The 57,031-nt window shown below is 67.2% G+C and carries 51 protein-coding genes, 1 pseudogene and 1 riboswitch (1 of these 53 cut by a window edge); of the genes and pseudogenes, 20 read left to right on the top strand and 32 right to left on the bottom strand.

Annotation, left to right across the window (positions count from 1 at the left end; translation table 11 throughout):
• Window positions 1-220: 220 nt before the first annotated feature.
• A complete protein-coding gene (locus tag BMX93_RS05120; protein WP_091968696.1) occupies window positions 221-1,282 on the top strand; it encodes a substrate-binding domain-containing protein in 1,062 nt (353 codons plus the stop codon).
• Between the two features lie 113 nt (window positions 1,283-1,395).
• Here the strand turns inward: BMX93_RS05120 and BMX93_RS05125 are convergent, their stop codons facing one another.
• Genes BMX93_RS05125 through urtA form a run of 5 tightly spaced genes read right to left on the bottom strand, consistent with a single transcriptional unit; the run spans window position 1,396 to window position 6,209 of the window.
• A complete protein-coding gene (locus BMX93_RS05125) occupies window positions 1,396-2,085 on the bottom strand; it encodes an ATP-binding cassette domain-containing protein (protein WP_091968698.1) in 690 nt (229 codons plus the stop codon).
• A 2-nt stretch (window positions 2,086-2,087) separates the two neighbouring features.
• Window positions 2,088-2,855 (bottom strand): urea ABC transporter ATP-binding protein UrtD, encoded by a 768-nt coding sequence (gene urtD, locus BMX93_RS05130; protein WP_091968700.1) that lies wholly within the window; start codon window positions 2,853-2,855, stop codon window positions 2,088-2,090.
• Window positions 2,852-4,027, bottom strand: coding sequence for an urea ABC transporter permease subunit UrtC (gene urtC, locus BMX93_RS05135; protein WP_245725741.1), 1,176 nt, complete (start codon window positions 4,025-4,027; stop codon window positions 2,852-2,854). Before urtC ends, urtD begins: the two co-directional genes overlap by 4 nt.
• Complete coding sequence (urtB, locus tag BMX93_RS05140; protein ID WP_091968703.1) at window positions 4,024-4,908, bottom strand: urea ABC transporter permease subunit UrtB; 885 nt, start codon at window positions 4,906-4,908, stop codon at window positions 4,024-4,026. Before urtB ends, urtC begins: the two co-directional genes overlap by 4 nt.
• A 29-nt stretch (window positions 4,909-4,937) precedes the next feature.
• Window positions 4,938-6,209, bottom strand: coding sequence for an urea ABC transporter substrate-binding protein (gene urtA / locus BMX93_RS05145; protein ID WP_091968705.1), 1,272 nt, complete (start codon window positions 6,207-6,209; stop codon window positions 4,938-4,940).
• Window positions 6,210-6,498: 289 nt separating this feature from the next.
• Between urtA and BMX93_RS05150 the strand changes: the two genes are divergently transcribed.
• Both BMX93_RS05150 and BMX93_RS05155 read left to right on the top strand, forming a co-directional pair.
• A complete protein-coding gene (locus BMX93_RS05150; RefSeq protein WP_091968869.1) occupies window positions 6,499-7,476 on the top strand; it encodes a ribose-phosphate diphosphokinase in 978 nt (325 codons plus the stop codon).
• A 69-nt stretch (window positions 7,477-7,545) separates the two neighbouring features.
• A complete protein-coding gene (locus BMX93_RS05155) occupies window positions 7,546-8,712 on the top strand; it encodes a nucleotide sugar dehydrogenase (RefSeq protein ID WP_091968707.1) in 1,167 nt (388 codons plus the stop codon).
• Window positions 8,713-8,734: 22 nt separating this feature from the next.
• Here BMX93_RS05155 and BMX93_RS05160 read toward each other — a convergent pair whose 3' ends face one another.
• Together BMX93_RS05160 and BMX93_RS05165 are read right to left on the bottom strand one after the other, a co-directional pair.
• Complete coding sequence (locus BMX93_RS05160) at window positions 8,735-9,523, bottom strand: PIG-L family deacetylase (RefSeq protein WP_218139223.1); 789 nt, start codon at window positions 9,521-9,523, stop codon at window positions 8,735-8,737.
• On the bottom strand, window positions 9,520-10,785 hold the full coding sequence (locus BMX93_RS05165; protein WP_342735251.1) for a glycosyltransferase: 1,266 nt from the start codon (window positions 10,783-10,785) through the stop codon (window positions 9,520-9,522). The genes BMX93_RS05160 and BMX93_RS05165 overlap by 4 nt, the downstream gene beginning before the upstream one ends.
• Window positions 10,786-11,001: 216 nt before the next feature.
• Here BMX93_RS05165 and BMX93_RS05170 point away from each other — a divergent pair, with 216 nt between their 5' ends.
• The gene (locus BMX93_RS05170; RefSeq protein WP_091968711.1) at window positions 11,002-11,835 is read left to right on the top strand and encodes a hypothetical protein; all 834 of its coding nucleotides are present in this window, start codon (window positions 11,002-11,004) and stop codon (window positions 11,833-11,835) included.
• A gap of 37 nt (window positions 11,836-11,872) precedes the next feature.
• Here BMX93_RS05170 and BMX93_RS05175 read toward each other — a convergent pair whose 3' ends face one another.
• The 6 genes from BMX93_RS05175 to nirB form a co-directional block, all read right to left on the bottom strand.
• Window positions 11,873-12,943 carry a hypothetical protein gene (locus BMX93_RS05175; protein ID WP_091968713.1) on the bottom strand — a complete coding sequence of 357 codons (1,071 nt, stop codon included), beginning with the start codon at window positions 12,941-12,943 and terminating at the stop codon, window positions 11,873-11,875.
• On the bottom strand, window positions 12,940-13,770 hold the full coding sequence (locus BMX93_RS05180; RefSeq protein WP_177170075.1) for an aminoglycoside adenylyltransferase domain-containing protein: 831 nt from the start codon (window positions 13,768-13,770) through the stop codon (window positions 12,940-12,942). Before BMX93_RS05180 ends, BMX93_RS05175 begins: the two co-directional genes overlap by 4 nt.
• 142 nt (window positions 13,771-13,912) lie before the next feature.
• A complete protein-coding gene (locus tag BMX93_RS05185) occupies window positions 13,913-15,103 on the bottom strand; it encodes a MalY/PatB family protein (RefSeq protein WP_091968717.1) in 1,191 nt (396 codons plus the stop codon).
• A 135-nt stretch (window positions 15,104-15,238) separates the two neighbouring features.
• Entirely contained in the window at window positions 15,239-16,411 is a 1,173-nt protein-coding gene (locus BMX93_RS05190; protein ID WP_177170076.1) for a uroporphyrinogen-III synthase, read from the bottom strand.
• Window positions 16,345-16,719, bottom strand: a complete 375-nt coding sequence (gene nirD, locus BMX93_RS05195) for a nitrite reductase small subunit NirD (protein WP_091968721.1) — start codon at window positions 16,717-16,719, stop codon at window positions 16,345-16,347. Before nirD ends, BMX93_RS05190 begins: the two co-directional genes overlap by 67 nt.
• Complete coding sequence (gene nirB, locus BMX93_RS05200; RefSeq protein WP_218139224.1) at window positions 16,716-19,340, bottom strand: nitrite reductase large subunit NirB; 2,625 nt, start codon at window positions 19,338-19,340, stop codon at window positions 16,716-16,718. Before nirB ends, nirD begins: the two co-directional genes overlap by 4 nt.
• 412 nt (window positions 19,341-19,752) lie before the next feature.
• On the opposite strand from nirB, the gene BMX93_RS05205 reads away from it, so the two are divergent.
• From BMX93_RS05205 to BMX93_RS05225, 5 genes are read left to right on the top strand one after another with little or no spacing between them, the layout of a single operon-like run.
• The gene (locus BMX93_RS05205; RefSeq protein ID WP_091968725.1) at window positions 19,753-21,459 is read left to right on the top strand and encodes an ABC transporter substrate-binding protein; all 1,707 of its coding nucleotides are present in this window, start codon (window positions 19,753-19,755) and stop codon (window positions 21,457-21,459) included.
• Window positions 21,456-22,415, top strand: a complete 960-nt coding sequence (locus tag BMX93_RS05210) for an ABC transporter permease (protein ID WP_245725743.1) — start codon at window positions 21,456-21,458, stop codon at window positions 22,413-22,415. The genes BMX93_RS05205 and BMX93_RS05210 overlap by 4 nt, the downstream gene beginning before the upstream one ends.
• Window positions 22,415-23,401, top strand: coding sequence for an ABC transporter permease (locus BMX93_RS05215; protein WP_091968727.1), 987 nt, complete (start codon window positions 22,415-22,417; stop codon window positions 23,399-23,401). Before BMX93_RS05210 ends, BMX93_RS05215 begins: the two co-directional genes overlap by 1 nt.
• Window positions 23,394-24,398, top strand: coding sequence for an ABC transporter ATP-binding protein (locus tag BMX93_RS05220; RefSeq protein ID WP_218139225.1), 1,005 nt, complete (start codon window positions 23,394-23,396; stop codon window positions 24,396-24,398). The genes BMX93_RS05215 and BMX93_RS05220 overlap by 8 nt, the downstream gene beginning before the upstream one ends.
• A complete protein-coding gene (locus BMX93_RS05225; RefSeq protein WP_091968728.1) occupies window positions 24,395-25,240 on the top strand; it encodes an ATP-binding cassette domain-containing protein in 846 nt (281 codons plus the stop codon). The genes BMX93_RS05220 and BMX93_RS05225 overlap by 4 nt, the downstream gene beginning before the upstream one ends.
• A gap of 71 nt (window positions 25,241-25,311) precedes the next feature.
• Here BMX93_RS05225 and BMX93_RS05230 read toward each other — a convergent pair whose 3' ends face one another.
• Together BMX93_RS05230 and BMX93_RS05235 are read right to left on the bottom strand one after the other, a co-directional pair.
• Window positions 25,312-25,950 (bottom strand): cation efflux transmembrane domain-containing protein, encoded by a 639-nt coding sequence (locus BMX93_RS05230; protein WP_091968730.1) that lies wholly within the window; start codon window positions 25,948-25,950, stop codon window positions 25,312-25,314.
• On the bottom strand, window positions 25,947-26,318 hold the full coding sequence (locus BMX93_RS05235; RefSeq protein ID WP_143052817.1) for an ArsR/SmtB family transcription factor: 372 nt from the start codon (window positions 26,316-26,318) through the stop codon (window positions 25,947-25,949). The genes BMX93_RS05230 and BMX93_RS05235 overlap by 4 nt, the downstream gene beginning before the upstream one ends.
• Before the next feature lie 409 nt (window positions 26,319-26,727).
• On the opposite strand from BMX93_RS05235, the gene BMX93_RS05240 reads away from it, so the two are divergent.
• The gene (locus BMX93_RS05240) at window positions 26,728-28,470 is read left to right on the top strand and encodes an ABC transporter permease (RefSeq protein WP_091968732.1); all 1,743 of its coding nucleotides are present in this window, start codon (window positions 26,728-26,730) and stop codon (window positions 28,468-28,470) included.
• Window positions 28,471-28,483: 13 nt separating this feature from the next.
• Window positions 28,484-29,755, top strand: coding sequence for an ABC transporter ATP-binding protein (locus tag BMX93_RS05245; protein WP_091968734.1), 1,272 nt, complete (start codon window positions 28,484-28,486; stop codon window positions 29,753-29,755).
• Between the two features lie 99 nt (window positions 29,756-29,854).
• Here BMX93_RS05245 and gap read toward each other — a convergent pair whose 3' ends face one another.
• The 9 genes and pseudogenes from gap to BMX93_RS13475 all read right to left on the bottom strand — a co-directional run.
• Window positions 29,855-30,859, bottom strand: coding sequence for a type I glyceraldehyde-3-phosphate dehydrogenase (gene gap, locus BMX93_RS05250; RefSeq protein WP_091968736.1), 1,005 nt, complete (start codon window positions 30,857-30,859; stop codon window positions 29,855-29,857).
• The gene (locus BMX93_RS05255; protein WP_091968738.1) at window positions 30,856-31,512 is read right to left on the bottom strand and encodes a TetR/AcrR family transcriptional regulator; all 657 of its coding nucleotides are present in this window, start codon (window positions 31,510-31,512) and stop codon (window positions 30,856-30,858) included. The genes gap and BMX93_RS05255 overlap by 4 nt, the downstream gene beginning before the upstream one ends.
• A 488-nt stretch (window positions 31,513-32,000) precedes the next feature.
• Entirely contained in the window at window positions 32,001-32,372 is a 372-nt protein-coding gene (locus BMX93_RS05260) for a fluoride efflux transporter FluC (protein WP_091968740.1), read from the bottom strand.
• The gene (locus BMX93_RS05265; protein WP_245725744.1) at window positions 32,369-32,809 is read right to left on the bottom strand and encodes a fluoride efflux transporter FluC; all 441 of its coding nucleotides are present in this window, start codon (window positions 32,807-32,809) and stop codon (window positions 32,369-32,371) included. The genes BMX93_RS05260 and BMX93_RS05265 overlap by 4 nt, the downstream gene beginning before the upstream one ends.
• Window positions 32,806-33,333 (bottom strand): universal stress protein, encoded by a 528-nt coding sequence (locus BMX93_RS05270; protein WP_091968742.1) that lies wholly within the window; start codon window positions 33,331-33,333, stop codon window positions 32,806-32,808. The genes BMX93_RS05265 and BMX93_RS05270 overlap by 4 nt, the downstream gene beginning before the upstream one ends.
• Before the next feature lie 35 nt (window positions 33,334-33,368).
• A riboswitch (Fluoride riboswitch) is annotated at window positions 33,369-33,439 on the bottom strand.
• Window positions 33,440-33,694: 255 nt separating this feature from the next.
• Window positions 33,695-33,829 carry a hypothetical protein gene (locus BMX93_RS13410; RefSeq protein ID WP_281245640.1) on the bottom strand — a complete coding sequence of 45 codons (135 nt, stop codon included), beginning with the start codon at window positions 33,827-33,829 and terminating at the stop codon, window positions 33,695-33,697.
• Window positions 33,826-34,320, bottom strand: coding sequence for an MFS transporter (locus BMX93_RS12885; RefSeq protein ID WP_342735317.1), 495 nt, complete (start codon window positions 34,318-34,320; stop codon window positions 33,826-33,828). The genes BMX93_RS13410 and BMX93_RS12885 overlap by 4 nt, the downstream gene beginning before the upstream one ends.
• Window positions 34,289-34,597, bottom strand: a complete 309-nt coding sequence (locus tag BMX93_RS13470; RefSeq protein WP_342735320.1) for a glycerophosphodiester phosphodiesterase family protein — start codon at window positions 34,595-34,597, stop codon at window positions 34,289-34,291. Before BMX93_RS13470 ends, BMX93_RS12885 begins: the two co-directional genes overlap by 32 nt.
• A 14-nt stretch (window positions 34,598-34,611) precedes the next feature.
• Window positions 34,612-34,848 (bottom strand): annotated as a pseudogene (locus tag BMX93_RS13475) (glycerophosphodiester phosphodiesterase family protein); the annotation flags it as partial.
• A 190-nt stretch (window positions 34,849-35,038) separates the two neighbouring features.
• Here BMX93_RS13475 and maeA point away from each other — a divergent pair.
• The 4 genes from maeA (at window position 35,039) to BMX93_RS05300 (ending at window position 39,492) form a co-directional block, all read left to right on the top strand.
• Window positions 35,039-36,088, top strand: coding sequence for an oxaloacetate-decarboxylating malate dehydrogenase (gene maeA / locus BMX93_RS13415; RefSeq protein WP_218139227.1), 1,050 nt, complete (start codon window positions 35,039-35,041; stop codon window positions 36,086-36,088).
• Window positions 35,970-36,680, top strand: coding sequence for a malic enzyme-like NAD(P)-binding protein (locus BMX93_RS13420; RefSeq protein WP_281245644.1), 711 nt, complete (start codon window positions 35,970-35,972; stop codon window positions 36,678-36,680). Before maeA ends, BMX93_RS13420 begins: the two co-directional genes overlap by 119 nt.
• Window positions 36,681-36,825: 145 nt before the next feature.
• Entirely contained in the window at window positions 36,826-38,844 is a 2,019-nt protein-coding gene (locus BMX93_RS05295) for an NAD(+) synthase (RefSeq protein WP_091968748.1), read from the top strand.
• 51 nt (window positions 38,845-38,895) lie between these two features.
• The gene (locus BMX93_RS05300) at window positions 38,896-39,492 is read left to right on the top strand and encodes a TetR/AcrR family transcriptional regulator (RefSeq protein WP_091968750.1); all 597 of its coding nucleotides are present in this window, start codon (window positions 38,896-38,898) and stop codon (window positions 39,490-39,492) included.
• Window positions 39,493-39,514: 22 nt separating this feature from the next.
• Here the strand turns inward: BMX93_RS05300 and BMX93_RS05305 are convergent, their stop codons facing one another.
• From BMX93_RS05305 to BMX93_RS05325, 5 genes are all read right to left on the bottom strand, one after another.
• The gene (locus BMX93_RS05305; RefSeq protein ID WP_091968752.1) at window positions 39,515-40,348 is read right to left on the bottom strand and encodes an amino acid ABC transporter ATP-binding protein; all 834 of its coding nucleotides are present in this window, start codon (window positions 40,346-40,348) and stop codon (window positions 39,515-39,517) included.
• Window position 40,349: 1 nt separating this feature from the next.
• Window positions 40,350-41,306, bottom strand: coding sequence for an amino acid ABC transporter permease (locus tag BMX93_RS05310; RefSeq protein ID WP_091968754.1), 957 nt, complete (start codon window positions 41,304-41,306; stop codon window positions 40,350-40,352).
• Between the two features lie 141 nt (window positions 41,307-41,447).
• Window positions 41,448-42,374, bottom strand: a complete 927-nt coding sequence (locus BMX93_RS05315) for an ABC transporter substrate-binding protein (protein ID WP_091968756.1) — start codon at window positions 42,372-42,374, stop codon at window positions 41,448-41,450.
• 244 nt (window positions 42,375-42,618) lie between these two features.
• Window positions 42,619-43,188 carry an isochorismatase family protein gene (locus tag BMX93_RS05320; RefSeq protein WP_091968759.1) on the bottom strand — a complete coding sequence of 190 codons (570 nt, stop codon included), beginning with the start codon at window positions 43,186-43,188 and terminating at the stop codon, window positions 42,619-42,621.
• 184 nt (window positions 43,189-43,372) lie between these two features.
• Window positions 43,373-44,854 (bottom strand): helix-turn-helix transcriptional regulator, encoded by a 1,482-nt coding sequence (locus tag BMX93_RS05325; protein ID WP_091968762.1) that lies wholly within the window; start codon window positions 44,852-44,854, stop codon window positions 43,373-43,375.
• 225 nt (window positions 44,855-45,079) lie between these two features.
• Between BMX93_RS05325 and BMX93_RS05330 the strand changes: the two genes are divergently transcribed.
• Window positions 45,080-47,308, top strand: a complete 2,229-nt coding sequence (locus BMX93_RS05330) for a 6-phosphofructokinase (protein ID WP_281245642.1) — start codon at window positions 45,080-45,082, stop codon at window positions 47,306-47,308.
• Window positions 47,309-47,368: 60 nt separating this feature from the next.
• Window positions 47,369-48,010 (top strand): DUF1707 SHOCT-like domain-containing protein, encoded by a 642-nt coding sequence (locus BMX93_RS05335; protein ID WP_091968764.1) that lies wholly within the window; start codon window positions 47,369-47,371, stop codon window positions 48,008-48,010.
• A gap of 209 nt (window positions 48,011-48,219) precedes the next feature.
• Here BMX93_RS05335 and BMX93_RS13425 read toward each other — a convergent pair whose 3' ends face one another.
• From BMX93_RS13425 to BMX93_RS05345, 3 genes are all read right to left on the bottom strand, one after another.
• Window positions 48,220-48,348, bottom strand: coding sequence for a hypothetical protein (locus tag BMX93_RS13425; RefSeq protein WP_281245643.1), 129 nt, complete (start codon window positions 48,346-48,348; stop codon window positions 48,220-48,222).
• 135 nt (window positions 48,349-48,483) lie between these two features.
• A complete protein-coding gene (locus BMX93_RS05340; RefSeq protein ID WP_245725745.1) occupies window positions 48,484-50,364 on the bottom strand; it encodes an AMP-dependent synthetase/ligase in 1,881 nt (626 codons plus the stop codon).
• Between the two features lies 1 nt (window position 50,365).
• Window positions 50,366-51,160: a deoxyribonuclease IV gene (locus BMX93_RS05345; RefSeq protein ID WP_091968766.1), complete on the bottom strand. Its 795-nt coding sequence runs from the start codon at window positions 51,158-51,160 to the stop codon at window positions 50,366-50,368.
• Between the two features lie 182 nt (window positions 51,161-51,342).
• On the opposite strand from BMX93_RS05345, the gene BMX93_RS05350 reads away from it, so the two are divergent.
• From BMX93_RS05350 to BMX93_RS05360, 3 genes are all read left to right on the top strand, one after another.
• On the top strand, window positions 51,343-54,603 hold the full coding sequence (locus BMX93_RS05350) for a DEAD/DEAH box helicase (protein ID WP_091968768.1): 3,261 nt from the start codon (window positions 51,343-51,345) through the stop codon (window positions 54,601-54,603).
• 38 nt (window positions 54,604-54,641) lie between these two features.
• Window positions 54,642-56,213, top strand: coding sequence for a phosphate acetyltransferase (gene pta, locus BMX93_RS05355; protein ID WP_091968770.1), 1,572 nt, complete (start codon window positions 54,642-54,644; stop codon window positions 56,211-56,213).
• Between the two features lie 110 nt (window positions 56,214-56,323).
• Window positions 56,324-57,031, top strand: partial view of an acetate/propionate family kinase gene (locus BMX93_RS05360; protein ID WP_091968772.1) — the 5' portion only. It continues 483 nt past the right edge of the window; the window shows 708 of its 1,191 coding nt (coding positions 1-708); it begins with the start codon at window positions 56,324-56,326; the stop codon falls past the right edge of the window.

Below are 57,031 nucleotides of genomic sequence, written 5' to 3' on the forward strand. Positions count from 1 at the left end.
CCCTGGGCTTCCGCAACCTCACCAACTACATCGCCAGAAGCCTGCTCGAGACAGGCGGATTCAGACCCCAACTACACCCTCGATTGGGATGAGCCGTTAATTGCACGTTACAGCACCTTGGACAACGGCTCAATGGCGGGGCCGAACTCTAGGCTGTATCCGTGTTTGACCGTCGGCAGCGTCTGACGGGCCACAATGCCGGATCGGAAGGCGACAGAAAATGTCATACACAGTTGCAATGGTGATTCCCTTCCAGGGGCCTGGCGGCTTGTATGGGCCTTCCGCCATGGCCAGCGCAGAACTGGCCGCCGAAGAGATCAACGACGATGGTGGACTGCTCGGTCAGGATATCGAGTTGCGATGGGTCGATGGCGGCCAGGAACCACGGCGGGTGGCTTCGGTGGTTGCTGGGCTCATCCGCGACCACTGCATCGATGCCATCGCCGGATGGCATATCTCATCGGTCCGAAATGCACTCGTCCCAGTGGTGTCCGGGCGGGTTCCCTATGTCTATCCGGCGCTCTATGAGGGCGGCGAGAGCCGCTCTGGCGTCTACTGCACCGGAGAGTCTCCGCAGGACTACTTACTGCCTGCGCTGGAATGGTTCTGCGGCAACTTGGGAACTCGCCGGTGGTTCCTCATCGGGGATGACTATGTGTGGCCACGGCGGACCTACCAATGGCTGCGGGAGCGTGCCTCGTCGTTGGGGATTGCGGTTGTCGGAAGCCAGTTCGTCAGTTATGGCCAACCTGACCCCGAGGGGATCAGCCGCGGGCTCGCCGCCATGCGCGACGAGCATTGCGATGGAGTTGTTTCTCTGATGATCGGTCAGAACGCGGTCGAATTCAACCGGGCCTTCGGTCGATCCGGGCTGCAGGATCACATGATCCGGCTATGTCCGCTCTCCGATGAGAATGTACTGCTGGCGAACAGCCCGAGAGAGAACTGCGAGCTGTACACGGTGAGCGGCTATTTCAGCACCCTTGTCACCGAGTCCGCGCTCGACTTCGTCGGGCGCTATCAACACTTCCACGGAGATGGCGCACCATCGCTCAGCGGACCCGCCGAGTCATGCTTGGAGAGTCTCGCTGCGCTCGCTGCCCTGGTACGCCAAGCGCACTCTACGGAGGTCCGCGATATCGATCGCGTGGTGGACGGAGCGACGTTCACAGGGCCTCGCGGGCGATTGCGCTTCAAGGGCAATCAAACCGTGCAGCCGGTGTACCTGGGCCGTTCTGAGGGACTGGAATTCGATGTCTTGGCGGATATCAAGGCATCGTGATCGGGTGACATCGTCTGTGACGCGACCGGCCCTTGATCGCTGCCTATTGCCCTCAGACCGCACTCAGCCTGTGCCAATATCGGCCACGGGCGAGCATGCGCATTCCCGACAGGCTAGATGGTCAGCACCTGGCGAACCTGCCCGACCGAGTTCGCCCCGCCCTCGCCGCGATCCACGATCCGCCCCGATGCGACAACGACGTACTGAGTGCAGTGGGAGACGGCAAAGTCGATCTGCTGTTCGACGAGCAGTACTTGGATGCCCGTCGCCGCAAGGTCGAGCATTGTCCGGCGGATGTCTGCGACAACCGATGGCTGGATGCCCTCGCCGGGTTCATCCAGGATGAGCAGCCGAGGGCGGGTGAGCAGGGCCCGGGCGATGGCAAGCTGTTGTCGTTGCCCACCGCTCAGCAACTCGGCTCGACGCGAGCTGTACCGGCGAAGGTCAGGATAGCGGTCCATCATCTCGTCGATGAGTTCAGCCCGGCTCCGGTCGGATCCAGCAACGAGTTCCATGTTCTCCAGGGCCGTGAGCTGTCCAAAAGATTGCTGCCCCTGGGGCACGTACGCGATTCCCCGCTTCACGCGCTCGTTGGGGGCGAGACGACTGATCTCCTCATCATTCCAGCGGATGGATCCCTGCTGTGCCCTCAACAGCCCCATGATCGTCTTCATCAGCGTGGTCTTGCCGGCACCGTTGTGGCCGAGTACCGCAACAATGCCCGCATCGGGGACGCTCATCGAGATCCCGTGCAGCACCCTGGTCCTGCCATAGCCCGCGACGAGCCCTTCGACTGTCAACATCGTCACACCGCCTCCGCTACACCGAGATACGTGTCCTGCACCTGCTGGTTCGCCTGGATCTGCTCCACCGAACCCTCCACGAGGACCTGGCCTCGGGACATCACCGTGACCGCGTCGGCAAACCGGCGCATGAAGTCCATGTCATGCTCCACAACCATCACGACCCTGTCGGGACAGATGCGCCTGAGCAGTTCGCCCGTGGCCTCACGTTCATCGAGAGTCATGCCGGCCACCGGCTCGTCGAGCAGAATGACCCGGGCATTCGCAGCAAGCACCATGCCGATCTCCAGCCATTGCTTCTGCCCATGCGAGAGCACCCCCGCAAGCTCGTCAGCATGACCCGCGAGTCCGATAATCTCGAGGATCTCCTCGATCCGCTCCGGGACCTCCCGCCGCAGTGTGAGCAATGAGGCCCAGTGGCGGCCACCCCGCAGCGCGATATCCAGGTTCTGGACAACGGTCTGGCGCTCGAAGACCGTAGCGGTCTGGAAGGTCCGACCCACGCCGAAGCGCGCAATGTCCTGCACCGTCATCCTGGCCAATGCGCGTCCGCCCACGGAAATAGTCCCGGTATAGGGCACGAGCCCGGTGATGGCATCGATGAGGGTGGTCTTGCCTGCGCCGTTGGGGCCGATCAGGAAATGGAGATGATTGCCGCCCACCTCAAGGTCGACGTCGTCGATGGCATGGAAGGCGCCGAAGGCCACCGTAAGGCCCTTGACCCGCACAGCGAGGTCCTGCCCCTCCTCCATGGCTGCGATCTTCGTCATCTGGACACCAGCTCCCCGGCACTGGCTTCGGGGACCGCATCGGTCTGGGACGCCCGACTCCCACCGCGTGCACCGGGGGCACCGGAAACACGCCGTCGCCACCGCCGAATCGAGGGCACAAGTGTGGCCACACCGCCCGGGAGCAGGGCGATCACCACGATGAACAGCGCTCCTTCGAGATATGACCAGAAGCTCGGGAATGCACTTGACAAGGAGTTCTGCGCGATCGACACAATGAGGGAACCGAGCACTGGACCCAAGAAGGTGCTGCGCCCGCCCAGAGCAACGCCCAGCAAGAAGATGATCGACGGAGTGACCCCGATGTCCGACGGCGAGATGATTCCAGCGACCGGGACGAACAGGGCCCCGCCGATGCTGGCCAGCAGGGCCGCATAGACGAAGGCAGCCGTCTTGATACTGGCCGGATCATAGCCAAGAAAGCGGACCCTCTCCTCGGTGTCCCGCACTGCCAGGAGCACCTCACCGAATCTGCTGTACATGAGCAGGCCTGTGGCAAGCAGCATGACGAGCACCACGATCAGCACTAAATAGTAGAGGGAACGCTGATTGACTGGGTCGTTGAGGACATATCCAAAGAACCCGGTGAAATCACTCAATCCGTTCGAGCCGCCAGTGCTGGTCTGGGCGCCGATGAGCAGCAGCGCAAAGGCGGCGACGAGCGCCTGACTGAGAATAGAGAAATACGCACCCTTCACCCTCCGCTTGAACACGGCTGCGCCCAGCGCCCACGCGACAAGCATCGGAACCACGGGTATTGCGATAAGCGTGACGACGCCGCTCCGGAATGGCAGCCACCACCCCGGCACGTGCCCATTGCCGTACAGCGACATGAATTCCGGGACTCCACTTCCTCCATTCGCAGAGGCATCCGCCAACTGCATGTGCATGGCCATGATGTAACCGCCCAACCCGAAGAAAACACCTTGCCCGAGACTCAGGACACCACCTCGCCCCCACAACAGCCCCAGGCCGATCGCCACCATGGAATAGCAGAGGAATTTGGCCAGCAGACCGATATTGAACTGATTGAGCACCATAGGGGCCAGGGCCAGCACCATAGCCAGCGCCGCAAAGAGTATCCAGCTGCTCCGCCCCGGCCCTGCGACCCGGCGGTCCCGCCTTGCGATCACGGCAGACATCGTCTTCTTCATGCCAGGCTCCTTGTCTTGAGACTGAAGATTCCCTGCGGCCGCCATTGAAGGAACAAGACAACCAGAAGGAAACTGACCCAAGTCGCGATACTCTGCGTGGTGCCGAATGCGATTGCCGATTGCACGATGCCCAGCGCGACCGCCGCAATTACCGCGCCCCAGATGCTTGACAAACCGCCAGCGACCACAACCAAGAACGCATAGACGATATAATTCGATCCGAGCGTCGGGGTCGTCGAGCCAATGAGCGTGATGGCTACTCCGGCAATACCTGCGAGCCCTGAGCCAAGGGCGAAAGTCAGCCGGTCGGTTCGACGAGTCGGGATGCCGCTGACTTCCGCAAGCTCCCGATTCACGGTGACGGCCCTCATCCGACGGCCCACCTGAGTGGCCTTGAGCAACCAGCTCACGAGCAGCACGAGAACCATTGCCAACACAATGATCAGAATCCGCGAAACAGGGATGGCAGCACCCAAGAGGCTCACATGACCAGACAGGAACTCAGGGATATTGATCGCCACTGCAGGAGCACCGAATATATCGCGTGCCGCCTGCTGGAGGATCAGCGAAACCCCGAAGGTCACCAGAAGTGTATCGAGAGGTCTGCGGTACATGAATTGCAGGACACCCTGCTCAAGCAGTACTCCGACTGCTGCCGCGAGCAGGAAGGCACACGGGATCGCAATCACATAGGACAGCGCCGCAACACTTACGAACTGCTGCACCATGTACACGGTGTAGGCGCCGATCATGATGAACTCGCCGTGTGCCATGTTGATGATGCCCATTTGTCCGAACGTGAGACTCATGCCCACTGCGGCCAGCAGGAGCACTGACCCAACGCTCAGCCCCGCGAGGAGCTGACCTACGACGACATCCATCGCGACCTACCTTTCGTCACGCCGGCAGATCAACTGAGACCCTTTGCCCAGTCATAGTCCTTGAGATAGGGATCAGGCTTGAGCGGACTGGGGGTCTGCCAGATAGTATCGATGAGTCCTGCGCTGTTGACCTGACCGATGCGCGGTGTCTTGTACACATGGTGATTTTCGCCGTCGACCGTGACCTTGCCCTCTGGGGCATCAAAGCTAATGCCATCAGAATTGGCCTTCACTTTGTCCACATCAAAGGAATTGGCCTTCTCCACGGCCGCCTTCCACAGGTAGAGCGAGACATAGGCAGCCTCCATCGGGTCACTGGTCACCCTATCCTGGCCATAACGGGCCTTGAAATCGCTCACGAATTTCTTGTTCTGCTCGGTGTCAAGCGTCTGGTAATAGTCCCAGGCGGTGTACTGGCCCTTCAGGTTGTCCAGCCCGACACCGGGTATCTCCTGTTCGGCGATTGAAACCGAGATGGTAGGCATAGTGGTGGAGTTGAACCCCATGGAAGCGAACTGACGGAAGAAGGCGACATTCGAGTCACCGTTGAGCGTGTTGAAGACCGCGTCCGCCCCCGAATCCTTCAGCTTGTTGACGATGGTGGTGAAGTCGGTACCGCCGAGCGGCACATACTGCTCGTCGACCACCGTCATGCCATTAGCCTTCGCGTACGCCTGGATGATCTTGTTGGCGGTACGCGGGAAGACGTAATCGCTACCGACCAAGAACAGCTTCTTAAAGCCCTTGCTTTTCATCCAGTCAAGCGCCGGAACGATTTGCTGATTCGGCGCGGCGCCAGTGTAGTAAATATTCGGCGACGACTCCATGCCCTCATACTGGACCGGGTAATAGAGCAATGAGTTGTCCTTCTCGAACACTGGCTTCATCGCCTTGCGGCTGGCCGAGGTCCAGCCTCCGAACACCGCCGCAACGCAGTTCTGGCGAATCAACTGATCCGCCTTCTGGGCAAAGGTATTCGGATCGCTGGCTCCGTCGGCGGCCTGCACATCCAGTTGCTTTCCGAGTACCCCACCGCTCTTGTTGATCTCATCGGCGGCCATATCGAGCGAATCGCGCACAGTCTTCTCGCTGATCGCCATCGTCCCCGACAACGAGTTGATGAAGCCAATCTTGATCTTGCTGCCGCTCGTGTCGACGCAGGACTTCACCGATGCCGAAGCGGAGCCGCCGCTCGCCGTGGACACCTGGCTGCCACAGCCGGAAACCACGAGCCCCAGGGCCGCCACTGCTGTCATGAAGGGCAAGAGCGTCCGTCGACGCGAAGAAGTGTGGTCATGCATGACTGTCCTCCATGGTTTTGCTCAGGGAATTAATTCCAAATGGAACGAACACCGGAGAGGCTAACACCTCCCGACTCGCAGCACCGCAGGGTTAACACGACCGTAACGAGGCCGTCACAGTGGCGAGGCCTCCCCGCGCGAGGCACCTCCGAACACCCCGCCGCTATCGGCGGGGCCGAGTCACCTGGCTGGCGCCACTCCTCCCGTGATGTCGCCTGGGCGATGTGAGGAGATGACCCTCTGCCCTGGCAATTAGGGTGAGGGGGTCGCAACCTTCGGAAGGATGACCTTGAAGGACATCGTCGTGTTCTCCGGCTCGGCACACGAGAGTTTCACCCACAAGATCTGCACCCATCTGGGTCTGAGGATGTCACCGGTACGAATCAGCAGATTCAGCAATGACTGCCTTCAGGCTCAGCTGCTGGTCAATGTGCGCCAGCGCGATGTCTACATCGTGCAGCCGCTCGTCGCACCGACCCAGGACCATCTCATGGAACTGCTCCTCATGATCCAGGCAGCCCGTTCCGCCTCTGCGGCGCAGATCACCGCAGTCATCCCGCACTACGCCTACGCACGATCCGACAAGAAGGATGCCTCCCGAATCAGCGTCGGCGGCCGTCTGGTCGCCGACCTGCTGAGCACCGCCGGTGTCGACCGGGTGCTCACCATGCAGTTGCATGCGCCACAGGTGCAGGGCTTCTTCTCGGTGCCGGTTGACCAGCTCACCGCGATGGGCACACTGGCCCAGTACCTGCGCGCGTACAACGACAACGCCGTCGTTGTCAGCCCCGACTTCGGCAATGCCAAGAGCGCTTCCACCTTCGCGCGGCTGCTGGGCGTGCCCGTCGCCGCAGGCAGCAAGCGGCGACTGGGAGACAACGAGGTGGTGATCGACACGATCGTGGGCGATGTGCTCGGCAAGCACTGCATCGTCATGGATGACGAGATCGCCACCGGCGGTTCGATCCTCGAGCTCATCCGCCAGCTGAAGGCCCACGGCGCACTCGATACCGTCGTCGCCTGCACGCACGGCCTGTTCGCCGGCGATGCCGTCGAGCGACTACGCGGTGAGCCCTTCATTCGCGAGGTGGTGACCACCGACACCGTGCCAGCGCCCAGCGGCTGGCCGGAGCTCACTGTGCTGAGCGTTGCACCGCTGTTCGCCGAAGCCATCGATCGGATTCATGGCGGAAAGTCGATATCCAAGATGTTCGAGGGAATCGACCCGGTCTATGCGCCTCCGAAGGGCCAGGACGAGCTGTTCTGAGCACGGGTTACATTCCATCGGATCACCTTCGATATGCTCCGTGCGGATCCCAACACGAGGAGCAATTCCATGCAGATCACCGTCGTCGGCGCGGGCTATGTCGGACTCTCGAATGCCGCGTTGCTGGCCACCCACAATGACGTGCTCCTCATGGACATCGATGCCTCGAAGATCGACAAGGTGGCACGCGGCGTCTCCCCGATCGTGGACGCCGAGTTGGAGCAGGCGCTGTCGGGGGCGGACCTTCGCCTGGAAGCCACCACCGAGCCCGACCGGGCCTATGACAGTCCCCAGGTCGTCATCATCGCCACCCCCACGAATTACGACACGGTGACCAATCTGTTCGACACCCATTCGGTGGAGAGCGTCATCGACCAGGTCGTTTCCCGCAGCCCGCAGGCCATCGTCATCATCAAGTCCACCATTCCCGTCGGCTTCACGGAGCAGATGCGCCAGGCCCATCCGGGCACCACGATCCTGTTCGCCCCGGAGTTCCTGCGGGAGGGCCATGCCCTGCGCGACAACCAGTACCCCTCGCGCATCATCGTGGGCGACGAGGGCGAGGCGGGCGCCCTGTTCGCCTCCCTGATGGTCGAGGGTGCCCTTGCCGACGACGTGCCGGTGCTGCTCATGCCCTCGACCGAGGCCGAGGCGGTGAAGCTGTTCGCCAACACCTATCTGGCGCTGCGCGTGGCCTATTTCAACGAGCTCGATACCTACGCCGCCGTCCGCGGGCTCAACTCCGCCCGCATCATCGAGGGCGTCGGTCTGGACCCGCGTATTGGCCAGTACTACAACAATCCCTCGTTCGGCTACGGGGGATACTGCCTGCCGAAGGACACCAAGCAGTTGCTGGCCAACTATGCCCAGGTGCCCCAGGACCTCATCTCGGCCGTCGTGGCCGCGAACACCACCCGCAAGGATTTCATCGCCACCGATATCCTGGCTCGTCACCCCGGCGTGGTCGGAATCTACCGGCTCGTCATGAAATCCGGTTCGGACAACTTCCGGTCCTCGGCCATCCAGGGCATCATGAAGCGGATCAAGGCCAAGGGCATCGAGGTCATCGTCTACGAGCCGGCCCTTGACGCCGAGGACTTCTTCCACTCGGAAGTCGTGCGCGATCTCGATGCGTTCAAGGCCCGGGCCGATGTCATCGTGAGCAACCGTCAGGCTCCCGAGCTCTCGGACGTGGCGGACAAGGTGTACACCCGCGACATCTACGGCCGCGACTGACGAACATCGGCGCCGCCCGGTCTCACTCGATCAATCCCACCCGTCGAGGGATCTCCTGGCGCTGTCCTCCGACATGGCGGATATGACTGTCCGCACCCTCGCCGACCACGGTGAGCTGGCTGCGATAGCAGCGCAGCGCCGCCAGGACCGCCTGGGCCACCGCCGGGTCGTCCGACTCGAACCAGCGGGCACGCGCAGTGTCCGTGCCCGGCACGTCATCGTTGGACAGCACCGCCACGAAACCCACCGCCTGGTGGCGCGCCGCCTGCTCGACGACCTGGTGCACCCGAAGATGGTCGGGATGCCCGTAACCTCCGCCCTCGTCGTAGCTGAGCACGATCTCGGGCGCCAGCTGCCGCAGACCTGCCAGCACGTCGGCCACTTCCTCGTCCAGGGACGCTCGGGTCAGCGAGAGCTCACTGGCGTCGCGCGCCGGGCCGGCGACGGTGGGCGTGACCCAGCGCATCCCGGAGTCCTCGTAGTGCCGCTCGGCGCGCCCGCGAGCACGCCACGGCGCCGCCCCGAGGAACCAGTGCTGCCGGACTCCCAGGGCCGTGCAGGCGGCGTCGAGCTCGCGTTCGCGCGCCTCCACCAGATCGACCGGGCTCGCCCCATCGGGCAGCACCCCCGGCACCACCTCGCCCCGCTCGCCACGGCAGCAGGTGAGCAGGCTCACGTCGGCCCCCTGCCGGGCCAGCCAGGCGATGAGCGGACCGGTCGACAAGGTGTCGTCGTCGGGGTGGGCGTGGACGAACAGCACCCGCAGGCCCCGAGCGTGCGTGAGCAGGTCCGCGATCGTCGGCGAGCTCACTGCCCGGTCCGCTCGTCGCAACTGGCCTGGGTCTGCGATGGCTGGGCCTGTGAGGGCTGGGCGCGCAGCCGCTCGGAGGGTGCTGTCTGGCGGCCGAGCACCCGGTGATAGCTGTGCTCCAGCCCTGCCGCGGACACCTCCCAGGAGTGCTGCTGGGCGAATTCACGGGCGGCCCGCGACATCTGCGCATGAAGCCGCCGGTCACCCAGCAGGCGCTGCGCGGCGCCCGCCCAGCTCGACGGCTCCCGATCGGGAACCAGGAAGCCGGTTCGGCCGTCGGCGACCGCCTCGGGCAAACCGCCGACCCTGGAGGCGATGACCGGGCACCCGCTGGCCTCGGCCTCTAGGCAGATCAGTCCGAAGGTCTCGGAAAAACTGGGATTGAGCAGGGCAAACGCGCCTCGCAAGATGGTCGCCAGGGATTCACGACTCTGCGATCCCAGGAAGGTGACGTCCTCGGCGAGCCCGAGCTCCGCGACGAGACGGTGCAGGCTGGCACCATAGGACGAGAAGTCCTCGGAGGGTTCCCCGGCAAGCACCAGGTGCGGGCGATGTGCCGCAGGGAATCGTGCGAGCATACGCAGCGCCAGATCAGAGCCCTTGAGCGGCTGGGGACGCGCTGCGCACAACAGATAGGGGCGCTCGCCGCCCCAGCTCCACGGCCTTTCACCGGCCGCGAGGGGCCGGAAGAGTTCCAGATCGACTCCGGGCCGCACGACGTCGATCGTCGACATCGGGCGACCATAACGCTCGTGGACGGTCCGGCGCTCCGCCTCGCTCACGGCAATGACGAGCTGGGAGTGGGCTGCCACGAAGGCCTCGCCGGCGACCCGGCCGGCCGATTCGGGCGGCTCCCCCTCGAACAGCGATTCCGCACCGGCGGGGGCCGCCACCGAGTGGAAGCTCTGGATGTGCGGCACCCCCCACGCCTGCGCCAGCGGCAGCGCCGCGACGCCGCTGAACCAGTGGTGGGAGTGAATGATGTCGTAGTCGGGGCTCAGCTGCGCCATCGCGCCCCGGAACGGCTCGATGAGCGACTCCGAGCGGCTCTTCGCCACCGGGCGGGCCGGACCAGCGGCAAGATTGATCAGTCGTACCCCCTCGGCGACCTGAACGACGGGCTGTGACTGCGGCTCGTCGCGGCGCGCAATGAGATCCACCCGGTGCCCTGCCCTGGCCAAGGCCAAGGCCGAGTTCAGTTCGACGACGTTCATGCCTCCGGCATCGGCACCACCCGGTGTGGCGATGGGGGACGTGTGCAACGAGACGAATGCGATCCTCAGGTGCCCGCGAGGCGGCGCCGAGACGGGACATCGCCCTTCGCCGGACCCGTTTCTCGCCCCGCCCGCCAGCGCCACATCCATTGCCTGCTCCTTCTCCGGCCTTCGCCAAGCATTCCACAGCGCTGGGAACCGCCCAGCGCGCCGAGCGCGGGGAGCGCCGCCCCCCGAGGCGCCCAAGCCACCTAGTCTGGGCACATGACCCGCCGAATCGGACGTGCACCGGCCCTCCTCGCGCTGCTCCTTGCGGTGTGCACCGGATGCGCCGCTGCCCCGGGAGAACCGGCCCCCGCCCCGGCCCCGAGCACTGCCTCGGCCGATCTCAGCGGCCCCAAGGGCATCGAGCACTTCGACTTCGCCGATGCCGCCTGGTTCGACGCGCAGTCGGGCCAGACACTGCAGCCCGGCTCGAATTCCAGCCCCGCGTCGGGTGCGGCATGGTGGAAGGTGGACGCCGCAAGCCAGGGCAATCCCACCCAGTACGCCGACCTCAACGGCGACGGGTACGAGGACGCAGTCGCCTGGCTGACCACCGGGAAGGGCACCGAATACTGGCATTACGCCTACATCTGGCTGTGGGATCCCGCGACGCGCAGCGCCCACCAGCTGGACCAGCCCATCACCGATGACAAGAACTGCGGGAACACCACGAAGAGCCTGTCCGTCTCGGGCGCCACGATCACCGTCACCCGGCTGATCCGGCAGAATCAGGCATGCGACCAGCAACCCGACCATGAGGTGACCAACACGATCGCCCTGGAAAAGGGCGTTCCGGTCCGGACCGCTCCGATCAGGGCGTCCACGATGCCATGCCTCGCCCCCAGCTCCGATCCCGCCAAACCGAGCACCTTGAAGAACCCGCTGCGCCTGGCACCGACCTCAGATGCCCCGGTGGTGGGTCTGGACCAGATGCCCTATCTCGTGCTCGGTGGCCCTCGCGGAACGCTGACCGATGGCTTCCACCAGGTGCTCTACCACTCCAGCCAGGACCCGGTCACCTGGTATTGCGCCTACACCGACGAGCTGAAGTAGCCGGCTGAAGTGGCGAGTCGGAAGAGCTTGCCGGCCCTCAGCCACGGTCGAGGGCCAGCAGCTGACCCGCCAAGGTATACCAGCCGACTCGCGCCGAGCTGCCCGCTCCCGAGCGGGCAGCGATGACCTGCTGCCCGAAACGCTCGGACCACGAGATGTGCACCGTCGTGATGTCAGTCTGGTAGGCCGGAAGCCCGGAGTCCGAGCTGAGCCCCTCCAACACAGCGGCATCGATGCGGCTCAGCAGGAGCGGATGTGCGAGCTGGGCCCGGGCGTCGCCGGGAGCCGCGACGACGCCGACCGGCAGATAGCCGCTGGGCTGTTCGGTGTAGCACAGCCTCGACTGGGTGATCCAGTGCGCGGCCCCGGCCATCTGCTGGCGCCAACTCGTCGCGATGCGGCAGCCCACTGCGTCCACCCCCGGCATCGTCAACTCCAGCGAGCCGACCGCAGGTGGACTGATCCTCGACAGATCGGTCATCATGACGGCCAGCGAGTAGCGCGTCGACAGTGTGCCCTGCAGCTCGACGGGCCGGGTCCCGATCCACTCGCGAGGTGGTGTCGCGCCGCTGTGGCAACTGGCCGTGAAGTGCATGGCGCCGCCCCAGGTGGCTGCGCCCACGACGGACAGATCGGCGTCCGGACAGTCGGAGGCAGTGGCCTTGTAATCGCTCCAGACCATCGCCAGATCGCCCGCCTGCTCGGCGGTGGCGGCGACGACCCCCTCGGTGGGGGTGAGTGGTCCGCTGCCCACCAGCTCCGGCAGGTCCTGGGGGAACACCCGCCAATGCTGTTCGACACTGCCCGTGCGCATCGTGAGGTTGAGCTCTCCCGCGTCCAGCTGCAGCCCGGCGAGCTGCTGCGTGCCGGCAGAGCGGCCGAGCTGGCCGAATGCCCACTCCAGGAAAGCCTTGCTCGAGGCAGAGCTGTCGAGCGGCACGGCGATGTGGGCCCGCTGCACCAGGCCGGGGGCCGCCACGGCGAGGAACACTGCCAGCGCCGCGACGAGCACCGCAGCGCTGCCCCACACATCGGGACGCGCCAGCACGCGACGATGGGTGGGTGCCGCGCTCTGAGGGCGGGCACCGGCCGGCGGAGGGTTCTTCACTGCGCCCGGCCGCGGTCCTCGTCGGCGGCACTCTTCGGGGCCTGCGGCCGACAGACGCCGGCAAGCACACGGGCCGACAGCTCGTCCACGAAGGCCTGGACCTCGGGGAGCCTGTCGGGACCCTCGCTGCGGTCCTCGCCGTACCACCACTGCTCGGCCCAGCTGATCAGGGGCTCCCAGTCCGGCAGCTCCGCGGCGCAGTAGAGCGCCGCCTCGCGTTTGGTCACCTGGCTGCCGAGCCTGGCGGAATACCAGGCGCGGCACATCGTGAGCGTGGCATAGGCCTGCTGGCGCACCGAGGTGTGCTCGCGCACCCAGCCGGGCCAGCGTGCCGCATGTCCGCGCACCGCACGCTGGAACTCCTCGCGGCCGAAGGCCGGCAGCACCTGCGCTGCCGGCTCGCCGACCAGCGGAATCGACTGTTCGCGGGCAGCCTCCCAGCCGAGCACGTTGAGCTCTGTCAGGGGCTCGCGGTGCAGAGGTTCACCGGCCTCGCTACGCAGGCCGTGGTGTGTTCCGTCCCGGAATTCGCGCAGCCCAGTCAGCCCGACGTACTCGATGTCGATCCGATCACCCCAGTCGGGGAACTGTTCGTCGACGGCCTGGTGGGCCTCGCGCATGATCTCGAGGAGCTGCGCGTCGGGGTCCTCGTTGGTGACGACGAGGATGTTCACGGTGGCGCTGTCGGGGCTGAAGTCGGGGTCAGCGAGCCCGCCGCCCAGATAGATGCCGACCACCCGATGGGCGATGGCACCCATCACGGCACCAGTCAGCGCCATGAGCAGGTCTTCCTCGATGAGCATGTCGACCCCCTTCTCTTCTCTCATCCTGCCTGCCCGCGACGTCCGGCACCAGCAAAGCGCCGGGTTTGCGAGCTGTCTGCTCGGTGAGGAACTCAGCGGACATCCAACGGCGCCGGCGCGGTGCCGGGCATGGGCGCGGTCGCCTCCGGGCCTGTGGGCCGTGTGCTCAGTGCAGCCCGGCGAGCCCGGCAGTGAGCAGGTCGAGGCCGTGGTCAACATTGGCCGGGGTGGTGGCCACGTTGAAGCGGACGAAGCCGCGGCACTGCTGACCAAACCATTCCCCGTAGTCAACGGCGAGTCGGCAGGTCTTCGTCATGAACTCCTGGACATGGGCCGGATCGAGATGCCCGCGCAGGTCAACCCACAGCAGATAGCTGCCCTCCAGCTCGGGTATGACGATGTGCGGTGTGAACTCCCCGAGACGGGCACGGAACTCGGCGTCGTTGCGACGCACCACCGACAACAGGCCATCCAGCCACTCGTCGCCGTACAGCCAGCCCGCCTTGGCGGCCGTCGCGCCGAGGATATTGAGCTCGGTCTGCACGACGCCCTTGGCCCAGCGGTCGTAGCGCGCGCGCAGCCCGGCGTCGGGAATGATGATGTGGGAGTGGATGAGGCCGGCCAGGTTGAACGTCTTCGAGACGGCATTGAGCGTCACGAGGTTGCCCGCGTACTTGCCACCGGCCACTTCCTGGGCAGCGACGAAGGTCCGGTCCCCCACGATGATGTCCTGGTGGATCTCGTCGGAGACGACCAGCACGCCGTGACGCTCGCACAGCTGCAAGACCTGCTCCAGCTCCTGCTCGGTCCACACCCGCCCGACCGGGTTGTGCGGCGAGCAGGCGATGAACAGCTTGACGTCGTTCTCGGCGATGACCTTCTCCATGTCGTCCAGGTCATAGCGGTAGACGCCGGACTCATCGCAGACCAGCTGCGTGGTCACCAGCTTGCGCCCGCTGTTGCGCACCGCGGCATGCATCGGGTAGTAGACCGGCGTGGCGAGCAGCACCGCGTCACCCGGCTCGGTGAAGGCGTTGACCATCCAGTGGAAGCCGTTCACCACACCGGTGGCGAAGCGCACCCAGTCACGCTCGACGCGGGCCTCGTGGTGGCGCACTGCCCACGCATCGAAGGCCTCGAAATAGGAATCATCGGGAATGCCATATCCGAAGGCGCCATGGTCGACCCTCTCGCGCAGGGCCTGGAGGATCTGTGGCGGGGAGCTGAACTCCATATCGGCCACCCACATGGGGAACAGGTCCGGGTCGCCGAAGCGCTCCTGGAGCGCATCCCACTTGAGGCAGTTCGTTCCGCGGCGCTCGACCGCGAACCTCTCGACGAAGCTCTCCAGGTCCATCCGACATCTCCTCGCGCTCTGGCTGACCATGGCATTGTGCCACTGGGCCGCTGCCCGGCCGCGCAACGAGGCTGGGCCGTTGCCCGGCCCTGCGCCGCGGCTGGGCGATCTCCCGGCTCCCGCCAAACCATCCGCTCAGCTGGTTGGGCCGGCTTCCAGCCGGTAGCCGTGCCGGGCGACCGTGGCGATGATCTCCGGGTCCGGCAGGGACGAGCGCAGGCGCCACACCGCGGCCTCCGCAGAGTGCGGATCGCTGGACTCGCCGGGCAGAACGCCGAGGATCGTCTCGCGGTCCACCACGACACCGGGGCGCGAGGCGAGCAGGCGCAGCACCGCAAGACTGCCTGCAGACAGTCCCAGTGCGGTGTCCGCCACCGCGGCATCCTGCGCGAAGATCCTCAACAGGCCGGCGGGCGTGTCCACCGTGATGGCCCTGCGCGAGAGCTCGGCGACGATCAGCCGGACGAGGGAGCCCAGCCGGCTGCGCTCGGGCCATACCGCGGGCATGGCGGCTGCGAGCAGAGGCTCGGCGGTCTGGGGGCCGACCGCGGCGAGCAGCAGCGATCCGTCGTCCACCCTGGCCCTCACCCGGTCCACGCAGCCCGAATCGTGCAGCGAATTCAGCCAGCCGTCCGCGCCGGGGGCCGAGGTGAAGGCCACGGCATCGAAGCGCCCGTCCCCGAGCTCGCGGGCTGCCCGGCCAGTCGCCCGCGGATCGGCGGGCTCGGCGCAGCGATAGACCGGGAGTTCCACGACTGTGGCGCCAGCCCGGCGAAGGCCCTCGACGAGGGCGGGGTCACCGACGCCGTCGAGCTGCACGGCAATCCGCCGGCCGGTGACGCCCTCGTCGAGCAGCACCGCGAGGATCTCCTGGGAGCTTTCGCTGGGGGCCACCCACTGGGCCCGCACCCCCACCTGCTGCAGTGCCCCGGCCGCCTTGGGGCCGCGGGCGAGAACGCGGGTACCGGCCAGCAACGCGGCGATGGCCTCGCCCAGCCCGCTCGCGTCCGCCGTCTCGATCCAACCCCGCAAACCGAAACCCGTGGTCACGACGATGACATCGGGGGCGGACGAGAGGAGCCGGCGGGTCTGCTCGATGAGCCTCGCCTCGTCGGCGTGCCGCTGGACCGCCAAGGTGGGGACAATGGCCACCCCAGCTCCGCGCCGCGCCAGCGCAGAGGCCAGGTCGTCGGCGCGACGTTGGGCGCTCACCCAGACCTCGGCCCCGGTCAGGGCCTGGCTCAGGCCGCCGACGACTGCCGGGACCTCGCCGGGAGCTGGTCTGCCCTTCGCGGCCCCCGCAGCCATATCCCCTGCTCGTCGTGGCGAACTTCCCATGTCTTGAGCCTGCCACAACCCTCATTGAGGCATCGCCCCGTGCTCAGCTCGTAGACCTCCTTGTGCAGCGGCGACGCGACGGTGGGGACGCCCTCGTGGGAGCCCACCAGGCCGTGCGCCATGACATTGGCCCCGGTGACCGGATCCTTGTGGGAGACGGCGAACAGCCGCCCGTCACTCAGCCGGAAGACCGCGACCTGATCGGTGCCCACGAGCACCGCCGCCCCCCGGTCCGCGACGAGCTCGCTGGCTTCGCAGACCTTCGTCCACTCGTTCATCGCTGCATCCCTCCTTGCGCGTGGGCCATCGGCGCCGGGGGGCCGGCAGCCACGAGACCCTCGCCACCGGACTCGCCGCCCGCCGTGGCGTCCGCCGCTGCGATGGCGGACGGCGGGAAGGGCCCGTCGGGACGGCGCTGACCCCTCTCCACGAGATAGCGCAGATCGGGGTCGGGAGTCCCGGGGGCATTGAGGAAGGAGGTGAACATGGCCCGCTTGCGGGGGTCATGCAGGGCATCGGCCCATTCGTCGCGGTAACCGGCCACGTGGGCGGCCATCGCTGCCTCCAGATCGGCGGCAAGACCCAGCGAGTCGTCCACGATGACCTCCTTGAGATGCTCGAGGCCCCCCGGCAGTGCCTGCAGCCACGGGGCGGTGCGCTGGAGCCGGTCGGCCGTGCGGATGTAGAAGATGATGAAGCGATCGATGAGCGTGACCAGTCGCTCGTCGTCGAGATCCTCGGCGAGCAGCTGGGCGTGCACCGGTGTGAAACCGCCGTTGCCGCAGACGTAGAGGTTCCAGCCCTTCTCGGTGGCGATGACACCGATGTCCTTGGCCTGCGCCTCGGCGCACTCCCTGGCGCAGCCCGACACGCCGAGCTTGAGTTTGTGGGGGGAGCGCACTCCCCGGTAGCGGTTCTCCAGCCGGATCGCCATCGAGGTGGAGTCCTGCACGCCATAGCGGCACCAGCTGGCACCGACGCACGATTTCACGGTGCGCATCGCCTTCCCGTAGGCGTGTCCGCATTCGAATCCGGCATCGAGGAGCCGCTGCCAGATGAGCGGGAGCTGCTCCAGTCGGGCGCCGAGCAGGTCGATGCGCTGGCCGCCGGTGATCTTGGTGTACAGATCGAAATCGGAGGCGATCTGCCCGATCGCGATGAGCCCGGCCGGGGTGATCTCCCCGCCGGGGACCCGCGGCACCACCGAGTAGCTGCCGTCCTTTTGCATATTGGCCAGGAAGTGGTCGTTGGTGTCCTGCAGGGCGGCGTTCTCGCCGTCCAGGAGCTGGCCCCGGCCCAGCGAGCTGAAGATCGATGCCACGGTGGGCCGGCAGATGTCACAGCCCAGCCCGGTGCCGTATCGGGAGATGAGCTCGCTGAAGGTGGTGATCCCGCTGGCGCGCACGATCTCGAACAGCTCTGCACGGCTGTGGTCGAAGTGCTCGCACAGCGCATTGCTGACCTCGACCCCCATGCTCAGCAGCTGCGCATCGAGGATCTTCTTGACCAGTGGGATGCACGAGCCGCAGGTGGTGCCGGCCCGGGTGCACTTCTTGACGGCGGCGAGATCGGTTGCCCCGTCGACGACGGCAGTGCGTATGGTTCCCGCACTGACGTTGTTGCACGAGCAGACCTTGGCGTCGTCGGGCAGGTCGACGGCACCGGGACGCTCGGCTCCCCCCGGCACCAGCCAGGCCGCCGGATCGCAGCCCAACGGCCTGCCGACGCCCAGGCGCAGCGCCGCATAGTCGCTGGCATCACCGACCAGGATGCCCCCGAGCAGTACCGAGGCGTCGTCGCTGAGCACGAGCTTCTTGTAGACCTTCGCCAAGGGATCGGAGTAGACCACTTCCAGGGCATGCTCGGTCTTGGCGAAGGCGTCACCGAAACTCGCCACATCGACACCGAGCAGCTTGAGCTTCGTCGACAGATCGGCCCCGGTGAAGGTGGCGTCACCGCCCAGCAGACGCGAGGCCGCCACCTCGGCCATCTCGTTGCCGGGGGCGACAAGTCCCCAGACACGCCCGGCAATGCAGGCCACCTCGCCGATCGCCACGATGTCGGGATCGCTCGTCGCGCAATCCTCCCCGGCCAGCACGCCGCCGCGCGGGTGAACGTCCAGCCCGGCCTGCCTGGCCAGCTCGTCGCGGGGACGCACACCGGTGGCGAAGACGACGACGTCCACATCGAGCCCCGAGCCGTCGGCGAACTCCATCCTCGTCACGCCGGTGTCATCGCCCAGCAGCTGCTTCGAGGCGGTCGAGGTACGCACCTGCACGCCGAGCTGCTCGATCATCCGCACAAGGGCCTGCCCGCCGGCCTGATCCACCTGGAGCGGCATGAGCCGGTCGGCGAACTCGACGACGGTGGTCTCGACCCCCATGCCGTGCAGCGCACCTGCCGCCTCGAGCCCCAGCAGGCCACCTCCGACGACCGCTCCCCGCACCGTCCGATCGAGCCTCCGTTCGTGCTCGCGTACCCAGTCGCGCAGCGCACAGACATCGTCGATGGTGCGGTAGACGAAACAGCCCGCCATGTCGTTGCCGGGCACGGGGGGCTTCGCGGCATAGGAGCCGGTGGCCAGGACGAGTTTGTCGTAGTGGTGCTCGCCACCGTCCGAGGTGCGGACGAGGTGCGCCGTGGGGTCGACCTGGACGATGCGCGAGCCGAGGTGCAGGTCCACTCCCTCGGTGTGCCACAGGCTCCGCTCGCCGAGGACCAGCTCGTCGGGGCTGCTCGCATGGAAGAAGGAGGTCAGCGCGACCCTGTCGTAGGGTTCGCGCGACTCCTCACCGAAGACCTCGACTCGCCAGTGTTCCAGACCGCCCTGGGCCACCAGGGTCTCCACAAAGTGCTGGGCGACCATTCCGGCACCCGCGACAACGACTGTGCTCCTCATAGCCCTGATCATTCCCGCGAAATCCGGCGAGCGGGTTACGCCCGCTGAACAGCTTGCTCACGCGCAGTCATGACCCGGTGTGAGGTTTTACGGGGTCAGCCCCGCCAAATCGTGGCGGGCACGCGAAGGGGCCCGCACGACCCGGAGCGACGCCCAGCCCGGGTGTTCGCCCGCCGCTTACTCGCCGGATGTCCACAAGATCGGCCGTCAAGGACGCGGAGGCGCACGCCGTGCTCAAATGGATAAAAGACCGACGATATGTGTTGTGGATGGGCAGTTCAACTGTGCCGACATTCTCGCCACATGATGGAAACATTCGTGCGCCGATCGGGCCGGGCGCTCCATACTCTGGACGAGCGTCACCACGGCACCCGATCCCCGGCGCCGCCGATACAGCCCCGCAGGAGAGGCAATGATCCAGACTCGCAGAACCGTTCTTGGACTCGGTGCACTGTCAGTGCTCAGCATGGCGGGGCTGTCGGCCTGTAACGCGAACCCGAAGGGCCCGGGGGCCGCTTCGGCATCCGCCGGCGTGGGAGTCGGCGCAACGGCGGCCCCGAGCACCGGCGGCACGATCCACATCCTGTCAGGTGCCACCTCCAAGGAAATCCACCTCGACCCGGCCAAGTCGCAGAATCTCGGCACGAGCACCCTGCACCTCGTGGTACGCGGCCTGACCTCCTGGAAGACCGATCCCGCTGCCGACACCACGGTGGTCCCCGACCTGGCAACCGACACCGGCACGCCCAGTGACGGCGGCAAGACGTGGACCTACACCCTCAAGTCGGGCCTCAAGTACGCCGACGGCAGCGAGATCAGCGCCGCGGACGTGAAGTTCGGCGTCGAACGGTCCTTCGACGCCCAGCTGCAGGGCGGCCTGAGCTACCACAAGTCCCTCCTCGTGGGCGGCGCCGACTACAAGGGCCCAGCCGGCGGTGCCCATCTCGACTCCGTCGAGGTGTCCGGCAATACGATCGTCTTCCATCTCGTGAGGGCCTTCGCGGACTGGCCGTGGATCGTCTCGATGCCCGCCTTCGCCCCGATCCCGGTCGACAAGGGCATGGGCATCCCCGCCTACGATCACAATCCGCCGAGCTCGGGTCCCTACCAGGTCACTGACTACCAGCTGGGGTCCAGGGTCGAGATGTCCCGCAACCCGCACTGGGACAAGTCGACCGACGAGGCCAGGCTGGCCGCCCCCGACCACTATGTCTTCGAAATGGGCCTCAACGCCGACACCGCGTCCCAGCGCCTCATCAACGATCAGGGCGACGACAAAAACGCCGCATTCGCTTCGATCTCCACATCGGTGATCCCCAAGATCAACGCCGACGAGGCCGTGAAGGCGCGCGCTGCCGTCTCCTCGTCCGGCGCCGTGAACTATCTCGCCTTCAACACCACCCGCCCGGGGCTCAAGGACATCGCCGTGCGCAAGGCGATCTCCTATGTCATCAACAAGCAGCAGATCCAGACGATCAACGGCGGCCCCACCTTCGGCGGTGCCATCGCCTCGACCCTGCTGCCGCCCGGATTGCAGGGCCACCAGCAGTTCAACCTGTACGACGGCGGCGACACCGGAAGTCTCGACAAGGCCAAGCAGGCGCTCGGCTCGGCGCAGGTCGGTCCTCTCACCCTTCTCATCGATTCCGGGGTGGACGAACAGAGCCAGATGGCCTCCTCGATCACCCAGGACCTCAAGACCCTCGGCATCGAGGTCAAGGTCGTGTCCCAGGACTCCGACACCTTCCAGGCCACCCAGACCGAATCGGGTGACTTCGATCTCAGCTTCGGGGGCTGGCAGGCCGACTATCCCGGCGCCTACGCCGCGCTGTCCCCGCTGTTCTCCTCCGATCAGATCGGCAACGGCAACTACAACATTTCGCGACTGGCCGATCCGGCCATCGACGCCGCGATCGCCGCCGCCCAGACCGAGACGGATTCCGCCAAGGCGGCCAGCCTGTGGGGTGCGCTCGACAAGCAGATCATGGAACATGCCCCGGTCGTTCCGCTCTACTACGGCCATCAGGCCTATATCAACGGATCCAATACGACCAATACCTACATCCCCACGTTCCCGACCTATCCCAATGTGCTCATCGTGGGGCTGAAGGCGCAGTGAGTCAGGCTCCCGTCTCCCTCGCGCAGTCGCCCGGGGACTCCGGGCGGCGTCTGCGAGGACCCTTCGCCGAGGCGCTCGGACAGCTGCGTCACGACCGGATGGGCATGATCGGGCTCGGCTGTGTCCTGCTGGTGGTCGGCGCCGGGCTCTTCGCCCCGGTGCTGGCCGCCATCGCGGGACAGGATCCGTACACCTTCCACAGCGATCTCATCGACGCCGCGAACGGTGGCCAGCCGATCGGACCGTTGGGCGGCGTGTCCTCGACCCACTGGTTCGGGGTCGAACCCCAGACCGGCCGCGACCTGTTCGCACTGGTCGTCTACGGCATCCGCACCTCGGTGCTCATCGCACTGGGGGCAACCTTCCTGTCGGTCACCTTCGGCGTGCTGCTCGGCCTGGCAATGGGCTACTTCGGCGGTGTCTTCGAGTACGTCATGGGACGATTCGTCGACTTCATGTTCGGATTCCCCTCGCTGCTCTTCCTCATCGCGATCCAGCTCATCGTGCCTCCCGAGTTCCCGCGCACCGTGCTGCTGGCGCTCTCGCTGGCCGTGTTCGGCTGGGTCAGCACCGCACGTCTCATCCACGGACAGGCGAAGAGCCTGGTGAATCGCGATTTCATCGAAGCTGCACGATCCACCGGCACCCCGCCCGGACGAATCCTGCGCGCCGAGATGCTGCCGAACCTGGTGGGCACCGTGGCGGTCATCACAGCCCTCAGCTTCCCGACCACCATCTCGACGGCAGCCGGCCTGTCCTTCCTCGGCGTGGGGGTCTCCCCGACCACCCCCGAACTGGGGCGGCTCATCGGCCAGTCGGTCACCTGGACCTATACCGGTGCCGATGTCGGTTTCCTGCTGTTCCCCGGCGCAGCGCTGCTGATCCTCATGCTCGGCTCCACCCTGCTGGGTGACGCGCTGCGCGACGCCTTCGACGTGCGGATGGGGGAACGCTGATGGTTCGGTTCATCGTGCGCCGCGTCATCATCTCGGTGTTCGTGCTGCTCGCGATCTCGCTGTGCGTCTACCTGATCTTCTACTCCTCCACCGTCGACCCCGCGCGGGTGATCTGCGGGCGGCCCTGCCAGCCGGAACGACTCACCCAGATCCACCAGCTGATGGACATCGACAAGCCCGCCTTCGCCCAGTGGCTCGACTTCGTCAAGGGCCTGTTCGTGGGACGCACCTTCGGCACCGGCCCGAGCGCGATGATCTGCTCGGCACCCTGCCTGGGCTACTCCTTCGACCTTCGCCAGTCGGTGACGAGCCTCATCGTGGCCAGGCTGCCGATCACCGCCTCCATCGCGGTAGGTGGCGCAGTGCTGGCGCTGTTCGCCGGGATGGCGTCGGGCATTCTCGCTGCGCGGCACCGCAATCGGCTGCCCGATCATCTGGTCCGTGGCAGCTCCCTGGTGCTGCTCGCCACTCCCACCTATCTGCTGGGGCTGATCGCCATCCTCGTCTTCGGTTTCTGGCTCAACATGGTCCCGGTCTCCGGCTACGTGCCGTTCGGCGAATCCCCAGTGGAGTGGCTGTGGCATCTGGTGCTCCCATGGTGCGTCATCGCCGCCCTGTCGGGATCCAGCTATGCGCGCTACGCCCGCAACCAGATGCTCGACGAACTCGGCGCCGAGCACCTGCTCGCGCTGCGCGCCACCGGTGCGTCCCCGCGCACGGTGGGGCGCACCGCACGTCGCGGCGTGTGGGTTCCCATCATCACGCTCTTCGGGCTCGATCTGGCCGGGCTGCTGGGTGGGGCGGTCTTCACCGAGAGGGTGTTCGGCATGCACGGCATCGGGGATTTGCTCATCGACGGCGTGGGCCGCCACGACCTGGGGGTCGTCGTGGGCACCGCGCTGTTCGGGGCTGCGCTCATCATCGCCGCCAATCTGGTCGTCGACATCGCCTACGGGTTCATCGATCCGAGGGTCCGCCGTGGCTGAGACCGAGCAGTTCCCGCTGCGGGTCGACGACCTGCGTGTCGACTTCGCGACACGTCAGGGCACCGTCAGCGCCGTCGACGGTGTGAGCTTCCAGGTGGAGCGCGGGCACGTCCTGGCCATCGTGGGCGAGTCGGGTTCTGGCAAGTCGGTGACGAGCCGGGCATGTCTGGGCCTCATCGACGACAACGCCACGACGCGCGGATCGATCCTCGTCGAGGGGCAGGACATGCTCGCCCTCACGGAACGCGAACGCAACAAGCTACGGGGCCAGCGGATCTCGATGGTCTTCCAGGATGCCCTGGCCGCCCTCAATCCCTTCGCGACGGTGGGCCGCCAGGTGGCCGATGCCTATCGGGTGCACCACCCCTCAGCGAACCGCAAGCAGGCCCACGCGCGGGCGGTCGAGGCGCTGGCAGCGGTCGGAGTTCCCGAGCCGGCGCAGCGCGCCGCCCAGTTCCCCCACGAATTCTCCGGGGGGATGCGCCAGCGCGTCATGATCGCCATGGCGATCGTCAACGAGCCGGCGGTGCTCATCGCGGACGAACCCACGACGGCCCTCGACGTCACCGTGCAGGCCCAGGTGCTCCAGGTGCTCGACGAGCTGCGCGAGCGGATGGGGATGGCCATGGTGCTGGTCACCCATGACCTGGGGGTGGTGGCCCAGATCGCCGATGAGGTGGCTGTGATGTATTGCGGTCATTTCGTCGAGAAGGGCACGGTCTTCGACATCTTCGACCGGCCCAGCCACCCCTACACGCTCGGGCTGCTCAACTCGACACCCGACCCCGAGGCCGACGGCAAACGGCTCAAGGCCATCCCCGGCGTCCCCGCCTCAGGCAGCTCCCGCCCCTCCGGTTGCCCTTTCCACCCTCGATGCGCCTATCAGCCCGAGGTCGGGGAACGCTGCCTGGTGGAGCGCCCTGAGCTTGGCGAGCGGCCGGGATCGGAGCAGCACCGGGCCGCCTGCCATCTCGGCCCCGAGAGGAAGCTGCCATGAGCACCCATGCCGGCGAGACGCTGCTGTCCGTGGACCATGTGAGCAAGGTCTTCGTGCGCCGCAGCGATTTCTCGCGCACGACCATCCGGGTCGCCGCCGTCGACGACGTCTCGTTGAGCGTGCACGCCCACGAAACGCTGGCGCTCGTCGGTGAATCCGGCTCGGGCAAGTCGACACTGGCCAGGATCTGCCTTCGGCTGCTCGATCCGGACTCGGGGGTTGTGCGCTGGAACGGCACCGAGGTGACCCGCTGGCCCGAGCGCCGGCTGCGCCCGCTTCGGGCATCCAAGGCAATGGTTTTCCAGGACCCCTACAACTCGCTCAACCCGCGTCACTCGGTGGGGCGCATCCTGGCCGGTCCCCTGCTCAATCACCACATGCCGCACGACCGAGGGGTCCTCGAGGAGCTCCTTGCATCCACTGGGCTGCGAGCGCGCGATGTGGATCGCCACCCCTACGAGTTCTCGGGTGGGCAGCGCCAGCGCATCGGGATCGCCCGGGCGCTCGCAACCGGGCCCGAACTCATTGTGGCGGACGAGCCGGTGTCGGCCCTGGACGTCTCGATCAGGGCCCAGGTGCTCAATCTGCTCAACGATGCCCAGCAGGAGAGGGGCCTGGGGATCCTGCTCGTCTCCCATGACCTCGGGCTGGTGCACTCCATAGCGGACACGGTCGCCGTGATGAAGTCCGGCCGAATCGTCGAGCACGGGCCGGTGAGCGAGGTCTACGAGCATCCGAGCCACCCCTACACTCAAGCCCTGCTCGACGCAGTGCCGATTCCCAACCCCCACCGGCGCAGGATCCGGCACACAGCTGCCGTCCCGCCAGGGCAGGGCGGCTAGATTCGGGCGTTCCTTACTCTGCCTCGCCGTGCACCCAAGCGTCCGCGGGAACCGGATTTCGCCGAGGTGAATCAGTCGTGTCTCACCGGGTCGCGCCCTGTCTGGCGCCAGGCCTCCAGCCCCTCGCGCACCGCGAAGACGGCAATGACCAGCCCCGCAAGCGGATCCGCCCATGTCCATCCCAGGGTGAGGTTGAGGAGCAGACCGGCGAGGACTGCCACCGACAATGCCGCACAGACCAGGGTCTGCGTGGAATCGGCCACCGCGGACGCCGAGCCCAGCTGTCTGCCGGCGCGCAGCTCCAGCACGCTCAATCCCGGCATGACAATCATGGACACCACCGCCGGGGCAATGCCCACCGCGGACTGCTCGGGTGTGCGCCGCCCGGCGAGGGTGAGTGCCGCGTCGAGACAGACGAACGCCGCCACCCCGAGGAAGGAGATGGCGATGAGCCGCAGGGCCGTCCTCTCCCGGGTTGCGGGATCCGGTGCCGCGAACTGCCAGGCGACTGCCGCCGCGGACAGGACCTCGACGATCGAGTCGAGCCCGAATCCCAGCAGCGCGGTCGAGCCGGCGGCCGAGCCCGCCGCAAGCGCGACGACCGCCTCGACCACGTTGTAGGCGACGGTCGCGGCCACGATCTGACGGATTCTGCGCTCGAGGAGACGCCTCCTGGCATCGCTCGGCGCGGCAGCGGTCGGGGCCGTCATGCCGATTCCCGGCTGCGCAGCGCGCCGCAGTCATGTCCGCAGTCCCCGCTGCGTCCCTGCCTGCTGCATCCACACGTGGCATGGACTCCCGTTCGCGCCCCCGCGTCGCGAAGGCAGCGATGGCCGGTGTCGACCGCCAGGACGACCTCGAAGAGGTCCGAGAGGGCCGCGCCGATGTGGGAATCGGCGAGTTCATAGCGGGTCGAGCGCCCCTGGGGCAGCGCCACGAGGATCCCGCAGCCCCTCAGGCAGGCGAGGTGATTCGAGACGTTGGTCCTTGTCAGGCCAAGATCATCGGCGATGGCGCCTGGACTCGCGGGCGCGTCGAGCACTCGGAGCAGGATCCGTGCGCGGGTGGGATCGGCCAGACATGGCCAGAATCATTAAGGCATGGAACGGCAGGATCCGTGCGCGGGTGGGATCGGCCATCGCACGGCCGATCCTCGTCATCGCGTCGAGCCTTTGGGAACTGGTCAGCACAGGCTGACCATACAGCGAGTGCCCACGCGTTCCCCGCGCGCCACGTCGCCATGGCGTGACCGGCGATCTGCGAGCACTCGAGCTGGCGACCCGGGGAATGCGGTGCTAAAATGTCGGCGCCGCCGGGTCGCCAGGGCTTCTGGCTCCGGCATGTGTGCTGCGCCAGGAGGTGAGAACGATGGACGCCGACAGTAGTAGTCCCCGATCGACATTCCATTCATCCCACCCCGTGCGGTGCACTCTCGACTGACCTGAGCGTCGGGCCTCCTCGTGCCGTACGGGCGATCGGAGGCTGTCATGACCCTCATCACTCCAACCGGACGCGCCGCGCGTCCCACCGACCGCACAGGCGGCGTGCTGGCCGATCTGTGCATCCTCATCGTCGCCGCCGCCCTGCTGTGGGGCCTCGTCCAGATGGGTCAGCGCGCCAGCGCGCCGGCCAGCATGGCTGCCGCGCAGGGCACACTCGACACGAACCCATGGCTGCTGCCGGGATACACCGGCCAGTCACTGGTGCGGATGTTCGCCGCCCTGGCGGCATCCGTCGTGTTCACCTTCGTCTATGCCACCGCCGCCGCCCGATCCCGGCGTCTCGGTGCGGTACTCATCCCGCTGCTGGACGTCCTGCAATCGGTGCCCGTGCTCGGCTTCCTCTCGGTGACGGTCACCTTCTGGATAGCGCTGTTCCCGGGCAGCCGGATGGGGCTGGAATGCGCGTCGGTCTTCGCGATCTTCACCTCCCAGGCGTGGAACATGACCTTTGCGCTGCACGACTCGATGATCGCCCAGAAGCAGGACCTCGTGGAATCCGCGCGCCTGTTGCGCCTGACCCGGTGGCAGCGCTTCTGGACGCTCGATCTGCCCGGCGGCATGATTCCGCTCACCTGGAACGCCATGATGAGCTTCGGTGGCGGCTGGTTCTTCCTCACCGCATCCGAGGCCATCTCCGTCAACGGGCACTCCTATGTGCTTCCCGGTATCGGCAGCTATGTGGCCGCCGCGTCCCAACAGCGCCAGCTCGGGCGGCTGTGCCTCGCCATTGCCGTGATGCTCGTCACGGTCTGGCTGCTCAACGCCGTCGTGTGGAGCCCCCTGTTGACCTGGGCCCAGAAGTTCCGCCTCGGCGACACCGGCTCCTCCGAGAACTCCCGCTCCGTGGTGCTCGATCTGCTGCGCCGCTCGCACCTGGCCGCCCTGGCCACAGCGCTCGGGCGGAGCCTCAGCGAGGTCTTCGACACCCTCACCAGGCCATTCGGCGCCGGGACCGGCTGGCCGGCAGCCGCCCGCCCGCGCCGGCGGGTGGGCGACATCGTGTGTGCCGCTGCCATTGCGGTGCCGTGCGTGTGGGGTGCCCTCGCGATGGTGGGCACTGTACAGGCCGGACCCGGGCTCGGGGAGTTCGGACGCGCCTTCGCGCTCGGGCTCGCGACCCTGGGGAGGGTGGTTGCGGTCATCGTGCTCGGGACCCTCATCTGGGTGCCGGTGGGTGCAGTGATCGGCATGAACACCAGACTGCGTACCATTGCCCAGCCCATTGTCCAGATGCTGGCCAGCTTCCCGGCGAACTTCCTGTTCCCCTTCGTGACGCTGCTGCTGGTCAGGCACCACTGGAGCCTGAACTGGGGCGGCATCGTGCTCATGGCGCTGGGCTCGCAGTGGTACATCCTGTTCAACGTCATCGCCGCTGCCAGCGCGATGCCGGCCGACCTGAGGGAGGCCGCCACGAGCCTAGGGCTGCCCCGCGCGCTGCGGTGGCGCACGCTGATCCTCCCAGCGATCTTCCCTGCCTGGGTCACCGGGGCGCTCACCGCCGCCGGCGGCGCCTGGAACGCATCGATCGTGGCCGAGGTGGTCAGCTATGGCGATACGACCTTGCGCGCCACCGGACTCGGGGCCTATGTCGCCGACGCGACGGCAGCCGGAGACTTCCCCCGCGTCCTCGTCGGAGTGCTCGTCATGTGCGTCTACGTCGTGGGACTCAACCGCCTCGTCTGGCGCCCGCTCGGCGCCCTCGCCAACCGCCGTTTCAGCATTGCGTGAAGGAGGATCTGCCATGACCAACCAGGCACTCATCGAAGTGGACGATGTCACCAAGGCCTTTCCCGCCCAGGAAGGCGGCACCTTCACGGTGCTCGACCACGTGGACCTCCGCCTCGAGGACGGCGAGATCCTGGCCATCCTCGGCAAGTCGGGATCGGGGAAGTCGACCCTGCTGCGCTGCATCGCCGGGCTCATCGCCCCCAGCGAGGGTACCATCCGTTACCGGGGAGCCGAGCTGGCAGGTGCCAATCCCGGCGTCGGCATGGTCTTCCAGACCTTCGGCCTGATGCCCTGGCTGGACGTCCGTGAGAACGTCGAACTGGGCCTGCGGGCGCGCGGCGTCGCCCGGGCTGAGCGCACCGCGCGCGCGGAGGAGCTCATCGATGTGATCGGGCTGAGCGGATTCGAGAATGCCTATCCCCGGGAACTGTCGGGCGGCATGCGCCAGCGGGTCGGCTTCGCCCGCGCCCTGGTCACCCAGCCGGATGCCCTGCTCATGGACGAACCCTTCTCTGCCCTGGACGTGCTCACGGCAGAGAACCTGCGGACCGAGATCGTTCGTCTGTGGTCCGAGCCCGACTTCCCCACGAAGAGCATCTGCATCGTCACGCACAACATCGAGGAGGCCGTGCTGCTCGCCGACCGTGTCGTGGTGCTGGGCTCCAACCCCGGGCGGGTGCGTCACGAGACACGCATCGATCTGGCACGTCCGCGCGAGCGCCGCAGCGAAGCGTTCGGAGCCTATGTGGACGAGCTCTATGCTGTCCTCACCGGTCAGCCGGTCGACCCCGCCGCGCCGGCCACGAGCCCGGCCAGCAATCCGCTGCCGCAGGCCAGCGTCGGCGGCATGGCCGGTCTCGTCTCGCTCGTGGCGGGCGGCCCGAACGGCGGCGACCTGGCCGACCTGGCGGCGAGCCTCAAGTTCGAGGTGGACGATCTGCTCCCCCTGGTGGACGGGGCGACGATGCTGGGACTGCTCCATGTGGACGCCGGGCAGGCGCAGGTGACCGATGACGGGCTCGCATGGGTGCGCAGCGACATCGACGAGGGCAAGCGGCTGTTCGGGCGGCTCGCCGCCCAGCGGGCGCCGCTCGTGCACGCCATATGCGCAGCACTGGATTCCAGCGATGAGGGCACCTTGCGGCTCGATTTCTTCCGCGACCTGCTGCGACGCTCGTTCACGCGTGAGGCGCTCGAGGAGCAGCTGGCAACCGCCATCGACTGGGGCCGGCATGGCGAGCTGTTCGACCTGGAGCCCGACGGCGAGGTGCTGAGCCGCGGGTAGCCGAACCGGACGTGCACAACGGATGGTCCCGGCCACCCACCCGCCCGAGGACGGGAAGAGCCGGGACCATCCGGTATCCGCTGGGTCAGTGACTCACACTCACAACTGCGCACCGATGATCTGCGAGAGCTCGACGAGCCGGTTCGAGAAGCCCCACTCGTTGTCGTACCAGCCGAGCACCTTCACCTGGGAACCGATGACCTCGGTCAACGGCGCGTCGAAGATCACCGAGTGCGGGTTTCCCACAATGTCCGAGGAGACGATCGGGGCCTGCGAGTAGGCGAGATAGCGGGAGAGTCCCTGGGACTCAGAGGCCGCCCGGAAGGCGTCCTTCACGTCCTGCTCGCTGACCTTCTTGCTCACCACCGCCGTGAGATCGGTGATCGAACCGACCGGTACCGGTACGCGCAAGGCGAAGCCGGTGAGCTTGCCGTCCAGCTCGGGGATGATCTTGCCGATGGTCCTCGCTGCACCCGAGGAGGTCGGGATGGTGGACAGCGCGGCAGCCCTTGCTCGACGAAGATCCTTGTGAGGTGCGTCGTGCAGACGCTGGTCACTGGTATAGGCGTGCACCGTGGTCATGAGCCCGCTCTCCAGCCCGAAGGCGTCGTGCAGCACCTTGACCATCGGTGCCAGGCAGTTCGTGGTGCACGAGCCGTTCGAGAAGACGTCCGCCGAGCTGACGTCCAGCCCATCGGAGTTGACGCCGAGCACGACGGCGGGCACATCGCCCTTGGCCGGAGCCGAGACGATCACCTTGCGGGCACCGCCGCTCAGATGGGCCCTCGCGGTCTCGGCAGTCGTGAAGCGCCCGGTCGACTCGATGACGACATCGGCGCCGACCTCAGCCCAGGGGATCTGGGCCGGGTCCCGCTGGGCGAAGACCTTGAAGGACTGATTTCCCACGGTGATCGTGTCGTCCCCGGCACTGACCCCGTCGAGATGACCGGAGATCGAGTCCCATTCCAGCAGGTCGGCGAGTGTCTGCACGTCGGCGATGTCGTTGACGCCGACCACCTGCACGTCCGCGTCGTTCTTGAGCGCGGCCCGCAGGTAGGTACGCCCGATCCGTCCGAATCCGTTGATGCCGATACGAATGGTCATGCTGACTCCTTCTTGTCGATGTGTTCGCCCCTGTCCAGGCCTGGTCCGAGGGCGGCTGTGTGGTTTCGAGGGGCTTTGGGCGCGGGGTCGCGACAGTCTGCCGCGGCATCGAGCAGCGCGACCGCGCCCCGCATGGCGGCGTCCATCGGGGCCTGCTCGCCCTGGGCACGGGAGAGCACATAGCCGCCCTGGAGGACTGCCTGGAGGGTGCTCGCCAGATCTTCCGGATCGAGCTGGGGCGGAAGCTGGCCGGCATCGATTGCCTCGCGGATCGTGTCGGCCCACAGCCGGTGCATCTGCTCGAAGGCCTCGCCCACCAAGCCGAGCAGCTCGGGATCGGCGAGGACCTCGGGGTCCTGGGTCATCCGGCCCACGCGGCATCCCTTGGTGCCGGGCCGAGGTGCCAGGAGGTTGGCCTTGAGCCGATCGAGGGGGTCGCCATCTGCGGTGAGGGTGGCATTCCTGGCCATCGCCGTATCGATGCTCAGGCGCATCGCCTGGACGGCGAGATCGTGCTTGCCGCTGAAGTGGTGGTACATGCTGCCCTGGCCCACTCCGGCAGCCGCCATCACCTCACGAGGGCTCGTGGCCGCATAGCCGCGCTCCCACAGCAGCGAGGCCATCGCCTCGATGAGCTTCTCCTTGGACCCCATCAGCTCCTTCTCCGCCCCCCGTGCCGAATACCGTGCCAGCCAGATTCCGCCATCCCCTCGTGACACCAGGACCGCAGGCCTGAATACCGACTCGCCAGCCAACCCAACTGTACCTACTAGTAGGTACAAACTCAAGACACCTCACCCCACGCCAGCGAGCTGCCGCGCTGGGGTCTCGGCCTGGGATCTTCGAGGCGCTAGCGGTCCGCGCCACCGCGACTCGGCTGCCTGCGGGGCCCCGCAGGCAGCCGTTCCCGGGTTGCCTGGCCCGGCGTACCCGGCGAAGGCGTGCTTTTTCTGCCCGAAGTTGGACCGCACAGCTCGCTGGCGCCGATTTCACCCGACTTGGGGCAGAAAAAGCACGCACAGGCGATCTGGCCAGCCAGCTTCTCGCCCCCCACACACCTGTCCGTGAGCTGCCCACTCACATACCTGCCCGTGGGCTGCCCTGTCTGCCTGCCCGGACCTTCTGCCGAGGCCACCCGCCCTCAGCCGATGAGCGCGCCGAGCCACCACCCGAACAGGGCCACTGCCACTGCGACGACCGCCATTGCGATCTGCAGCGTGACTGCCACCCCACCGCGCCCGGCCAGCGCGAGGCGCGTCACCTCGACATTGGCAGTGCTGAAGGTGGTGAATCCCCCCAGCAAGCCGGTGCCCAGCACGGCCAGCAGAGATGCCTCGCCGCCGTGGGCAAGGGCCTGGCCGCTCAGCAAGCCGAGCAGGAAGGAGCCGAGGACGTTGATGACCAATGTCCCCACGGGCACCGAGTGCCGCCAGAAACGCCCGATGAGCCCATCGAGCCGGAAGCGGCACCAGGCACCGATTCCGCCCGCGAGGAAGACGAATACCCAGCTCATATCGTCCCCTCGCGGTGTGAGCGCGCGCGCCGCGCCCGATGGTGGCGGTCGGCGGTCATCGTGCCGGCCAAGCAGCACAGGAAGCCACCGGCCAAGCTGGCCAGCAGATAGCCGAGGGCCAGGGCCCACAGCCCGGATCGCAGCAGGGAGACCGTCTGGACGGCAAAGCTGCTGTAGGTGGTGAACCCGCCCATCACTCCGGTGCCGACACCGAGCCGGAGCTCGCGCCGCCAGCCCTCGTCCGGGCCGGTGAGCACCAGCTCGCGGAGCAGCCAGCCAAGGATGAATGCACCGAGCAGATTGATCGTCAGCACAGTGGCCGGGAAGTGGCCGGCGTGATCGGGCCACCGGGCGGCAGCCAGCGCCCGCAGGAGCGTTCCGACGCCACCCCCGGCAATGACGAGCAGGCCGTCGGGGATGCGGTGCTGTGGGTTCACAGCAGGGGTTCCTTCCAGTCCACCACCGCCACCGGCACCAGAAGCACCGGCCGGTGCTGGTGATGGGACAGCTGGGCACCGACAGAGCTGCCGAGGAAGGTGCGCGGATCGCGGCGGTTCCGTCGTTTCGCACCCACCACGATGGCCGCTGCCTCCACGGTGCGGGCCAGGTGGGTCAGGGCCCGATCGGCTCGACCGGCGAGATAGCGGAACTGCCAACCGACCTCGCTGCCCGCGCAGAGTTCATCAAGGAATTCGTGCAGCTGCCGGTCACGGTCGTGCCAGGCGTCGTCCGGCACATCGGGGTCGATCTCGGTGTGCCGGACACTTCCGTCGGCGCGCTCCTCGACGGCGACCCGGGAGGGGTCTGCATAGCCGAAGTACAAGATGCTGCCACTCACCCGGGCCCACTCGAGTGCGGTGGCCACCACGAGCCCGGTCGTGCCGGGTTCGATGCCGACGACGAAAGGATGCCCAGCGAGCGGGACGATACGCTCCACACTCGGCTGCGGTGTCGTTGTCATGCGTTTCACCTATCCGGGGCACAGTCCGCCCCTCTACAGGAGCAGGAGTCATCAGCCGGACGGCGGTTCGGGCAGGGCCCTGGCGGAATCCATCGCCGCAACAAAGCCTAGCCGGGGCGAGCCAGTGACAAGGCCAGGACCGCGCAGTGGCATTCCCACTGGCCAGGCCAGGGCCGCTGGGTGACCGGGCCAGCGTGTCCCAGTGGGCCTCGCTGAGGCTCCGAGAGCAACCAGAGTGCCGCGCCGACCAGGATCCGCCGTCGGCCCTGCCGGGCCTCCGCGCGCCCAACGTCCCTCACAGCACATCGAGGGCGACGCCGCGGGCGTCAGGCCTCGCCGCCCAAGGATGCCAGCCAGCCCCTCAGGCCGTCGGGGCCGCGACCACCATGAGGACGCCCGCCAGGACGAAGGGGCCCGGATAGCCGAAGCGTCCCCCAAGAAGGCCACCAACGGCGAACATGAGGACACTGCCCAGGCTCCCCATGAAGTTGATCACCCATTGGCCCGCGAGCGGTGCGCGGATTCGGTGAGATCGGGCATGAGCGCCACCATGGGCGCTCGCCACATGGCCATCACCAGGGCATAGACAACGACAACGGCAATGAGTCCGGGGACCGCGGATTTCGGCACGAAGGGCATGGTGGCCAGCGCGACCGCCGCCACCGGAGCGCAGAAGAGCGCAAAGGGAATGCGACGGCCCCACGGGCTCATGGTGTGATCGCTCACCATGCCGATCAAGGGCTGGACAGTGAGGCCGAAGACATTGTCCAGGGCCATCACCGCCCCGATCCCCGTGGTCGACAATCCCGCTCCGCTGAGGATGAAGGGCAGATAGGCGTTGTAGGCCCCCAGGAGACGCTGATGGCGAAGAAGCCCAGACCGATGAGCACGAGTCCGACGAATCGCCGATGGGCCCGCCCAGCTGCCGGCGCACCTTCCACCTCCCGGACAGCTGTCATGAGCCACCGCCGTGCAGCTGACCGGCACGTTCGGCAAGCGCTCTGGCCGGATCGTCGGTGATGATGACGTCCACCTGGGCCGCGAAGAGCTGGCGCCATACAGCGGGATCGTTGACCGTCCAGGCGCGCACAGCGATGCCCCGCTGCTGGAAGCCGCTCAGGACACCGGGAGCCATGAGGTTGAGGTAGAAGGGGTGCACGGCCTCCATCCCCAGATGCTCGACATAGAGCCAGGGATCGACCAGGCCCGTGGTGTAGAGCGGCGCGAGCCGAGCCCCAGGATCGAGCTCGCGAAGGGCAAGCAGGCTGAAGTGGTTGCCAGCTCGGCGAGGCTCAGCTGCGCAATGCCCACCGTGGTGCCGTCGGGCCTTGTCACGGTCGGATCATGGCGCACCACCAGCTCGCCATCCCCGCTGAGGTGGACGTCGAGTTCAATGCCATCGGCGTGCTGCTCGACGGCAAGCTCGAAGGCTCGCATCGTATTGGCCGGGGCATATGCGCTGGCCCCGGCATGCGCCCAGATGGCGGTCATCCAGACGGGATCCATGATCGACATGGCCCATCCCTAACACCGTCCGATGAACGCCCGAGGGCAGGCAGATGAACGAGATGCGCAGCACCGCGAGCCCTGGTGCGTGGCGATCCGGTGTCTTTGCCCTGTTGTTAGCCTTCCTCTGTGTGCCCGCCACTCGGGCCGAACCAGCACCCGGGGCACAGTCACCACATGATTCTGGAGGTCATCCACCATGCCCACCGAGACGCCCACGGGGCCTGCGCTGCTCAACGATCCCGTCCTCAACAGGGGAACCGCCTTCACGCTCGAGGAGCGACACGAGTTCGGCCTCGATGGCCTGCTACCACCGGCGGTGGAGACGATCGACAGGCAGCTCGAACGCATTCTGCGTCACCTCGACTCCAAGTCCACCGACCTGGAGCGCTATATCTATCTCATCGGTCTTGCCGATCGCAATGAGACGCTCTTCTTCAAGACGATCATGTCCGACCCAAAGCGCTTCATGCCGATCGTCTACGACCCCACCGTCGGACTGGCCTGCCAGACCTTCGGCGACATCTTCCGCCGGGCTCGTGGCGTCTACCTGCCCCGGGACCGCACCTCGGAATTCGCCCGGATGCTGCGCAACTGGCGTGCCGACGATGTGCGCTTCATCTGCGTCTCCACCGGCGGGCGCATCCTCGGGCTCGGCGACCTGGGCCTCAACGGAATGGCCATCCCGATCGGCAAGCTGCAGCTGTACACCGCCTGCGCCGCGGTACCGCCGAATGTCCTCCTGCCGGTGCTGCTCGATATCGGTACGACGAACTCGAAGCTGCGCGCCGATCCCCTCTACCTCGGCTCGCGCACCACGCCGCCCACCGACGAGGAGCTGGACGAGATCACCGATGCCTTCGTGGCCGCGGCCAACGAGGTCTTCCCCGGCGTGTGCATCCACTTCGAGGACTGGAAGGGCACCGATGCCATGCGCCTGCTGGCCCGATACAGGCAGCGGGTGCGGTGCTTCAACGACGACATCCAAGGCACCTCGGCAATCGTCGTCGCCGGCCTGACGACAGCCCTGCAGATCAAGCACGAGCGCTTCTCGGACCAGCGCTTCCTGCTGCTGGGCGCCGGCTCGGCCGGCATCGGGGATCGCCACCATGCTCGTCTCCGCGATGACCATGGAAGGTCTCACCGAGAAGCAGGCCCGTTCGCGCATCGCGCTCATGGACGTCAAGGGGCTCCTCGAGTCCAGCCGCGACGACCTCAACGAGTGGCAGCAGCCCTTCGCCCGCCATGATGCCCCCAGCTCACAGCTGGTGGACGTCGTGAAGTCATTCAAGCCCACCGTGCTCATCGGGGTGAGCACCCAGGGCGGCGCCTTCGACGAGAAGGTCGTACGGGAGATGGCCTCGATCACCGAGCGCCCGGTCATCTTCCCCATCTCCAATCCCACCGACCACGCCGAGTGCACGGCCGAGCAGGCCTACACGTGGACCGATGGCAAGGCATTGTTCGCGGCCGGAGTGCAATTCGACACCGTGCACCTCAACGGCACGACCCTGTACCCCGGACAGGCCAACAATTTCTACATCTTCCCGGCGATCGGCCTGGCGGTCTATGCCACCCGACCCGCGCTCATCACCGACGAGATGTTCGTCGAGGCGGCACGGGCGGTGGCCGACCAGGTCTCGCCGCTGGCCCGGGAGCGCGGCCTGCTCTTCCCCGAGCAGACCAACATCCTGCAGACCGAGGTGACCACGGCGACGCGAGTGGCCGACTACATCTTCGAGACCGGCCAGGCCACCGTCGAACGTCCCGATGATGTCCGGGCATGGATCGAGTCGATGCTCTACACGCCGGAATACCTGCCACTGACGCCGCAGGACTGATCCGGCACCGGCACGTGGCGCGCGGGCCTGCCCCGAGGCGTACGATCCGGCGGGATGATGCGTCCCGCACCACTGGGTCGTACGCTCGGGGTCCGGACGCGCACAGCACACAGCACAGCTCGGCGCGAGATCGGATCGGAGTGCCATGGTCTTCTCATCCCTGTACGACCAGGGTTTCGCGCGCATCGCGGCGTGTACGAGCGCCACGACTGTTGCCGATCCCCTCGCCAACACTGCGCGCATCATCGACCAGCTTCGGCAGTTGAGCGAGCAGGGCACGGCGGTGGCGGCCTTCCCCGAGCTGTGCCTCAGTGGCTATGCGATCGATGACCTGCTCCTGCAAGATCCGGTCCTGGACGCCACGGTGGCGTCCATCGAGACACTGCGCGCCGCAAGCGAGTCCCTCCTCCCGTTGATCATCGTCGGAGCCCCGCTGCGCCATAGCAACCGGCTGTACAACTGCGCGGTCGTGGTGCACCGCGGCCGAGTTCTCGGCGTCGTTCCCAAGAGCTATCTGCCGAACTACCGCGAGTTCTACGAACGCCGCCACTTCGCCAGCGGAGCCGGCATCGACACGCAGATCACCATCAACGGCACAGCGGTCCCGTTCGGGCCCGCACTGCTGTTCGAAGCCGACGACGTGCCCGGGCTGACCGTCCACGTCGAGGTGTGCGAGGACCGCTGGGTTCCGGTGCCCCCCAGCTCGCTCGCCGCGCTGGGCGGAGCCACCGTCCTGGTGAACATCTCCGGTTCCCCCATCACCATCGGCAAGGCTCGCGACCGCCACATGCTGTGCGCCAGCGCCAGCGCCACCGACCTGGCGGCCTATGTCTACTGCGCGGCTGGCATCGGCGAATCGTCGACAGACCTGTCGTGGGACGGCCAGACGATGGTCTACGAGCGCGGCCAGCTGCTCGCCCAGACCGAACGCTTCCCCAGTTCACCGGGGTATTCACTGGCCGACGTCGACCTCGACCTCGTGCGCCAGGACCGGCTGCGCCAAGGCACCTTCGACGACAATGCGCGCCAGCAGGCGTCCAGCTTCCGGCGGATCGGCTTCACTCTCGCTCCACCCCGCACCGATCTGGGGCTGCATCGCGAGGTGGCGCGCTTCCCGTTCGTACCGGCCGACAGCGCTCAGCTCGACCAGGACTGCTACGAGGGCTACAACATTCAGGTCTTCGGGCTGGGTAAGCGGCTGGCAGCCATCGGCGATGCCAAGGTGGTGATCGGCGTCTCGGGCGGGCTCGACTCCACCCATGCCCTGCTCGTCGCGGCCAAGGCGATGGATCGCGCCGGGCGCCCCCGCTCCGACATCCTCGCATTCACGATGCCCGGCTTCGCCACCAGTGCGCACACCAAGGACAACGCGACCGCGCTGGCCACTGCGCTCGGCACCACCTTCGAGACCCTGGACATCCGACCGGCGGCCGAGCAGATGCTGCGTGACCTGGGGCACCCGACCGATGTCTACGACGTCACCTATGAGAACGTCCAGGCGGGCCTGCGCACCGACTATCTCTTCCGGATCGCGAACCAGCGCGGCGGCATCGTCCTGGGCACCGGCGATCTCTCGGAGTTGGCGCTGGGCTGGTGCACCTACGGCGTGGGCGACCAGATGAGCCACTATGCGGTGAACTGCGGCGTGCCCAAGACCCTCATGCAGCACCTGATCCGGTGGGTCATCGCATCGGATCAGTTCGACGAGCCGGCCGGACAGATCCTGCAGTCGATCCTCGACACGGAGATCACCCCGGAGCTCGTGCCGGTGGCCGAGGGGCACAGGCCGCAGAGCACCCAGGACACCATCGGCCCCTATGCGCTGCATGACTTCTTCCTCTACTATCTGCTGCGCCACGGGCTGCGCCCCAGCAAGATCGCCTTCCTGGCCCAGCATGCCTGGTCGGACCCCCACTCGGGCCCCTGGCCGGCCAACTTCCCCGCCGAGGAACGGATCGCCTATCGGCTTCCCGAGATCAAGAAGTGGCTGGCCGTCTTCTACCGACGGTTCATGGCCAGCCAGTTCAAGCGCACGGCCATCCCGAACGGTCCGAAGGTGCTTGCCGGGGGTTCTTTGTCACCGCGCGGCGATTGGCGTTCGCCTTCGGACGCCACGGCAAAGGTCTGGCTCGACGAACTGGCCGCGGTGCCCGAGGAGGGCTGAGCGGCTGCACGCCAGCGGCGGCCCGCGCACTGCGCTGGTACCCTCCGGGCCATGGCCCATCCCCGTGTCTACGATGCGCAGCTGCGGGCAAGACTGCTCGAGGGGGCGATCGCCATGGCGGACTGTGGAGGGGCGGCCGGCGTCTCGCTGCGGGCCCTCGCCGCGGACGCCGGCACGTCCACCAACGCCATCTACACCCTCTTCGGCGGCAAGGAAGCGTTGCTGCGGCTGGTCTTCAGATCCGCTGTGGACGATTTCGTGGCCGCGCAACGGGCCTTCGAGCGGACCGGCGACGCCCTGGCGGAGCTGTCCTGCCTGGCCCACAACTACCGGCGATGGGCCCTGCGGCATGCACCGCTGTACCACGAGATGCTGGGCTCCCATGCATCCGAGCGGCGGGGCGCCGAACTCCCGGCCAAGGTGGCCGGGGCACTCACCCAGCCCCTGCGCGAGGTGGTGGGGCAGCTGGTCGACGAGGGCATCTTCTGGCACTTCGACCCCAGCCAGATCGCCAGCTCCATCTGGATGTCCTGGCACGGCTTCATCTGCCTCGAGACGGCCCAGCGGGCACCTCGCGAGACGATGGACGCTCTCTACCAGATCCACCTCGACACGATCCGGCGCGGGTGGACACATACCCCGCTGTGAGCCCAGCCGGCCCAACCCCGCCTCACACCGCGCCGGAGGATCCCCTGGGGCTGGCGGGCGAGGAGACCATCCGGCTGAGGAACTGCTGGGTGCGCTCCTGGCCCGGATGGTTGATCACCTGATCGGGCGAGCCCTGTTCCACAACGACACCAGCGTCCATGAACACGACGTGGTCTGCCACATCGCGAGCGAAGGTCATCTCGTGGGTCACCACGATCATCGTCATGCCCTCCTCCGCCAGCTCGCGCATCACCGCGAGCACCTCACCGACCAGCTCGGGATCCAGCGCCGAGGTCGGCTCGTCGAAGAGCATGAGCTGGGGGTGCATGGCCAGCGCCCTGGCGATGGCCACCCGCTGCTGCTGACCTCCCGACAGCTGGGACGGATAGGCGTCACCGCGGTCGCCCAGCCCGACGCGCTCCAGCAGCTCGTGGGCCTCCTGCACTGCCTGGCCCCGCGGTGTGCGGAGCACCTGGGTGGGAGCCTCGATGATGTTCTGCACAGCTGTCATGTGCGGGAAGAGGTTGAAGCGCTGGAAGACCATCCCGATGGGACGCCGCTGCCGGGCGCGTGCTGCGTCATCGAGGGTGTGCAGGGTTCCCGCGCGATCCTCGTATCCCATGAGCTGATCACCGACGAAGATGCGTCCCTCGTCGATGTCCTCCAGCAGATTGATGCAGCGAAGGAAGGTGGTCTTGCCCGAGCCGGATGGTCCGATGAGACAGACCACCTCGCTCGGCGCGACCGCCATGTCGATGCCCTTGAGCACGCGATGGCGGCCGAAGCTCTTGTGCACGTTGACGGCACGCACGATCGGCGTGTCAACGGCCGGGCGCGTGGCCGGCTGGGTCGTCATCTCAGTGCTCCCCTGTCTTGTCGAGCAATCTGCGGGCCCGGGGATTCACGTCCTGCCTGCCGAAGCCTCGCCCGAAGCGGCGTTCGAGGAAGGCCTGGGCGACCATGAGGATCGAGCACACGAGCAGATACCAGATGGTGGCAGCCACATAGGCCGACATCACCTTGTATGTCCGGTTGGCGATGATGGTGGCCTGGTTGAACAATTCCATTCCCACCGGGATGGCGGTCAGCAGCGAGGTGTCCTTGATCATGGCAATGGCCTCATTGCCGGTGGGCGGCACAATCACCCGCATCGCCTGCGGAAGGACGATCCGCTGGGTGGTCTTGCGCGAGCTCATCCCCAGCGCCATCGCCGCCTCGGTCTGGCCGCGGTCCACCGAGACGATTCCCGCCCGCGCGATCTCGGCCATGTAGGCGGCCTCGGACAGCCCCAGGCCGATGGCCCCGATACCGATGCCGCTCGAGATGGTCCGCATGTCGATGTGCCACCAGGTCAGCTGGGTCTGCAGGCCGAGAATGCGCTCGATGCTCTGGCCGAAGGGCACGCCGACATCGATGCTCGGGTACAAGAAGATGAGGCCGACGCCCAGGATGGTGAGCAGCACATAGCGGGGAATGGCGCGGAAGAACCACGTGTACACCGCAGCCGTGTATTTCAGCACCGGGTTCGAGCTGAGCCTCATGACGGCCAGCAGGACGCCGAGCACGACGCCGATGATCATGGCGAGCACAGTGCCCAAGAGGGTGCCCTGGATGAGCCCCTGGACCATCGCCGGCTTGAACATGTAGCTGAAGGTGCTCGCCCAGTCCCACCTGGGATTCGTCACGAAGGAGTGCACGAGCATTGCCAGCAGAATGCCCACGACAACCACCGCCACCCATCGCCACGGGTGACGCACCGGAACGGCATCAATGCGGCCCGGTCGTTCCTCGGTGTGTTTCTGGTCGTCCTTCATGCTCACATCCCGGATATAGAAATCTGTGCGCCCAGGCCCTGCCGCAGCCCATGGGCGGGGATGACACCACACGATCTGGCGCCGGTCCGCCGCCACAACTGCCGGACCGGCGCCCGCCCTGACTCTACCGTGCTGCCCGCCTCAGCCGGCGACGGAGGGATTCACCGGGAACTCGCTCACCGCGCCGCTCGCATTCCCCCACTTCGCGAGGATCGCCTGGTAGGAGCCGTCGTCCTTCAGCTCGCCGAGTGCCTTGCCGACCAGTTCGGCCATCTCGGTGTCTTCCTTGGCGAACACGAGTCCATAGGGTGCCGCGTCGTAGATATCGCCCACGGTCTCCAGCGCCCCCTCGGACTGCTCCACCGCATAGGACGTGACCGGCGAATCGGCCAGCATCGCATCGGCCTTTCCGCTGACCAGGTCGGCGGTGGCCTTCGACTGCTCGACCTCGACGATCTGGTTGATGGCGGGCTTGCCGGCGTCCGTGCACTTCTTGTCGCGCGCCGCGAGGTCGTCCACCTGAACGGTGTCCTTCTGCACGGCGACGGTCAGGCCGCAGGGATTCTGCGGATCGACCTTCTTCGGATTGCCCTTCTGCACCGCCCACAGCGTGCCGGCCTTCAGATACTGCACCATGTTCACCTGCTGGAGACGCTCGCTGTTGATCGTGAACGAGCTGGCGCCCATGTCGTACTTCCCGGACGAGACGCCGAGGATGATGGTGCCGAAATCGGCATTCTGGAATTCCGACTTCAACCCGAGCTTCGCCGAGACGGCCGCCACCAGATCGACATCCATGCCGATCACCGTCTTCCCGTCCTCGGCAATGAACTCGTTGGGGGCATAGCTCGCGTCGGCACCGACCGTCAGCGTGCCCTTGCTCTTGAACTTCTGGGGCACCTGGCCGGCGAGGGCGGCGTCCGGGCTGACCGCAGGAAGAGCCGAAGACGCCGAGCTGGCGCCACTCGGTTCTGCCGGCGAGCCAGACCCGCTGCAGGCGCTCAGCGAGAAGAAGGTCAAGATGGCGACGCCAGCAGTGGCGGCGCGCAGCGACAGGGTGCGGGACATGGGGCTCCTTCGTGCGAATGACGTGGGGAAGCTTGCCACGCACGGCGCCGCATATTCTCGTGGTCCGGATGGCGAAGGCGAACTGTAACGAGCCTGAAACCTCCGATCGGCGCCCGGCACCGAAGATTCTTGCGCCTCCGCGGATCAGCGGCGGCTCGCATCTGCCCACCGGCCGGGAACGCGGCGGTGCCCTGACTCACACCTTCCCGGGTCCAGCGATGATTCCGCGGACCCGGACATCGGGTCACTCGGCCAGCTCGACGCCGGCCTGCGCAAGCTCATCGAGCGCCCGCCTGCTGGTGTCTGCGGCGACACCGACGCACAGGCCGGTGAGCAGGCGGACGGCGAATCCCAGCCGGCGTGCGTCCAGCGCGGAGGCCCGCACGCAGTGGTCAGTGGCGATACCGCAGATGTCGAGCTGATCGACCCCGGCATCGCGCAGGGTCTGCTCGAGCGTGCGACCGGAGGTCGTCGTGCCCTCGAAGGCCGAATAGGCGGGCACCCCCTGCCCCTTGAGCACCTCGATGTCCTTGCGGGCCGCCGCGAACGCCCCGGCGTAGTCCTGACCGGGGGTGCCGTCGATGCAGTGCGGTGGCCATGTGTCGACGAAGTCCGGATGCGGGCTGATGTGACCGCCGTTCGTGCTGTGCGGCTCGTGGTCGTCGCGGGAGGCGACCACCAGGACGCCGGGATCACTTCGAGCCACGTACTCGGCGATCCGATCGGCCAGCTCACGGCCTCCGGCGCAGGCCAGCGAACCGCCCTCGACGAAGTCATTCTGCACATCGACCACCAGCAGCGCCGTAGCGTTCATGGGCGTCCTCCTCAGCTGCCTCCATTGTCTCGCCGCGGGCAATCACCACCGCGGGCACTCACCAGCGCGGGGACCCGCGCAGCGGGCGAGATCACCAGATCCCCGCAGCGGGTGGGCGAGTGGTTGCCGGCGCCGCCCACGACGACTCTGTGAGACGACTCTGTGAGACGACTCTGTGAGCGGCTCAGCCGGATTGACCGGGCTCCCCCGCTGCGGGGCGCTGCTCCGGCCCCTCCACGAGCCCCGTCTCGAGCAGCCGAGCCTTGGCTTCGGCCCGTGACGAGACACCAAGTTTCCGGTAGAGGTGGCGGATATGGGTCTTCGCGGTGTTCGCCGAGATCCGCAACTCGTCGGCAATGTCGGTGAGTGCCAGATTTCCGGAGAGCAGCTGCGCGATCGCCTTCTCCCGTGGCGTGAGCCGGATGAAGGATGTCCCGGTCGCCGGGCCGGCCCCGTGCTCCAGGTCCTCGCGGATCTTGTCTGTCACCCGGGCAGCGAAACTGGGTTCATTGAGGTTGAGGCGATGCACGAGGACGCCCACGATCTCGGGGCTGAGCCCACGCACGGAGGTCACCCACCCCAAGGTGTGGCACAGGTGGATCCCCCGCGAGAACTCGGTGTCCGCCAGCTCGTGCAGACCCAGCAGCTCGAGCGCGGCCGCCCGCCGGACCCGCACCAGGGGCATCGTCCTGGGCGAGTGCATCGAATCCACCCGAAGGCAGCGCTCGGTCACCCGAAGGGCTTCTCGCGGCTCGTTGAGCTGAAGGTGCGCCGCGGCCCGCAGCCATTCGAAACACACATTGTGATCGGGCAGCGAGTGCAGGCCAGCCAGCGCGGTGGCGGCATTGCGTGCCTGCCCCAGCTGGAGCAGAGCCTCGGCCTCGGTGCGCAACGCCAGCGCACGGAACAGTGGCGGACAGCCCGAGATGAACACGCCGGAGACGAAGCTCTCCGCCTCGGCAACCGCCCCACGGGCGTCCCCACCGGCCAGCGCCGACCACATGGCCAGCAGTGAGGCCACCGCATTGTCGAGGATCTCGGGCCCAGTTGCCGTCGGCCCGCTCACCGCCGTCTCGGCGATGATGTCACCGAGCAGCCCCCGATCGGCTCTGTCGCTGGCGACGAAACCTCTCGAGAAGGCCACGTACCACGGGAGGACCCCGGGCTTCAGGACGCCGGTGCGCTCGATCTGCGTCCAACAGCTCCGGGCGGCTGCGAATCGCCCGTTGAGGGCCAGCGCAGCCGACATGAGCCCATTGCCCTCCACGAGGGCATCCGCATCTGCGGCCTGTTCGGCCTGGTCGATGGCGCTCTGCGCTAGCTCGGCGCAGGCCCGGCCGTGGCCCGACAGCAGATAGCTCTCGGCGAGCACGCAGTGACATTTCGCCAAATAGCCGGCATCCGCACCTCCGGCAGCCTCCCGCAGGTATTCGCGCGCCTCGTCGGCCGCCTTGACCGCCTCGGCAAAGTGGCCCGAGAAAGCCAGCGCCCGGGTCGCCGCAGCGGTGAAGCCAGCCCGCTCGGCCCGCGTCCATTCCGACCGGTCCTCGTTGCGTGCCGCAAGGACGACGTCGATGCTCCAGGCGTGCGCACCGCCGCTGCCCGCCAGCCCGGCGCCGATCAGCGCCCCTACCGACGACGACAACTCCGAGGACTGTCCCGTCATCAGAACCTCCCGGTGAGCATCGCATGAACTGACCGCCACGCCGTGTCTCGCAGCGAGCCACCCCGGCGCAGCGCCCAAACCTCGGAGTCGACCCGCATCTGGCGCGATACGACCATCCCGAGTCTAGGGACCTGAGGTGCCGCCGGCATCAGTCCCTCGCCCGAGGAGCCCGGGTGTGGGCGGATGCCGGTGCGGGTCCTTCCGCGGTGCGCAAAGATGGTGCTCGTGAGCCAGGCGACAGCTACTTCACCGGTCCGTATCGGGGTATTGACATCTGGCGGGGACGCGCAGGGGATGAACGCCGCGGTACGCGCGGTCGTGCGGACGGCCCTCACCCGCCACGCCGAGGTCTTCGTCATCTACGAGGGTTACCAGGGCATGATCGACGGCGGCGAGGGTATCCGCCAGTTCCAGTGGGACGACGTGGGGGCCATCCTGGGCAAGGGCGGCACAGTCATCGGCACCTATCGCAGCAAGGAGTTCCGGGAGCGCGAGGGCCGGTTGAAGGCCGCACGCAATCTGGTGGACCGTGGCATAGACCGGCTCGTCGTGGTCGGCGGCGACGGTTCACTGACCGGCCTGGACACCTTCCGCAGCGAATGGCCGGGCCTACTGGACGATCTCGTGAGGGACGGCCGGCTCAGCGCACAGCAGGTCGCCGATCATCCCGCGCTGATGATCGCCGGGCTGGTCGGTTCCATCGACAACGACCTGGTGGGCACCGATTCCACCATCGGCGCCGACTCCGCCCTGCACCGCATCATCGAGGCGATCGATGCGATCACGAGCACGGCGGCCAGCCATCAGCGCAGCTTCGTCGTGGAGGTCATGGGGCGCCACTGCGGCTATCTCGCTCTCATGGCTGCCGTCGCCGGCGGCTGCGACTATGTGCTCATTCCCGAGGATCCGCCGCAGCCGGGCTGGGAGGAGGACATGTGCGCCCAGCTGCGCCGCGGCCGCCAGGCCGGACGCCGCGAGTCGATCGTCATCGTGGCAGAGGGCGCCCGCGACCGTGACGGTAAGCCCATCACCTCCAGCTATGTGCGCGACACGATCGACCGGATCAATCACGAGGACGCGCGCGTCACCATCCTCGGCCACGTGCAGCGTGGCGGCAGGCCGAGCGCCTTCGACCGCTGGGCAAGCACCTGGCTGGGTTACGAAGCTGCCCAGCAGGTGATCAACTCGGACAAGGACTCCCCCGCGATGGTGCTGGGCATGCGTGGCGCGGCAGTGGTCCGCCTGCCCCTCATGGACGCGGTGAGCGCCACCCGGCGGGTGCCCGAGCTCATCGAGGCCCGCAAGTACGAGGACGCCATGGCGCTGCGCAGCGCCGACTTCACCGAGATGGTGAAGATCTTCGAGGAACTGGCCCACCCGCTCCATGTCACCACCACCGCGGGTAGCCCGCGGATCGCCATCGTGCACCTGGGCGGCCTTGCCCCGGGCATGAACACCGCAGCGCGGGCGGCGGTGAGACTGGGGATCGCCCGCGATTTCACGATGCTCGGGGTGCGCAATGGGTTCGCCGGGCTGCTCAAGGGCGAGATCGACGAACTCGGCTGGGAGGACGTCGAGGGCTGGACGGGCGAGGGCGGCGCCGAGCTGGGGCTGCGCCGCACAGTGCCGCCACTGGGCGACTACTACGCCATCAGCCGCGCCCTGGAGGAGAACCAGATCGCCGGACTGCTCGTGATCGGCGGCTGGAATGCCTACATCGCAGCCTTCCAGATCCATCGCGAGGCGGAGCGCTACCCGGGTTTCCGCATCCCGATCGTCTGCGTGCCGGCAAGCATCGACAACAACCTGCCAGGCAGCGATCAGGCAATCGGGGCGGACACCGCCCTCAATGAGATCACCGACGACATCGACCGCATCAAGCAGTCGGGCGCGGCAACCACCAGGTCGTTCGTCATCGAGACGATGGGCCGCCGATGCGGCTATCTTGCGCTCATGGGGGGCATGGCCGGTGGTGCGGAGCGGGTCTACCTGCACGAGGACGGCATCACTCTCGACCAGCTGAATAAGGATGTGAAGTGGCTGCGGATGTCCTTCGAGCGCGGCCGCAGGCTATTCGTCGCGGTACGTTCGGAGATGGCCAGCGATGCCTATACCAGCGACTTCCTGGCCCGGCTGTTCGAGGGCGAGAGTCACGGGCTCTATGACGTGCGGATGAACATCATCGGGCACGTGCAGCAGGGTGGTGAGCCCAGTCCGGCCGATCGCCTCCTCGCCACCCGGATGGTCTCCCATGCCCTCGACGTCCTCAAGGGCGAGCTGGATGCCCACAGCACCGGCAGCTGGTTCGTCGGCCTCCATGAGTCGCAGGTCCAGGCGCAGCCGCTGCGCCACATGGAGGACCAGGTGGACATCGGCAACCGGCGCCCCCGCTACCAGTGGTGGATGAAGCTGCGGCCGGTGAGCGAGGCGGTGAGCGGCGAGCCCCTCGAATGAGGAGGAGCAGGAGGTGATGCGCCGCCCCGCTCCCGGGCGCCGGGCCGATAGCCTGGAGTCATGGACGCCTCAGACGCCGGCTCAGACAGCGCCGTTCCCGCTCCCGCAGCTCAGCGGATCCGCGCCTCGGATCAGGACCGAACCACCACGGTGGCAACTCTCGGCGACGCCTACGCCGAGGGCCGGCTGGATTATGCCGAGTTCCAGGAACGCAGCGAGAAGGCCTGGCAGTCGGTCTTCACGAGCGAGCTCCAGGGTCTCGTGAGGGACCTGCGGCCGGCTGCCGCCGAGCATCCTGGCTCGATCGCCAGCGCGGGGCACCGGCTCGCGCGAGCCGGCGGCGCACCCGGCCCCGGGATCTCCTTCGCGATGATGAGCGGCCAGGAACGCAGCGGGCGGTGGAACTGTCCTGCCCAGCACACGGTCATCACGACGATGGGCGGGGTGGATCTCGATCTTCGCCAAGCGGTCTTCGAGTCGGCCGACACCACGATCACCTGCATCTGCCTCATGGGCGGGGTGAGCATCACGGTGCCCGATGATGTCGACATCGACGTAAGCGGCCTGGGGCTGATGGGCGGCTTCGGGAGCAGCAGGAAGGCCCGTGAGGTGGTGCGCCCCAAGGATGGCGTCCGCGTCCGGATCAACGGCGTCGCCATCATGGGGGGCGTCGAGATCACCCGCAAGGACGAGGAAGGCTAGACACCCGCCCAGGGCCCCCGACCAGGCGGGCGGGCGAGATCACGAGCACAGGCGCCCGACCAGGCGGGCGGGCGAGATCACGAGCACAGGCGCCCGACCAGGCGGGCGGGCGAGATCACGAGCACAGGCGCCCGGCACGACGACTGCCCGCGGGCGCCACCGGGAGTTCCGGGTGCAGCCCGCGGGCAATGCAGTGTCCTCGCGGAAAACTACTTGGTGGAGGCCGGCCCCGGGTTCTCGGTGGGCTGCGCGACATGCTTGCGCAGAATCTCCAAGATCTCGTCCAGCTTCGCGTTCAGGATCTCGTGCTCCTTGGCATCATTGTTCTGATCGGCCATCTCGGTCCTCTCGTTGACCTGCAGGGGGCAGCTGCCCAGGGCTGACGAGCTCAGCCCTGCATCTCATCCTGCTACAGATTCACACCAATTAGGCGGGTTGGAGCCCAACTTTTTCGCTGCCGAAGGCTTCCCGGTCTATGCCTCGCCCCCGGATCTGCTGGAGCTGTGGGGGGCAGGCGTCTCGGCCGGCTTCTCGTCGCGGCGCAGCTTCGTGTACATCTCCTCGATCAGCTCGTGGAAGTGCTTCTCCACCTCACGGCGGCGCACCTTGAGCGTTGGGGTCAGCAGTCCATTGGCTACCGAGAACTCCTCGAGGCTGACCCGCATGTCCTTGAACTGCATGTGCTTGGGCAGCTTCTCGGTGAGCCGGGCGGCACGCGCGCGCAGCTCCTCGTTGATCCGGGAGTCGCTGAGCAACTCACTGACATGCTCGTAGTTCACCTGCAGGCTGTCGGCGATCTGCGACAGATTCGGCAGCGAGGGACGCAGGATGAGTGTGAGGAAAGGCTTGTTGTCACCGAGCAGGACCGCGTACTCGAACAGCGGGTCGGCGCGCAGCATCTCCTCGATGGGCTGGGGCGCCACATTCTTGCCGCCATTCGTGACGATGATGTCCTTGAGCCGATCCGTGATGAACAGATAGCCGTCCTTGTCGATCTCGCCCACGTCACCGGTGCGCAGCCAGGTGCCACTCGCATCGGTGACGAGAGCCTCCTGGGTGTCGTGGGGCCGGCCCCAGTAGCCGTCCATGAGGTTCGGGCCGCTGTATTGCACCTCGTCGTCCTCGCCCAGCCTCAGCCGGCCTGCGGGCATCACCCGCCCGACGCTGCCGATGCGGGTACCGCTGGGGGAATTGAAGGAGATCAGCGGCGCCGCCTCCGTCATGCCGTAGCCGTTCTGCAGCGGCAGGCCGGCAGCCGCGAAGAATTCCTCGACCTCGCGAGCCAGCGGTGCGCCGCCGCAGGCCAGTACCTTCTTCGGCCCCCCCAGAGCCTCGCGGATCGAGCGGAACACCAGCAGATCGGCCAGCGGCAGCGCAGCGAGGCCGGCTGCCCGGCGCAGCCGGGAAGCTCCCGGTACGCGCGCCGCCCGCCCGACGCGAAGAGCCCACTCGAACAGCCTCTTCTTCACGGGCGAGGACGCGGCCTTCTTGGTGGCGGCCTCGACCACGGCCTCGTAGAGCTTCGGGACCCCGACCATCATCGTGGTATGCGCCAGGGGCATCGTCTCGGCGATCTGGCGGGTGTCGGTGAGATAGGTGTTCATGCAGCCATGCGTCCACAGGAAGCTCGACCAGGCCCGCTCCAGGGCATGCGAGAGGGGCAGGAAGCACAGGGAGTCGTCCTCGGGGCGGATGTCGAAGAATCTGTCGAGCGCCGCGAACTGGGCCATCATCGCCCGGTGCGAGATCATGACGCCCTTGGGATCGCCCGTGGTTCCCGAGGTGTAGATGATGCTGTACAGATCCTCGGGGCTGGCCTTGGCGAGCCGCTTGCCGACCCGATCGACGACCTCCGCGGCGGCCGGCCGGTCGCTGGGGGCGAACTGCTCGAGGCTGGCGACGTACTCGGATCCCGAGTCGTCGAAGCTGATCACCCGGCGCAGGCTGGGCACTTGGGTACTGGCCTCCAGGAATCGGCTCGCCTCCTCGCGGTCGCCGGCGAAGGCCAGCACGACACCGGAGTCGGTGCACTCCCTGGCCACCTGGGACACGCTGTCGGTGGCGTACAACGGCACCGACACGGCACCGATGACCATGATGGCCAGGTCGACCTGGGACCACTCGGGGCGATTGCGGGCGTAGATCGCCACTCGGTCACCGCGCTCGACCCCTGCGAGCAGCAGCGCGCAGGCGATCTGGGTGACGCGCTCGTCCAGCTCGCGATAGCTCGTGGTGTGCCAGGCACCACCCTCGCGTACCCGGGTCGCGGGCCGGTCCGGATAGCGCGCGACGGTCGCCTTGAATGCCCATGCCACATGGTTGCGCTGGGCCACCGGGAGATGGTTGTTGATCAACTCAGAGCCTTTCTCGCAGCCACAAGATATCCGCTGCCTGATCCGAGGACTCACCCGGAGTCTCCACGACAGCAGGTGCGCCGGCGGTGGCCACCACTTCGACGAGGCCGGCAGGGTCTACCTGACCCTTGCCCAGATTCGCGTGCCGGTCGGCGCCGCTGCCCTCGGCGTCCCGGGAATCGTTGGCGTGCACGAGATCGATCCGGCCGGTGATCGCCCGGATCCGGTCGACCAATCCGGACAGCCCGAGCCCGGCCGCATGCGCATGACAGGTGTCCAGGCAGAAGCCAACCTTCTCGAAACCCTCCGCGTGGCTGATCGCCTCCCACAGCCGGGCGATGGACTCCAACTGGCGAGCCATCGCATGCTGTCCGCCCGCGGTGTTCTCGATGAAGATGGGCACTGCGGCGTCGAGCCCCTCGACCGCCTTGCGCCAGTTGTCGAAGCCCTGCTCGGGGTCATCGTCCTTGGTCACATGACCTCCGTGCACCACCACGCCGATGGCGCCGAGCTGGGCGGCCGCATCGACGGTCTGCTGCAGCAGCTTGCGACCGGGGATCCGGATCCGGTTGTTCGTGCTGGCCACATTGATCACATAGGGCGCATGGACCACCAGGGTCAGCCCGCTGTGCTGGATCGCGTCGCGCAGGGCCCCGGCCCCGCCGGGAAACTCGACAGCGGGTTTCTTCCAGCTCTGCGGGTCGCTCAGCGAGATCTGGACAACCTGGGCTCCGCGCTGCTGAGCCCCCTCGATGGGGTCCAGGGCGTCGACGTGCGAACCGATCGTCACAGTCATAGGGCGAAGCCTAGTGCGCGGCATCGACGCCGCGGCGCACCGCCCAGCGCAATGGCGGGTATCCCCCGATATCCGGGTGGGATTGGGGGGTGGCACCCCGAGGAACACCGAGCCGGTGGGATGGCGGTGTGCGACGCGGGTCGCCCCGCCGGGCTTTGAGAAGCGAACGTACTGTGGTGGGGATGAGTGCTTCCCCGTCCCAGACCCCCGTGCTCCCCGGGTGGATCGCAGCACTGGACGATGACACGATCGAGGAGCACTACGGCGCCACAGCCTTCTCCCGAGGTGTGCACTACTCGCGCGAATCCCACCGGGTCAGTGAGCTCTCGGTGACCGGCCAGGAGCTCAGCGCCCTGGTGCAGGGCACCCGCGCCACCCCTTACCGCACCCGCGTCTTCCCGGCGGCCAGCGGCTGGTCCGATGAGTGCAGCTGCCCGGTGCGCCACGGCTGCAAGCATGCGGTTGCCCTGCTCCTCGTGGCCATCGGCACACCGCCCGGGCTCGCGCCCGTCCGCCACATGCCGGCCGAGTGGGAGCAGGCGCTGTCCAAGGCGATCCCGCTGGCCGGCGCCGGCGGTGACCGGCGTCTGGCACTGCAGTTCGATCGTCCCTCGGGCCTCATGGGTTTCGACCGCGGCTCGCGCTGGCGGATCAGGCCGCTGCGCAGCGGACGCGACGGGGAGTGGTTGCAATCGCCGGTGAGCTGGTCGGATCTCACCGCACCCGCGGACCGCCTGTCCCTTCTGCCGGGCCAGCGGGCGGCGGTCCGCGAGATCGCGCAGTTGAGCCACACCGTGTCCAGCTATTCCACCTCCGGCGATGTCTTCCTGGAGAGCATGCCCTCCGAGCTGTGGGATCGGCTGCGCCGTGCGCTCGACGCCGGTGTCATCCTGGTGCACAAGATCGGCGAGGGTTCCTGGGCGCCGGTCCGCCTCGATCCCGATCCGGTGTCCCTGGCCATGGACCTCATCAGCGCCCCAGAGGGAGAGGGTTTCCAGCTGCGCACCGTCGTATGCGATGTCGAAGGGGCGCACCCCTACCGCCCGGCCTGGACGCTCATCGGCAACCCGGCACATGGGGTGCTGCGCGCCGGACCGCGCGGTGCCCTGCGGCTGACCGCCTTCACGCACAGCGTGGACGATTCCCTGCGCGGATTGCTCGGCGAGGCCAGCCAGCTGAACCTGCCGGCCGACGATGTGCCGCGCTTCCTCGGCCTCTATGCCCCCGTGCTGCGCTCCCGCTTCGGTCTGGGCAGCAGCGACGACTCCGTCGACGTGAACCACCAGCCGGCGCCCCGGCCCTGGATGCAGGTGCGGTTCATCGCCCACGACAGGGCCGAGGTGCTTGTCGGAGTGGCCCTGGAGGCGGCCGGCCAGATCACCCGGCTGGCGCCGGGGGAGGCCAACCCGACGGCCGGCGACGAGCTGCTCGCGGCTCGCACCGCGAAACTGCGCGCGCTCATCGGCAACGAACCGCGTGCCCGGCTGGAGGGCCGCACGCTGCTCAACTTCGTGAGCAATGTCCTGCCCGGTGTCGAGGCCGACGGCACGACGCTTGTGGACATCGTGGGTGAGCGGCCCGGCTACACCGAGCTCGCCGGGACGGCACAGCTGCGGCTCGCCCTGACCGACGACGACTCCACCGATCTCGACGAGGTGGCCTACACGGCAACCGAGGAAGCGTCCCTGCGCCGTCCCATGGACTGGTTCGGCCTCGACGTCGAGTTCACGCTCGGTACCCACACGGTGCCGGTACGCGAACTGCTCGGCGCACTCGTGGCAGGCAAGGACTATCTCATTCTCGATTCGGGCGAGTGGCTCGATCTCGACCGCACCGAACTCGACCCACTGCGCACGCTGCTGGCCGAGGCGTCGACTCGGGTCGACCCGAGCACCGGCACGCTCAGCCTCAACCGCTGGCAGCTGGGCCTGTGGCAGGAGCTGCAGTCCAGTGGCGTCATCGTGGCGCAGTCCGCGCGCTGGCGGCGCAGCGTGCAGACACTCATCAACCTCGATGCGGGGCCGCGCCCCGAGGTGCCCAGCGGCGTGCGGGCAAGGCTGCGCGACTACCAGGTCGAGGGTTTCGAATGGCTCGCCACCCTGTGGGACGCCCGGCTGGGGGGGATCCTCGCCGACGACATGGGGCTGGGCAAGACCTTGCAGACACTGTGCCTGGTGGAGCATCTGAAGGCCACCGGAAGGCTGGGGGCACCCGCACTCGTCATCGCACCGACCTCGGTGATGGGAGCCTGGCACAGTGAGGCGGCGAAGTTCTGCCCCGAGCTCGACGTGGCCATCATCGACAAGACGAGCTCGAAATCTGGGCTCAGCCTCTCCCAGGCCATCGGGGACGCCCAGCTGGTGATCACCTCCTACACGCTGACGAGGCTGGACGCCGAGGAATTCCAGGCCCTGGACTGGAGCGTCGTCGTGCTCGACGAGGCTCAGTTCGTGAAGAATCACCAGGCGAAGACCTATACGGTGATCCGCGAGCTGCGCGCCCAGATGCGGCTGGCGATCACCGGGACCCCCCTCGAGAACTCCCTCATGGACCTGTGGTCGCTGCTGTCGATCGCGGCGCCGGGGGTGTTTCCCGACCCGGGCCGGTTCACTGCCGACTATGTGAAGCCCATCGAGTCGGGATCCCAGCCCGGTCTTCTGGAACAGCTCAAGCGGCGCGTCCATCCTCTCGTGCTGCGCCGCACGAAGGGCCAGGTGGCGGCCGAGCTGCCGCCCAAGCAGGAGTTCCTGCTGCCGGTGACGCTGACTCCCGAGCATCGCAAGATCTACGACCGTCAGCTGCACGCCGAACGGCTGCGCACCATGGGGCTGCTCGACGACGCTGGCAAGCACCGCATCGAGATTCTCGCCGCGCTCACCCGGCTGCGTCAGCTGAGCCTGCACGCGGGACTCGTCGACCCTGCGCACGGCGAGGTCGCCTCGGCCAAGATCGACCTGCTCGTCGAGCATCTCAGATCGCTGCGCTCGGAGGGCCATCGGGCACTGGTGTTCAGCCAGTTCACCAGTTTCCTTCACCTGGTGCGCAGCCGGCTGAGCGCCGAGGAGATCAGCTGGGAGTATCTCGACGGACGCACCCGCCACCGTGAGGAGCGCGTCCAGGATTTCAAGGACGGCGATGCGACGGCCTTCCTCATCAGCCTCAAAGCCGGCGGTTTCGGCCTGACGCTCACCGAGGCCGACTATGTCTTCGTGCTCGACCCGTGGTGGAATCCCGCGGCCGAGGCGCAGGCCATCGATCGCACGCACCGCATCGGCCAGGACAAGCAGGTGATGGTCTACCGAATGGTGTGCGTCGACACGATCGAGGAGAAGGTCGTGGCGCTGCAGGAGCACAAGCGCGAGTTGTTCGACCAGGTGCTCGGTGACGAGGCGCTGTCGTCCGGGGCGATCAGCATGGATGACATCCGCAGCCTGCTGGCCTGAACGGGCGGAGCATGGCCTTGACGGCGTAGCGTTAGCCCGTGAGCACCCGCCTTTACGTCGCCTCCGTCGACTCTGCATCCGACCTGCGCGCCGCTGCGCAAGCCATCGTTGACGCCGCTGCGCGCCGATCCGACCAGGTCACTGTCTTCCGTCCACTCTGCGACTCCCAACCCGAGGGCGACATCGTCGGTGCGTCCTACCAGGCCTTTCAGGCCGATCGCGAGCTCACCGAGTCGACGATCATCACCGCCTTCGAATCCGCCGTGGGCGAGAACGATTCGGCGGTGGCGATCGGTACCGACCACACCGGCGTGACCGCCCCGATCGATCTGCTGCTCGACGCCCAGTTCGCCGCCGATCTAGCGCTGCCGGTGATCCTCGTCGTGGACGCCAGCGCCGGTCCCGAGCGTGCCAGGGGTCTTGCCGCGACAGCAGCGGATGCCCTTGCCGGCCACCATGCCACGGTCGTCGGGCTGCTGGCCACCGGGGCGGGAGATCGGGCCGAGGCCACCCGCACGGCGCTGGCGGGCCTGGGCCTTCCGGCGGCGGTACTGGGGGATGAGCTCGGCACGCTGCTCGATGCCGCCGGGGCCGCCACGATCACCACGAGGACGCCGGCCCGGTTCAGCAACGAGTTGATGGCCAAGGCCCAGAGCCAGCTGCGGACGATCGTGCTGCCCGAGAGCGAGGACCTGCGGATCCTCGAGGCGGCGAGCATTGTCGCCGCCCGTGGGGTGGCGAAGGTCATCCTGCTGGGCGAGCGTGAGCGCGTGCTCGCCGACGCGTCCGCGCATGGATTCGACCTCACCGGAGTCGAGATCACCTCGATGAACGACCCGGAGCGCGTGGAGCGCTATGCGGCCAAGTACGCCGAGTTGCGCGCCGCCAAGGGCATCACCCTCGATGAGGCACGCGAGGCGATGAGGGACGGCGCCTATTTCGGCACCATGATGGTCTACCTCGGCGGTGCCGACGGTCTGGTGTCGGGCGCCAACCACACCACTGCCAATACGATCCGCCCGGCCTTGCAGTTCATCAAGACCGAGCCCGACACCCATACGGTCTCCGGGGCCCTGCTCATGTCGCTGGCCGACCGGGTGCTGTTGTTCGCTGACTGCGCGGTGACCCCCAATCCCACCCCGGAGCAGCTCGCCGACATCGCGATCGCCTCGGACCGCACGGCCCGGTTGTTCGGCATCGAACCGCGGATCGCCATGCTGAGCTATTCCACCGGCGCGAGCGGCAAGGGGCCCGATGTCGATCTCGTGCGCGAGGGCTTCGAGATCACCCGCTCGCGGGCACCTCAGCTGGCGATCGCCGGGCCGATCCAGTTCGACGCCGCCATCGACGAGGTGGTGGGAGCCAAGAAGCTGCCGGGCTCGCCGGTGGCCGGCCGCGCCACGGTCTTCGTCTTCCCCGATCTCAATACGGGCAACAACACCTACAAGGCCGTCCAGCGCACCGCGGGCGCACTGGCCATCGGACCGCTGCTCCAGGGCCTGCGCCGCCCGGTGAATGACCTGTCTCGCGGAGCCCTCGTCGAGGACATCGTGAATACCATCATCATGACGGCCATCCAGGCCCAGGGAACCCCCAGCCCGCTCGCCTGAATGCCGCACCGAACTCATCGCCAGATCGGTCGGCCACCGGGCCGACGAGGACGCGGTTATCGTCGACACTGTCTGTCGATGCTGCCCGCGTCCGCCTGACAAGGAGAAGCATGCCCAAGCACATTTTGGTGCTGAACTGCGGTTCCAGCTCCATCAAGTACCAGCTCATCGACCCCGACTCCGAGGAAGTGCTCGCAAAGGGGCTCGGGGAGCGGATCGGCGGAGCCACCGATGGCATCGTCACCCACGAAGTTGGCGACCAGAAGTGGAGTGTCACCCCGCGGCTGCCCGACCACACGACGGCGCTGGCGGTGGTCTTCCACATGTTCGGCCAGCATGGTCCCTCGCTCAAGGGTGTTGCCGCAGTGGCACACCGGACAGTGCACGGCGGCGACCGCTTCTCCTCGCCGACCGTCATCACCGATGACGTGGTGCACACCATGCAGGAGCTCATCCCGCTGGCGCCGCTTCACAATCCGGCAGGCATCGAGGGGATCCGGGCCGCCCGCTCGCTGCTGCCCGACGTGCCCCATGTGGGCATCTTCGACACCGCCTTCTTCGTCAACCTGCCGAAGGCTGCGCACAGCTATGCGGTGAACAAGGAGCTGGCCGAACGCAACAAGATCCGCAAGTACGGTTTCCACGGCACGAGCCACCAGTACGTGTCCGGGATCGTCCCGATCGCGCTGGGGGCCGACCCGGCGACGCTGCGCCAGATCGTGTGCCATCTGGGCAACGGCGCCTCTGTCTCGGCGATCAAGGGCGGCCAGCCCATCGAGACGAGCATGGGCCTCACCCCGCTCGCGGGGCTCGTGATG

Source organism: Propionibacterium cyclohexanicum, from assembly GCF_900111365.1.
GTDB classification, from domain to species: Bacteria; Actinomycetota; Actinomycetes; order Propionibacteriales; family Propionibacteriaceae; genus Propionibacterium; species Propionibacterium cyclohexanicum.

What these genes read in the sequence shown, in the direction of transcription:
- BMX93_RS05335 (WP_091968764.1), top strand. Translation starts at nt 47,369, where the DNA reads ATGGACGCCTCAGACGCCGGCTCAGACAGCGCCGTTCCCGCTCCCGCA.
- BMX93_RS05120 (WP_091968696.1), top strand. Translation starts at nt 221, where the DNA reads ATGTCATACACAGTTGCAATGGTGATTCCCTTCCAGGGGCCTGGCGGC.
- BMX93_RS05230 (WP_091968730.1), bottom strand. Translation starts at nt 25,950, where the DNA reads ATGACGGCCCCGACCGCTGCCGCGCCGAGCGATGCCAGGAGGCGTCTC.
- BMX93_RS05310 (WP_091968754.1), bottom strand. Translation starts at nt 41,306, where the DNA reads ATGAAGGACGACCAGAAACACACCGAGGAACGACCGGGCCGCATTGAT.
- BMX93_RS05245 (WP_091968734.1), top strand. Translation starts at nt 28,484, where the DNA reads ATGACCAACCAGGCACTCATCGAAGTGGACGATGTCACCAAGGCCTTT.
- BMX93_RS05155 (WP_091968707.1), top strand. Translation starts at nt 7,546, where the DNA reads ATGCAGATCACCGTCGTCGGCGCGGGCTATGTCGGACTCTCGAATGCC.
- BMX93_RS05270 (WP_091968742.1), bottom strand. Translation starts at nt 33,333, where the DNA reads ATGACAACGACACCGCAGCCGAGTGTGGAGCGTATCGTCCCGCTCGCT.
- nirB (WP_218139224.1), bottom strand. Translation starts at nt 19,340, where the DNA reads ATGAGGAGCACAGTCGTTGTCGCGGGTGCCGGAATGGTCGCCCAGCAC.
- BMX93_RS05350 (WP_091968768.1), top strand. Translation starts at nt 51,343, where the DNA reads ATGAGTGCTTCCCCGTCCCAGACCCCCGTGCTCCCCGGGTGGATCGCA.
- gap (WP_091968736.1), bottom strand. Translation starts at nt 30,859, where the DNA reads ATGACCATTCGTATCGGCATCAACGGATTCGGACGGATCGGGCGTACC.
- BMX93_RS05345 (WP_091968766.1), bottom strand. Translation starts at nt 51,160, where the DNA reads ATGACTGTGACGATCGGTTCGCACGTCGACGCCCTGGACCCCATCGAG.
- BMX93_RS05300 (WP_091968750.1), top strand. Translation starts at nt 38,896, where the DNA reads ATGGCCCATCCCCGTGTCTACGATGCGCAGCTGCGGGCAAGACTGCTC.
- BMX93_RS05325 (WP_091968762.1), bottom strand. Translation starts at nt 44,854, where the DNA reads ATGACGGGACAGTCCTCGGAGTTGTCGTCGTCGGTAGGGGCGCTGATC.
- BMX93_RS05240 (WP_091968732.1), top strand. Translation starts at nt 26,728, where the DNA reads ATGACCCTCATCACTCCAACCGGACGCGCCGCGCGTCCCACCGACCGC.
- BMX93_RS05205 (WP_091968725.1), top strand. Translation starts at nt 19,753, where the DNA reads ATGATCCAGACTCGCAGAACCGTTCTTGGACTCGGTGCACTGTCAGTG.
- BMX93_RS05125 (WP_091968698.1), bottom strand. Translation starts at nt 2,085, where the DNA reads ATGTTGACAGTCGAAGGGCTCGTCGCGGGCTATGGCAGGACCAGGGTG.
- BMX93_RS05215 (WP_091968727.1), top strand. Translation starts at nt 22,415, where the DNA reads ATGGTTCGGTTCATCGTGCGCCGCGTCATCATCTCGGTGTTCGTGCTG.
- BMX93_RS05315 (WP_091968756.1), bottom strand. Translation starts at nt 42,374, where the DNA reads ATGTCCCGCACCCTGTCGCTGCGCGCCGCCACTGCTGGCGTCGCCATC.
- BMX93_RS05180 (WP_177170075.1), bottom strand. Translation starts at nt 13,770, where the DNA reads ATGAGAGAAGAGAAGGGGGTCGACATGCTCATCGAGGAAGACCTGCTC.
- nirD (WP_091968721.1), bottom strand. Translation starts at nt 16,719, where the DNA reads ATGAACGAGTGGACGAAGGTCTGCGAAGCCAGCGAGCTCGTCGCGGAC.
- BMX93_RS05190 (WP_177170076.1), bottom strand. Translation starts at nt 16,411, where the DNA reads ATGGCTGCGGGGGCCGCGAAGGGCAGACCAGCTCCCGGCGAGGTCCCG.
- BMX93_RS13425 (WP_281245643.1), bottom strand. Translation starts at nt 48,348, where the DNA reads ATGGCCGATCAGAACAATGATGCCAAGGAGCACGAGATCCTGAACGCG.
- urtD (WP_091968700.1), bottom strand. Translation starts at nt 2,855, where the DNA reads ATGACGAAGATCGCAGCCATGGAGGAGGGGCAGGACCTCGCTGTGCGG.
- BMX93_RS05295 (WP_091968748.1), top strand. Translation starts at nt 36,826, where the DNA reads ATGGTCTTCTCATCCCTGTACGACCAGGGTTTCGCGCGCATCGCGGCG.
- BMX93_RS05170 (WP_091968711.1), top strand. Translation starts at nt 11,002, where the DNA reads ATGACCCGCCGAATCGGACGTGCACCGGCCCTCCTCGCGCTGCTCCTT.
- BMX93_RS13420 (WP_281245644.1), top strand. Translation starts at nt 35,970, where the DNA reads ATGGAAGGTCTCACCGAGAAGCAGGCCCGTTCGCGCATCGCGCTCATG.
- urtA (WP_091968705.1), bottom strand. Translation starts at nt 6,209, where the DNA reads ATGCATGACCACACTTCTTCGCGTCGACGGACGCTCTTGCCCTTCATG.
- BMX93_RS05225 (WP_091968728.1), top strand. Translation starts at nt 24,395, where the DNA reads ATGAGCACCCATGCCGGCGAGACGCTGCTGTCCGTGGACCATGTGAGC.
- BMX93_RS05185 (WP_091968717.1), bottom strand. Translation starts at nt 15,103, where the DNA reads ATGGACCTGGAGAGCTTCGTCGAGAGGTTCGCGGTCGAGCGCCGCGGA.
- BMX93_RS05260 (WP_091968740.1), bottom strand. Translation starts at nt 32,372, where the DNA reads ATGAGCTGGGTATTCGTCTTCCTCGCGGGCGGAATCGGTGCCTGGTGC.
- BMX93_RS05320 (WP_091968759.1), bottom strand. Translation starts at nt 43,188, where the DNA reads ATGAACGCTACGGCGCTGCTGGTGGTCGATGTGCAGAATGACTTCGTC.
- urtC (WP_245725741.1), bottom strand. Translation starts at nt 4,027, where the DNA reads ATGAAGAAGACGATGTCTGCCGTGATCGCAAGGCGGGACCGCCGGGTC.
- maeA (WP_218139227.1), top strand. Translation starts at nt 35,039, where the DNA reads ATGCCCACCGAGACGCCCACGGGGCCTGCGCTGCTCAACGATCCCGTC.
- BMX93_RS05255 (WP_091968738.1), bottom strand. Translation starts at nt 31,512, where the DNA reads ATGGGGTCCAAGGAGAAGCTCATCGAGGCGATGGCCTCGCTGCTGTGG.
- urtB (WP_091968703.1), bottom strand. Translation starts at nt 4,908, where the DNA reads ATGGATGTCGTCGTAGGTCAGCTCCTCGCGGGGCTGAGCGTTGGGTCA.
- BMX93_RS05305 (WP_091968752.1), bottom strand. Translation starts at nt 40,348, where the DNA reads ATGACGACCCAGCCGGCCACGCGCCCGGCCGTTGACACGCCGATCGTG.